The 48,249-nt window shown below is 38.0% G+C and carries 59 protein-coding genes and 3 tRNA genes; 17 read left to right on the forward strand and 45 right to left on the reverse strand.

What is annotated here, in order from left to right; genetic code table 11:
* From PCI70_RS10475 to PCI70_RS10485, 3 genes are all read left to right on the forward strand, one after another.
* On the forward strand, nt 1-1,363 hold a 1,363-nt coding region (locus tag PCI70_RS10475; protein ID WP_269915284.1), incomplete at its 5' end, for a recombinase RecT.
* A 50-nt stretch (nt 1,364-1,413) separates the two neighbouring features.
* Nucleotides 1,414-1,668, forward strand: coding sequence for a hypothetical protein (locus PCI70_RS10480; RefSeq protein WP_269915285.1), 255 nt, complete (start codon nt 1,414-1,416; stop codon nt 1,666-1,668).
* The gene (locus PCI70_RS10485) at nt 1,665-1,946 is read left to right on the forward strand and encodes a pyocin activator PrtN family protein (protein ID WP_269915286.1); all 282 of its coding nucleotides are present in this window, start codon (nt 1,665-1,667) and stop codon (nt 1,944-1,946) included. Before PCI70_RS10480 ends, PCI70_RS10485 begins: the two co-directional genes overlap by 4 nt.
* Nucleotides 1,947-2,533: 587 nt before the next feature.
* Here the strand turns inward: PCI70_RS10485 and PCI70_RS10490 are convergent.
* The 3 genes from PCI70_RS10490 to PCI70_RS10500 are packed head-to-tail and all read right to left on the reverse strand — an operon-like array spanning nt 2,534 to nt 4,263.
* The gene (locus tag PCI70_RS10490; RefSeq protein ID WP_269915287.1) at nt 2,534-3,403 is read right to left on the reverse strand and encodes a DMT family transporter; all 870 of its coding nucleotides are present in this window, start codon (nt 3,401-3,403) and stop codon (nt 2,534-2,536) included.
* Nucleotide 3,404: 1 nt separating this feature from the next.
* Nucleotides 3,405-3,971, reverse strand: coding sequence for a TetR/AcrR family transcriptional regulator (locus PCI70_RS10495; protein ID WP_269915288.1), 567 nt, complete (start codon nt 3,969-3,971; stop codon nt 3,405-3,407).
* Between the two features lie 22 nt (nt 3,972-3,993).
* Nucleotides 3,994-4,263 carry a hypothetical protein gene (locus PCI70_RS10500; RefSeq protein ID WP_269915289.1) on the reverse strand — a complete coding sequence of 90 codons (270 nt, stop codon included), beginning with the start codon at nt 4,261-4,263 and terminating at the stop codon, nt 3,994-3,996.
* 395 nt (nt 4,264-4,658) lie between these two features.
* Here PCI70_RS10500 and PCI70_RS10505 point away from each other — a divergent pair, with 395 nt between their 5' ends.
* From PCI70_RS10505 to PCI70_RS10515, 3 genes are all read left to right on the forward strand, one after another.
* Nucleotides 4,659-4,796: a hypothetical protein gene (locus tag PCI70_RS10505; protein WP_269915290.1), complete on the forward strand. Its 138-nt coding sequence runs from the start codon at nt 4,659-4,661 to the stop codon at nt 4,794-4,796.
* A 110-nt stretch (nt 4,797-4,906) separates the two neighbouring features.
* Nucleotides 4,907-5,257, forward strand: coding sequence for a LysR substrate-binding domain-containing protein (locus PCI70_RS10510; protein ID WP_269915341.1), 351 nt, complete (start codon nt 4,907-4,909; stop codon nt 5,255-5,257).
* Nucleotides 5,250-5,828, forward strand: a complete 579-nt coding sequence (locus PCI70_RS10515; protein WP_269915291.1) for a uracil-DNA glycosylase family protein — start codon at nt 5,250-5,252, stop codon at nt 5,826-5,828. The genes PCI70_RS10510 and PCI70_RS10515 overlap by 8 nt, the downstream gene beginning before the upstream one ends.
* Before the next feature lie 20 nt (nt 5,829-5,848).
* Here the strand turns inward: PCI70_RS10515 and tmk are convergent, their stop codons facing one another.
* Genes tmk through pabC form a run of 3 tightly spaced genes read right to left on the reverse strand, consistent with a single transcriptional unit; the run spans nt 5,849 to nt 8,275 of the window.
* Nucleotides 5,849-6,442, reverse strand: coding sequence for a dTMP kinase (tmk, locus tag PCI70_RS10520; protein ID WP_269915292.1), 594 nt, complete (start codon nt 6,440-6,442; stop codon nt 5,849-5,851).
* Nucleotides 6,443-7,459 carry an endolytic transglycosylase MltG gene (gene mltG / locus PCI70_RS10525; protein ID WP_269915293.1) on the reverse strand — a complete coding sequence of 339 codons (1,017 nt, stop codon included), beginning with the start codon at nt 7,457-7,459 and terminating at the stop codon, nt 6,443-6,445. It lies immediately after the preceding gene.
* 3 nt (nt 7,460-7,462) lie between these two features.
* Nucleotides 7,463-8,275 (reverse strand): aminodeoxychorismate lyase, encoded by an 813-nt coding sequence (gene pabC / locus PCI70_RS10530; RefSeq protein ID WP_269915294.1) that lies wholly within the window; start codon nt 8,273-8,275, stop codon nt 7,463-7,465.
* Between the two features lie 95 nt (nt 8,276-8,370).
* On the opposite strand from pabC, the gene PCI70_RS10535 reads away from it, so the two are divergent.
* From PCI70_RS10535 to PCI70_RS10550, 4 genes are all read left to right on the forward strand, one after another.
* Nucleotides 8,371-8,991: an RBBP9/YdeN family alpha/beta hydrolase gene (locus PCI70_RS10535; protein ID WP_269915295.1), complete on the forward strand. Its 621-nt coding sequence runs from the start codon at nt 8,371-8,373 to the stop codon at nt 8,989-8,991.
* 81 nt (nt 8,992-9,072) lie between these two features.
* The gene (locus PCI70_RS10540) at nt 9,073-9,996 is read left to right on the forward strand and encodes a CysB family HTH-type transcriptional regulator (RefSeq protein ID WP_269915296.1); all 924 of its coding nucleotides are present in this window, start codon (nt 9,073-9,075) and stop codon (nt 9,994-9,996) included.
* Between the two features lie 41 nt (nt 9,997-10,037).
* Complete coding sequence (gloB, locus tag PCI70_RS10545) at nt 10,038-10,769, forward strand: hydroxyacylglutathione hydrolase (RefSeq protein WP_269915297.1); 732 nt, start codon at nt 10,038-10,040, stop codon at nt 10,767-10,769.
* A 213-nt stretch (nt 10,770-10,982) separates the two neighbouring features.
* Nucleotides 10,983-11,186: a hypothetical protein gene (locus PCI70_RS10550; protein ID WP_269915298.1), complete on the forward strand. Its 204-nt coding sequence runs from the start codon at nt 10,983-10,985 to the stop codon at nt 11,184-11,186.
* 28 nt (nt 11,187-11,214) lie between these two features.
* Here the strand turns inward: PCI70_RS10550 and PCI70_RS10555 are convergent, their stop codons facing one another.
* The 6 genes from PCI70_RS10555 to PCI70_RS10580 all read right to left on the reverse strand — a co-directional run bounded on the left by PCI70_RS10555 (nt 11,215) and on the right by PCI70_RS10580 (nt 14,704).
* Complete coding sequence (locus PCI70_RS10555; RefSeq protein WP_269915299.1) at nt 11,215-12,096, reverse strand: ParB/Srx family N-terminal domain-containing protein; 882 nt, start codon at nt 12,094-12,096, stop codon at nt 11,215-11,217.
* Between the two features lie 89 nt (nt 12,097-12,185).
* Nucleotides 12,186-12,270, reverse strand: a tRNA-Leu gene (locus PCI70_RS10560).
* A 5-nt stretch (nt 12,271-12,275) separates the two neighbouring features.
* Nucleotides 12,276-12,349: transfer RNA gene (locus PCI70_RS10565), tRNA-Trp, on the reverse strand.
* Between the two features lie 20 nt (nt 12,350-12,369).
* Nucleotides 12,370-12,454 (reverse strand) — tRNA-Leu (locus PCI70_RS10570).
* Nucleotides 12,455-12,561: 107 nt separating this feature from the next.
* Nucleotides 12,562-13,272, reverse strand: coding sequence for a protein kinase domain-containing protein (locus tag PCI70_RS10575; protein ID WP_269915300.1), 711 nt, complete (start codon nt 13,270-13,272; stop codon nt 12,562-12,564).
* Complete coding sequence (locus PCI70_RS10580) at nt 13,265-14,704, reverse strand: patatin-like phospholipase family protein (protein WP_269915301.1); 1,440 nt, start codon at nt 14,702-14,704, stop codon at nt 13,265-13,267. The genes PCI70_RS10575 and PCI70_RS10580 overlap by 8 nt, the downstream gene beginning before the upstream one ends.
* A gap of 59 nt (nt 14,705-14,763) precedes the next feature.
* Between PCI70_RS10580 and PCI70_RS10585 the strand changes: the two genes are divergently transcribed.
* Entirely contained in the window at nt 14,764-15,633 is an 870-nt protein-coding gene (locus PCI70_RS10585; RefSeq protein WP_269915302.1) for an ATP-binding protein, read from the forward strand.
* 1 nt (nt 15,634) lies between these two features.
* Here PCI70_RS10585 and PCI70_RS10590 read toward each other — a convergent pair whose 3' ends face one another.
* Nucleotides 15,635-15,937, reverse strand: a complete 303-nt coding sequence (locus PCI70_RS10590) for a hypothetical protein (protein ID WP_269915303.1) — start codon at nt 15,935-15,937, stop codon at nt 15,635-15,637.
* 327 nt (nt 15,938-16,264) lie between these two features.
* On the opposite strand from PCI70_RS10590, the gene PCI70_RS10595 reads away from it, so the two are divergent.
* Nucleotides 16,265-17,530: a tyrosine-type recombinase/integrase gene (locus PCI70_RS10595; protein WP_269915304.1), complete on the forward strand. Its 1,266-nt coding sequence runs from the start codon at nt 16,265-16,267 to the stop codon at nt 17,528-17,530.
* A gap of 21 nt (nt 17,531-17,551) precedes the next feature.
* Nucleotides 17,552-18,469: a hypothetical protein gene (locus PCI70_RS10600; protein ID WP_269915305.1), complete on the forward strand. Its 918-nt coding sequence runs from the start codon at nt 17,552-17,554 to the stop codon at nt 18,467-18,469.
* On the opposite strand, the gene PCI70_RS10605 is transcribed toward PCI70_RS10600, so the two are convergent.
* From PCI70_RS10605 to PCI70_RS10755, 32 genes are all read right to left on the reverse strand, one after another.
* Nucleotides 18,466-18,912, reverse strand: coding sequence for a hypothetical protein (locus PCI70_RS10605; RefSeq protein WP_269915306.1), 447 nt, complete (start codon nt 18,910-18,912; stop codon nt 18,466-18,468). The two genes, PCI70_RS10600 and PCI70_RS10605, sit on opposite strands and share 4 nt — an antisense overlap.
* A complete protein-coding gene (locus PCI70_RS10610; RefSeq protein WP_269915307.1) occupies nt 18,909-19,427 on the reverse strand; it encodes a glycoside hydrolase family protein in 519 nt (172 codons plus the stop codon). Before PCI70_RS10610 ends, PCI70_RS10605 begins: the two co-directional genes overlap by 4 nt.
* A gap of 1 nt (nt 19,428) precedes the next feature.
* Entirely contained in the window at nt 19,429-19,665 is a 237-nt protein-coding gene (locus tag PCI70_RS10615) for a holin (RefSeq protein ID WP_269915308.1), read from the reverse strand.
* A 77-nt stretch (nt 19,666-19,742) separates the two neighbouring features.
* A complete protein-coding gene (locus PCI70_RS10620) occupies nt 19,743-22,220 on the reverse strand; it encodes a NosD domain-containing protein (protein ID WP_269915309.1) in 2,478 nt (825 codons plus the stop codon).
* An 8-nt stretch (nt 22,221-22,228) separates the two neighbouring features.
* Nucleotides 22,229-23,875, reverse strand: coding sequence for a phage terminase large subunit (gene terL, locus PCI70_RS10625; protein ID WP_269915310.1), 1,647 nt, complete (start codon nt 23,873-23,875; stop codon nt 22,229-22,231).
* 3 nt (nt 23,876-23,878) lie between these two features.
* Nucleotides 23,879-24,217, reverse strand: a complete 339-nt coding sequence (locus PCI70_RS10630) for a hypothetical protein (protein WP_269915311.1) — start codon at nt 24,215-24,217, stop codon at nt 23,879-23,881.
* A 59-nt stretch (nt 24,218-24,276) separates the two neighbouring features.
* Entirely contained in the window at nt 24,277-24,579 is a 303-nt protein-coding gene (locus tag PCI70_RS10635; RefSeq protein ID WP_269915312.1) for a hypothetical protein, read from the reverse strand.
* A gap of 7 nt (nt 24,580-24,586) precedes the next feature.
* Nucleotides 24,587-27,112: a hypothetical protein gene (locus PCI70_RS10640; RefSeq protein WP_269915313.1), complete on the reverse strand. Its 2,526-nt coding sequence runs from the start codon at nt 27,110-27,112 to the stop codon at nt 24,587-24,589.
* Nucleotides 27,113-27,114: 2 nt separating this feature from the next.
* Nucleotides 27,115-29,955: a lytic transglycosylase domain-containing protein gene (locus PCI70_RS10645; protein ID WP_269915314.1), complete on the reverse strand. Its 2,841-nt coding sequence runs from the start codon at nt 29,953-29,955 to the stop codon at nt 27,115-27,117.
* Between the two features lies 1 nt (nt 29,956).
* Complete coding sequence (locus PCI70_RS10650) at nt 29,957-31,996, reverse strand: methyl-coenzyme M reductase (RefSeq protein ID WP_269915315.1); 2,040 nt, start codon at nt 31,994-31,996, stop codon at nt 29,957-29,959.
* Nucleotides 31,996-32,412: a hypothetical protein gene (locus PCI70_RS10655; protein ID WP_269915316.1), complete on the reverse strand. Its 417-nt coding sequence runs from the start codon at nt 32,410-32,412 to the stop codon at nt 31,996-31,998. The genes PCI70_RS10650 and PCI70_RS10655 overlap by 1 nt, the downstream gene beginning before the upstream one ends.
* Nucleotides 32,409-32,912: a hypothetical protein gene (locus PCI70_RS10660; protein ID WP_269915317.1), complete on the reverse strand. Its 504-nt coding sequence runs from the start codon at nt 32,910-32,912 to the stop codon at nt 32,409-32,411. Before PCI70_RS10660 ends, PCI70_RS10655 begins: the two co-directional genes overlap by 4 nt.
* Complete coding sequence (locus tag PCI70_RS10665) at nt 32,909-33,364, reverse strand: GNAT family N-acetyltransferase (RefSeq protein ID WP_269915318.1); 456 nt, start codon at nt 33,362-33,364, stop codon at nt 32,909-32,911. Before PCI70_RS10665 ends, PCI70_RS10660 begins: the two co-directional genes overlap by 4 nt.
* Nucleotides 33,364-35,439 (reverse strand): carbohydrate-binding protein, encoded by a 2,076-nt coding sequence (locus PCI70_RS10670; RefSeq protein ID WP_269915319.1) that lies wholly within the window; start codon nt 35,437-35,439, stop codon nt 33,364-33,366. Before PCI70_RS10670 ends, PCI70_RS10665 begins: the two co-directional genes overlap by 1 nt.
* Complete coding sequence (locus tag PCI70_RS10675; RefSeq protein WP_269915320.1) at nt 35,439-36,002, reverse strand: hypothetical protein; 564 nt, start codon at nt 36,000-36,002, stop codon at nt 35,439-35,441. The genes PCI70_RS10670 and PCI70_RS10675 overlap by 1 nt, the downstream gene beginning before the upstream one ends.
* A 73-nt stretch (nt 36,003-36,075) precedes the next feature.
* Nucleotides 36,076-36,477, reverse strand: a complete 402-nt coding sequence (locus PCI70_RS10680; protein ID WP_269915321.1) for a hypothetical protein — start codon at nt 36,475-36,477, stop codon at nt 36,076-36,078.
* A gap of 11 nt (nt 36,478-36,488) precedes the next feature.
* Nucleotides 36,489-36,674, reverse strand: a complete 186-nt coding sequence (locus tag PCI70_RS10685) for a hypothetical protein (RefSeq protein ID WP_269915322.1) — start codon at nt 36,672-36,674, stop codon at nt 36,489-36,491.
* A 3-nt stretch (nt 36,675-36,677) separates the two neighbouring features.
* On the reverse strand, nt 36,678-36,851 hold the full coding sequence (locus tag PCI70_RS12195) for an ogr/Delta-like zinc finger family protein (RefSeq protein WP_442865210.1): 174 nt from the start codon (nt 36,849-36,851) through the stop codon (nt 36,678-36,680).
* A 46-nt stretch (nt 36,852-36,897) separates the two neighbouring features.
* Nucleotides 36,898-37,803 carry a phage capsid protein gene (locus PCI70_RS10690; protein WP_269915323.1) on the reverse strand — a complete coding sequence of 302 codons (906 nt, stop codon included), beginning with the start codon at nt 37,801-37,803 and terminating at the stop codon, nt 36,898-36,900.
* A gap of 5 nt (nt 37,804-37,808) precedes the next feature.
* On the reverse strand, nt 37,809-38,474 hold the full coding sequence (locus tag PCI70_RS10695) for a hypothetical protein (RefSeq protein WP_269915324.1): 666 nt from the start codon (nt 38,472-38,474) through the stop codon (nt 37,809-37,811).
* Nucleotides 38,467-38,865, reverse strand: a complete 399-nt coding sequence (locus tag PCI70_RS10700; RefSeq protein WP_269915325.1) for a Bbp19 family protein — start codon at nt 38,863-38,865, stop codon at nt 38,467-38,469. The genes PCI70_RS10695 and PCI70_RS10700 overlap by 8 nt, the downstream gene beginning before the upstream one ends.
* Nucleotides 38,862-40,526 (reverse strand): portal protein, encoded by a 1,665-nt coding sequence (locus PCI70_RS10705; RefSeq protein ID WP_269915326.1) that lies wholly within the window; start codon nt 40,524-40,526, stop codon nt 38,862-38,864. Before PCI70_RS10705 ends, PCI70_RS10700 begins: the two co-directional genes overlap by 4 nt.
* Nucleotide 40,527: 1 nt before the next feature.
* Nucleotides 40,528-40,707 carry a hypothetical protein gene (locus tag PCI70_RS10710; RefSeq protein WP_269915327.1) on the reverse strand — a complete coding sequence of 60 codons (180 nt, stop codon included), beginning with the start codon at nt 40,705-40,707 and terminating at the stop codon, nt 40,528-40,530.
* Between the two features lie 11 nt (nt 40,708-40,718).
* Nucleotides 40,719-40,991 (reverse strand): hypothetical protein, encoded by a 273-nt coding sequence (locus PCI70_RS10715; RefSeq protein ID WP_269915328.1) that lies wholly within the window; start codon nt 40,989-40,991, stop codon nt 40,719-40,721.
* 63 nt (nt 40,992-41,054) lie between these two features.
* Nucleotides 41,055-42,251: a hypothetical protein gene (locus PCI70_RS10720; protein WP_269915329.1), complete on the reverse strand. Its 1,197-nt coding sequence runs from the start codon at nt 42,249-42,251 to the stop codon at nt 41,055-41,057.
* 43 nt (nt 42,252-42,294) lie between these two features.
* Nucleotides 42,295-42,663, reverse strand: a complete 369-nt coding sequence (locus PCI70_RS10725) for a hypothetical protein (RefSeq protein ID WP_269915330.1) — start codon at nt 42,661-42,663, stop codon at nt 42,295-42,297.
* Nucleotides 42,664-42,675: 12 nt separating this feature from the next.
* Nucleotides 42,676-43,095 carry a hypothetical protein gene (locus PCI70_RS10730; RefSeq protein ID WP_269915331.1) on the reverse strand — a complete coding sequence of 140 codons (420 nt, stop codon included), beginning with the start codon at nt 43,093-43,095 and terminating at the stop codon, nt 42,676-42,678.
* Nucleotides 43,092-43,328 carry a hypothetical protein gene (locus PCI70_RS10735; protein WP_269915332.1) on the reverse strand — a complete coding sequence of 79 codons (237 nt, stop codon included), beginning with the start codon at nt 43,326-43,328 and terminating at the stop codon, nt 43,092-43,094. Before PCI70_RS10735 ends, PCI70_RS10730 begins: the two co-directional genes overlap by 4 nt.
* A gap of 222 nt (nt 43,329-43,550) precedes the next feature.
* Entirely contained in the window at nt 43,551-44,294 is a 744-nt protein-coding gene (locus tag PCI70_RS10740; RefSeq protein WP_269915333.1) for an ATP-binding protein, read from the reverse strand.
* Nucleotides 44,291-45,289, reverse strand: coding sequence for a hypothetical protein (locus tag PCI70_RS10745; protein WP_269915334.1), 999 nt, complete (start codon nt 45,287-45,289; stop codon nt 44,291-44,293). The genes PCI70_RS10740 and PCI70_RS10745 overlap by 4 nt, the downstream gene beginning before the upstream one ends.
* A 58-nt stretch (nt 45,290-45,347) precedes the next feature.
* Nucleotides 45,348-45,641: a hypothetical protein gene (locus PCI70_RS10750; RefSeq protein ID WP_269915335.1), complete on the reverse strand. Its 294-nt coding sequence runs from the start codon at nt 45,639-45,641 to the stop codon at nt 45,348-45,350.
* Between the two features lie 13 nt (nt 45,642-45,654).
* Nucleotides 45,655-45,873, reverse strand: coding sequence for a YdaS family helix-turn-helix protein (locus tag PCI70_RS10755; RefSeq protein ID WP_269915336.1), 219 nt, complete (start codon nt 45,871-45,873; stop codon nt 45,655-45,657).
* A 130-nt stretch (nt 45,874-46,003) separates the two neighbouring features.
* On the opposite strand from PCI70_RS10755, the gene PCI70_RS10760 reads away from it, so the two are divergent.
* From PCI70_RS10760 to PCI70_RS10775, 4 genes are all read left to right on the forward strand, one after another.
* Nucleotides 46,004-46,705: a LexA family transcriptional regulator gene (locus tag PCI70_RS10760; protein ID WP_269915337.1), complete on the forward strand. Its 702-nt coding sequence runs from the start codon at nt 46,004-46,006 to the stop codon at nt 46,703-46,705.
* Between the two features lie 54 nt (nt 46,706-46,759).
* A complete protein-coding gene (locus PCI70_RS10765; protein WP_269915338.1) occupies nt 46,760-47,314 on the forward strand; it encodes a hypothetical protein in 555 nt (184 codons plus the stop codon).
* Nucleotides 47,315-47,523: 209 nt separating this feature from the next.
* Complete coding sequence (locus PCI70_RS10770; protein WP_269915339.1) at nt 47,524-47,727, forward strand: hypothetical protein; 204 nt, start codon at nt 47,524-47,526, stop codon at nt 47,725-47,727.
* Nucleotide 47,728: 1 nt separating this feature from the next.
* Nucleotides 47,729-48,249, forward strand: a 521-nt coding sequence (locus PCI70_RS10775; protein ID WP_269915340.1) for a PD-(D/E)XK nuclease family protein, incomplete at its 3' end; no start/stop codon positions are given.

Genomic DNA, 48,249 nt, shown 5'->3' on the forward strand with positions numbered 1-48,249 from the left:
TATTGCCACTATGCTTGCATCATCAACGATGGTGCCTGAACAGTACCGTAAAGTAATTGACGTTAAAGTGGGTAAAGACAGCTACGGCAATGCTATCTACGAACCAAGAGATAATCCAAACGGCGTAGCGAACAGCATTGTGGCAGTGAACATGGCCAATCGTTTAGGTGCAGATCCACTCATGATTATGCAGAACCTTTACATCATTGATGGTCGCCCATCATGGTCATCACAATTTGTTATTGCTTCAATTAACTCATCAGGCAAATACTCATCTTTACGCTTTGATGTTGAAGATCGTGGTGAAGTTGAGCTGACCTATGTAAGACGTGTATGGGAATATAATCAAGGTGCAAACAAGAAACTACCTAAAGATATTCAAGAGACCGTTAAAGTACGTGACCTTGTGTGTAAAGCATGGGCTATCGAAAAAGAAACAGGCGAACGCCTAGAATCTGCTGAAATCAGCATGAGAATGGCTGTTGCTGAAGGATGGTATCAAAAGAACGGTTCTAAATGGCAAACCATGCCTGAACAAATGTTGCGTTATCGTGCGGCGGCATTCTTTGGACGTATCTATGCACCTGAACTATTGATGGGCATCAAAACACAAGAAGAAGAACTAGATAACCTGGTTGATGTAACTCCTGAACCTGCAGAAGAAACACCTGCAGTTAATTCATCTGATTTAAGAAAATCAGTGACCAAAGACCCTGAGCCACAACCTGCAGAAGAAATTAAAGCTGAACAAGTTGAACCAAAGGTGGAAACTACACCTGCAGAACCTACTCCAGTAGCTCAAGAAGCCAAAGCACCTACTCCTATCGTTGACTCAACAAAGGTTCGTACGAAGTACATAAAAGAGATCAATGCCTTAAAGTCAGTAGACGGCGTTCAAAAGAAGTTAGCTCAAGCTATTGCAGATGACGGTTTAAGTACGACCCACAAGCAATATTTAGAAGCACATGCTAAACAACGTATTGAGCAAATTAACCAACCTGACGCAACCAAAAGTGAGCTTGCACGTAACGAACATATACAATTCATCCAAGGTATTAAAAGCCTAGAAGAACTTAAAAAAGCAGGTGCAGTCATTGCTAAAGATAAACCAAATATGACGCGAGATGACCAAAACGCTGTTGCAACTGAATATGCACAACAGTATGAGCGACTTTCTCAAGGTGAAATTTTAGATGACCTAGATGATGATGCGGTGATTAAAAAGATTGTTACGGCGATAGAACACGCTAAAAACATAGACGATCTGAACGCAATTATGGCTGAACCATATACCAAAGATTTTAGCGGTATTCCTGAAATTGATCAGGCTTATGAAAACCGATTGATTGAACTTGGCGAATAAACCCATAGGGCCACTTCGGTGGCCACTATTAAGAATTAGAGTAAATTTAAATGACTAAAGTCGTTAAACCTAAAAACCTAGATGCCTTTCGCTTATGGCTCACAAAACTCTGCTACGAAGTTAAAGACCTAGACGGTGGATTCGTAGCAAGAGCACAAAGCAAAGAAGCACGGCGTACTTATAAAAAGTCTCAACACTATATTCGTGTTGGTAAAGACCTATCGGGCAACCAAGCAGCTAAAGATCTCGGTCGTGAATTTGAAGAACATTTGATTGGCTCTGATTATTTGGAAGTTAAACTATGACAATCACTAAAAAACAAGATCCAGTTGATATTGGCTTTATGTTAATGATGAAATATAGAAGCCCTATTATTCAGCTTTCTGATATATTGAAAGACTATATGCCTCATCTTACACTTACTCAGGCAAATAAACGTGCAAGTCAATGTAAGTTGCCGTTCCCTGCATTTAAAACTGATGGTGCAAAATCACCCTATTTTGTGCATTTAACAGATTTAGAAGCATGGTTGAATAGAGTATCTAAAGAATCGAAAAATGATTGGGCACAAATGCACAACTGAATTTATAAACTAATTTTCAAGGAGTGGTTGCACTGTATTTGCACCATGCACCACTCAAAAATATATAAGTTATTGTTTTATTAGTATAAAAATTAAAAATCTTTCCCACCTGCCATCGGTGCGACCCAAAGTTTCTTATCTATTGATTTATCGAATAATTCTGTAATGACTTTATTCACGCATCTATACTCTAAAAATTTAACATTATTATATAAGATTTATTTTAATGGCATAGATTTGTATTTACGCTTATCTGAAAATTGAAATACTAATCTTTTTACAAAATTGATCTTTTATTATAATTTGTTCAAGCAATAAAAAATTTGGGAGTAGTCTAATTTTGATATGCTGTGGATAATAAAGGAATTTTTCTTTTAGTAACCCTAAAAAACCAAATTGTATCTAGGGGTTTTTTACATAAATATACTTTCTTTGCATGATGATAAATATCAATTTGAAAAAGTTGAGATAGATTTTGTAATACTACCTCAACTTTTTTTCTAAAAATACAAGACTATAATTAAACTGCGAAGTAAATTGTCTTTCGTAATCACCAGTCTTTTTTAGACAGTATAGTCAATTAATTACTATATTTTAGGTCGATAAGACACGATAAAAATACTCACTATGATTAAAATCATACCAATAACTCCCACAAAAGAAAGTATTTCTTTGACAATCAACATTGCAAGTAACGCTGCAATTAAAGGCTCACTGAGTGTAATTGTTAGAGCTGTACTTGCTGTCACTTTTTTTAAACCATAACCAAATAATACATATCCTAAAAACATAGGAAAAATAGTCATATATGTAATAACTAAAGTATGTGTTGTATTTTCAAACAAATTTTGCCCTGTAAATGCTAGTGTTGGAAGTAAAATAATCCCCCCTATACCAAATATGGCACCCATAGTGGCTTTTGAACTTATCCCACTATGCATAACCCTTCTTGCCAACCAAGAATAAAGTGCATAACTTATACCTGCCAAAATACCTAAGCCAATACCTAAATTTTTATGATTACCTAAAGGATGTGATCCCTCTCCCATCGAAAGTAACACCACACCTAATATTCCAAGTCCAACACTTAAAAACCACGTTAGCGTAAGTTTTTTTGCATCAAAAAAACGTTCTAATAAAGCACTAAACAGTGGCGCACTTCCAATTGAAATAACTGTTCCAATGGTAATACCTGCATAATGCATAGAAGCGTAAAAAGCCAAAGGATAAACAGCAACAGCAAGCCCACCTAGGATAATTAACTTAAAAGATTGAGTTAAACAAAATATTTCTCGTTTAAGCGATTTTATTGCAAAAAGTGCTTGTAATATGCCACCGCCACCCATAGCAGCAGCACCTATTGCAAAAGGACTTAATTGTGGGGCAAACGAAGCAACAACACCCGTTGTTCCCCATAAAAAAGAAGTAAAAAGAATTGCCCAAAAACCTAAATTCATCTCAACATACCTGTTTTAATAAAGTATGTGCAATTGCTTTGGCTTGAATAATTTTTTGACTTGTTCCTTCTAACCCTGCACGCGCAATTGACCCTTCTAATAAAAAAGAAATTTGAAGGGCAAGATTGGGAACTTGTGTTTGATCTTGCACACAATCCTTTAAGTGTTTACTTAGAATTTGTTCCACCTCATCCTTATGTAACTTAACTGCATCTCGTTCAGGTGTATTGGCTGCAAACTCTGCTGCTGCATTTAACAAACCACACCCCCTAAAACCATTTTCATACGCAAATTCTGCATGATCACAATATGAATCAAATACAGCCAAAATCCTTTCTATAGCTGTGTTTGCTTGTTGCTCACGCACTGCATATAAGCCTAACCATTCTTGATGTCGAGCTTGAATATAAGCTGCCACAATTTCTGCTTTATTAGAAAAATTATTATATAACGACATTTTTGCGACATCTGCATGTGCAGTAATAGCATTAATACCTGTTTGTGCAATCCCTTGGTTATAAAACAAAGTAGATGCAGAAGTTAATATTTTATCTTTTGCTGTTTTCATATTTTTAACTATATAGACCGATCTACCTAGTATAAACAATAAAAAGACTAAACAACAAGACAGACATTGCAACGATCACTAAAATTGAAGGTACAAAAAAGGTAAGTAAAATGCCTCCAAGTGCTGTACCTACTGCACCACCTAAATAATTGATAGATGAATTTAATGCAACTGCGGCAGTGGTATCAATGTTTTCTAAAGCTAAAATCTTATATTGCTGAGGCACAATACTTGCCCAGCCTGCAAAACCCCACAACAAACAACCAAGGGGTGGAAAAATAAATAAAAACATTAACCCCAACAACAAAGTACATAACAATATTTTTAAAAAAGCTTGTGGTATTAATAAATGATCAAGCAATCAACCTACACTAAACGCCCCAAATAAACCACCTATGCCCCAACACCACATGCTCAATACAAGATGTTGAAGTATTAATATTCCTAAAAAACTGTATAGATCCAAAGAAGCAAAAGCAGTTAAAAATGAAATAAATAAGATTTTTTGAAGAGGTCGAAAAGTTAAGTTTTTTAATTTATTTTTTATAGAGATATAGGATGGCGAAATAAAAAAATTCTTTAAAACACCAGTAGCACTTATACTTGTGCATATCAAAATAAAGTAAAAAGGGACGTGCCACCCCCCACTTCTGTACCAATAATAAACTAATAGGTACACCAAATGCTGTGCTTACACTTAACCCACCTAACATTAAAGCAAGTACACGCCCTTTAGAACATTCATCAAATAATAGCTTACCTGCATTTACACATAATAGAGAAAAAATTCCCACACCTATCCCTGCTAAACACTATGCAACATAGAACAAAGTTAAATGATGAATTGAAATTTTAAGAAGATTTCCAACAAAAAATAAACCTAGTCCAAATTTAATTTTAGTAAACAAACTTGCAAATATGGGCGCACTTAGTGCATAGCTTTCTGTAAAAATGGAACACCTGAGCACCCAAATGATCTCTTATCGCATCGCTGTATTGGGCGCAAGTTTCCGAGTGGTCAATATTTCTTATGGGAATTTATGTCAACACAACCGCAGTTTTGTTTAACATTTACAGATAATGCATTGATTGCAGATGCAGTAAAACATGATTTAGGTATAGGCTATATATTTGAATATTTTAACGCAGGTTTAGTACCACTATTACCAAAGTGGACACAAAGCTCTGAATTTTGTTATTTATATTGGTCTAAACATACAACTATGCGATCTGTTGTTAGACACTTTATCAATTTTATTCAAGAATGGAATTTAAATAATGATTGAAACACACCCACTACAACCATATTTACCTAAAAATGCGAAGTTATTGATGTTGGGTAGTTTTCCACCACCACAAAACAAATGGAAGATGGATTTTTATTATCCGAATTATCAAAATGATATGTGGCGTATTATGGGGCTTATCTTTTTTAAAGATAAAAATTACTTTTTAGATTTAGCCAATAAAAGCTTTGATTTGCCACGCATACAAGCCTTCTTAAACGATAAAGGTATTGCAATCTTTGATACAGCCTATCAAGTAAAACGCTTGCAAAACAATGCGGCAGATAAATTTTTAGAAGTCGTCACACCTAGCGATATCCCAAAAATATTACAACAACTCCCTAATTGCCAATATATGATGACCACAGGTGATAAAGCCACCGATACCCTGCTTACACACTTTACAACAGATACGAGTAAACCTAAAATTGGTTGCCCAAGTACAGGTTTAATACTTAACCGAACCATTCAACTTTATCGTATGCCTTCAAGCTCTCGTGCTTATCCTCTTGCTTTAGAGAAAAAAGCACAAAGCTACGAGGAATTATTTAAACAGATTAGTTTTATTTAGCTTATTCGCTAAAAAAGATGCTAAAAATAAGCCAAGCAGTCTTTAAATACAGCCTCTGCACTTTGCGTAGCATCTAAACGTTTAATACGCTCAGGAGATTGTGCATGTAAAAAAGCATAGCCTTGTCTGACTTTAGTAAAAAACTCAAGTTTTTCTTGTTCAAAACGGTCTAACTCACCACGAGCAGTTGCACGTGCCATGCCAAGTTCTATAGGTGCATCTAGCCAAAAGGTCAAATTAGGCATTTGCTCAACAAAAGTTTGGTTAAGTAATTCGAGTTTTTGTTGGCTCAAACCACGCCCTTTCACTTGGTAAGCAAAACTTGCATCTGTAAAACGATCACTCAGTACCACTTTACCTGCACGTAAAGCAGGTAATACCACATGTTGCAAATGCTGACTGCGAGCCGCATAAATGAGTAAAAGTTCTGTATCGGCACACATAGTTTCATCGCTTACAGAAAGCAATAAACCACGAATTTTTTCTGCCAATAGTGTCCCACCAGGTTCACGCGTCAGTACGACCTCTTTATTTTGAGCCACAAAATAGTCGTGTACACGTTGAATTAATGTACTTTTGCCAACACCTTCTGTGCCTTCAAAACTAATAAACATCTATTGTCCCGCTTTTTTAGATCTTAATACTGTTAAATATTGCTGTACGGCTTGATTATGTTGTTCAAGCGTTTCACTAAATGTATGTCCGCCGTTGCCTGTGGCAACAAAATAAACACTTTTTGATTGGTCAGGATGCATTGCTGCTTCTATTGCTTTTTTACTTGGCAGTGCAATCGGCGTAGGTGGTAAGCCTGCCATGGTATAGGTATTGTACGGCGTTGCGGTACGTAAATCTTGCTTAGTAATACTACCTTTATAAGCATCGCCCATGCCATAAATGACGGTTGGATCTGTTTGTAAACGCATTCCTTGTTGCAAACGGCGGATGAACACCCCTGCAATTTGGTTCATCTCTTTATCAATGCTCGTTTCTTTTTCAATAATAGACGCCATAATTAACGCTTCATACTGATTTTTATACGGCAAATTAGGCGCACGTTTTTGCCATGCTTGTTGCAAAAGTTCAATCTGACGGCGGTATAAATCAGTTAGAATTTTTTGATCGGTTTCGCCTTTATTATAAAAATAAGTATTGGGTGCAAGTAACCCTTCTAAGTTTTTGTGTTCAATGCCCAATTTTTGCATCATTTGTTCTTGTGGCAAATTCACAATGGTTTGCTTTACATATGGATCATTTTTTAAACGCTGCAATAATTGTTTTGATGTCGTACCATCAATAATCATCACTGTATTCATTTGTGCATTGTCCGCATTAGACATCATGTCTAATACTTGACGCACCGTCGTACCACGCTTAATTTCATAAACGCCTGCTTTTAGCGTATCGTGAATCATGAACTTACGATATGCCTTTAATACCACAGGTAAAGTAAATTTATGTTCTGCACTCATACGATCAATTAAAGCAGTGTACGTATCGCCTTGATTGATAGAGATCAATTGTTTTTCGCTTTGCATAGGATAGCTTTTGCCTAAACTTGAAGCATAAACGGCATATAGTGCTCCACATAGCACCACAAGAATACTAAGAAAAATACGAGATTTAGCTGACATAAGTTACAGAGGGCAATCCAAAGTTAAAGCGTTAAATAACTGCTGTGTTATATCACAATTTAACAGCAAATGATCTATTTGTGACACCGCTTGTACAGGATATAATGCATTACAAAAAAATGCCGCTTCTGCTTGCTGTAAATCTACATAGGTTAGGTCTTTTTCTATACACTCAAGCCCTAAATTTTCCATGCGTGTCATAATTTCTTTACGCATTACGCCATGCACACCACTTTGGTTTAAACTAGGTGTATACCATTGTTGGTTTATATAAATAAAACAATTACTGCTCACACCTTCTACCAATACATTAGCCACATTAAACACAAATGCTTCTGTATAATTTTTTTGTTGTGCTTCTTGTTTAAGAATTACTTGTTCTAAGCGATTTAAAGATTTAATCCCCACTAAATGTGGCATTGTTAAACCAATTTTTTGTTCTAGAACCCCCGACTTAATTTGCGTATAAGCACATGGTTGTTGAGTTATGGGATAAAGAAAAAAATAAATATCGGCAGGTGTATGAGCAAAACCATATCCTCTTTGCCCAACGCCACGACTAATTAAAATTTTAAATGTACCGTTATCTTCATTACTATATTTTTGCCAAAACTGTTGTACTTGTGCAATTAATTGAAAGTCGATATCTAAAAAAAGTTGCTGTGCTGCATATTTTAAACGAGCCATATGATGATGCCAAAGTTGAAGCGTACCTTGTCTAACCGCAATCGTGGTAAAACAACCATCTCCATACTGAAAAGCGCGATCTACAAGTGCCACTTGTTCAACAATTTCACCGTTTTTAAAACATAACATCTGCTTTGCACCTTTTTTGATAAACAATTCATTTTTTATTATTTTTTATGGATTAAAACTTTTCGTAGTATAAAATAAAACGAGGGAGCATTCACATGAAGAAACAACTACATACGCTTATTGTTCCGGGTGTGGGTGGCAGTGATGATCAACATTGGCAATCTAAACTAGAACAAAAGCTACAAAACGTGACCCGTGTTCAGCAAAATTGGAACGCCCCAATTTTAGAACAGTGGATTAAAAATTGGATAACCACAGTCGAAAAAATTAAATCACCTATTCAAGTTGTTGCCCATAGTTTTGGTTGTTTAACTACTTTGGCAGCGCTTGCCAAGTTTCCTCATTTACAAACAAAAATTAAAAAACTTATTTTAGTTGCTCCTGCAAACCCAACACGTTTTTCAAAACTTGGATTTTCACATGGGCAACACGACAACTACTCACATTATTTTAAACAATTAAAAGTGAACGTACCCAGCGTTTTAATTGCAAGTGAAAATGATCCTTGGCTTTCTTTGCAAAATGCACGAATGTACGCACAATATTGGCAGATACCCATGCACAATTTAGGGCGTGTTGGACACATTAATGTTGCCTCAGGTTTTGGACATTTTCCACAGCTAAATCAATTTTTACTTAAAAATTCAGCAATCAGAAAAGTACAAACACCTCTCTATGTTCATAAAACAGCTAATTTTTTGGCATCTCGTGCGTAAATACCACTAGACCATCACATCATTACTTTCTAAGATGATACTGCATGTCAGTATCATCATTTTATTATTTGGGTTTGTTACATGAATTTTCAGCAACTTCGCATTATTCGCGAAACGGTGAGACAAAACTTTAATTTAACCGAGGCATCTGCGGCGTTATATACGTCACAATCGGGCGTAAGTAAGCATATTAAAGACTTAGAAGATGAACTAGGTGTGCAACTGTTTGTACGCAAAGGCAAACGCCTACTCGGCTTAACCGAACCAGGACAAGCCCTACTCAATATTGTAGAACGTATGCTGATTGATGCCGACAACATCAAACGCCTCGCTGACGATTTTAACCAAAAAGATGAAGGCACGCTGACAATTGCCACAACACATACGCAAGCACGCTATGTATTGCCTCCCATCGTAAATTTATTTAAAAAAGAATTTCCAAAAGTTCATTTGATTTTACAGCAAGGCAGTCCATTAGAAATTGCCGAAATGCTACTGACAGGTAAAGCAGACATTGGGATTGCCACCGAATCATTAACCACTGAAGAAAACCTGATTAGCGTGCCGTACTATACATGGCACCATAGCATTATTACCCCACCTAACCATCCGCTTACACAGCAAAAAGATATACAACTGACCGATTTAGCCAAATATCCTCTAATTACATACCATGGTGGGTTTACAGGACGTTCTAAAATTGACCAAGCCTTTACAGATGCCAAAATTGATGCTGATATTGTAATGTCTGCACTTGATGCTGATGTGATTAAAACATATGTTGAGTTAGGCATGGGCGTGGGAATTGTGCACGATGTAGCGTACGACCAAGAACGTGACTATCGTTTAGAACAAATCGAAACTGAATTGTTTGGGACAAACACCACTTGGATTGCTGTACGTAAAAGCCACTTATTACGTGGATATGGTTATGAATTTATTTCTTTGTGCTCACCCGATGCAGACACTCAAGCCCTTAAAAAAGCCGCCTATCCAGAAGACTAAACAATATGGGTGCACAAGCACCCTTTTTTATGAGTATATTTATGCCATTTAAAATTCATGTGATCGATGTTCAAAATACTTTAAAAAACTATATTTGGCTGATTGAAGATACCTCAACCAAAGAAGTTGTGATTATTGATCCAACCGAAAGTCAAATTGTAGAAGACTACTGTTTAAAATGGTATTTAAAACCCAAGCAAATTTGGCTAACGCATTGGCATAAAGACCATGTTGGTGGTGTGCCACAATTACTTCAAAAGTATAACCTTGACATATATGCACCTTATTCAAAAGCACATCCTTTACCTTTTGAATGCACCTATATATATGATGGCAATACGATTAAGTTTAATCAGCTTGATGTGGCAGTGTTACATACCCCAGGGCATACTTTAGAACATATTATTTACTCTATTGTATCCCTAAAAAGTCTTTTTGTAGGAGATGTTTTATTTGCTATGGGATGCGGACGTGTTTTTGAAGGTACTTATCAACAAATGTATGAATCACTACAACGTATTAAACAATTTGATGATGAAACAAAAATTTACTGTACACATGAATACACTTTTTCCAATGCTAAATTTGCACTACATGTAGACCCTGATAATTTTTTATTACAAGAACGTGCAGATCATGTAGAGCACTTAGACCTTTTACAACACAATACACTACCTACAACATTAAAATTAGAGAAACAAACTAATCCCTTTTTAATGGCAAAAGATGTTGCGACATTTAAAAAGCTAAGATTATTGAAAGACAATTTTTGACATATTTTTTTACATTATACTGTTGTACCTATTTTGCAACAGTATAACATCACAAACTCTTGATTATTATCAATATTGCAACTCCTATACTTTATTCAAGTACAACGAATTACTTAAATAATGCAAATAATTTCATTTTATTCACACAGTTACACTTTAAAAATTTCAGCATTATCCCTATAACTAATAACATAACGCTTGAGGAGATTTGCCATGAAAAAAGTGGTAAAAGCAAAAAATTTAATTGCATTTCGTATTTGGTTAGAAAAATTAGGCTACTCGGTAAAAACACTTACAGATAACCGAGGTTTTACATTTAGCTTTAAAAAAGAATATGGATTGGTAACGTGCGATTTAGCAGGAAATAATTTAGCGATGCAATTAGGCGAAGAATTTGAAGATCACCTAAAAGCATAACTCTATTCAAACTGCACAAGTGTGCAGTTTATTCAAATGCTTGATACAACTTACTATTTGGTTGTAATAAGCTGTTGTATTTTTCTTGATTGAATTTTTGGAAAATACCAAAGTCTTTAACGGTATAAACTTTCCCGTCAATTTTAGCAACGACATCACTTGGATTAGCACTTACCATTGCTTGCCCTACTTTTTGTACTGCTTGAGCATAGTCTTGTGCATTGGTTAAATTAAGTTGATTCAGTGGTACTTGTTTACGTATCCAATCTGCCATAAAAAATTCATAAAATGGCGGTGCAATTTCGGGTTTATCAAATGCAATATTTCGTAAGAAAAACATCAACGAACGGTATTCGTCATTTTTTAGTTGCTGACTGCTAAAGTTCTGTGGCAATTGGTCAAATTTAATAGATTTATCGTCATCTTTTAACCAAGTCAAACGCTTTTTCTGCATTTCTTTAGAAAATTGACGCATGGTTTTTACATAACTCATATCAGGCGTGACTACCATAAATACAGGTACATCCTGCCCCACAACCTGCGCAATCTCAGATACAAAATGGTGCCCATCTGTTAAATAGTATTGACCATTGGGTGCCTGTACGACTGTTTTCATTGCATCAATATGTGTTGCAACTTTAGCTTCACACTCAAAAGAATTGATATCTTTTAAATTAGAAGTTTCTGAATACGTTTTCAATTTTCCTGCGCCAATATTTTCGCAGTAGTTATCAAAAATCTTTTTGGTATCTTGCTTATAACCGTGAATTTTATAAGCAATCTGACGGTAGCCAACACGTGGCTGTGTAGGATGTAATGCAGACACATCAAGTTTAACAATGTTGACAGGTGCTGTTTCGGCAATACAAACACTAGAAAATAATGCAATAGCTAAAGCATAAAGCTTCATACAATTTTTCCTACTCGGAAATGTAAAAATGCGCATTATAAATCATATAGATACAAAAAAACCAAGACGATGTCTTGGTTTTTTAAATATGGTGGGGATGAAGAGACTCGAACTCTTACACCTTGCGGCGCCAGAACCTAAATCTGGTGCGTCTACCAATTTCGCCACATCCCCAAATATGGCAGAGGATAAAGGATTCGAACCTTTACGAACGGTTTTGGAGACCGTCATGCTACCATTACACCAATCCTCTAGTATCAAAGTAAACTTTGATGGTGGGGGCGAAGAGACTCGAACTCTTACACCTTGCGGCGCTGGAACCTAAATCCAGTGCGTCTACCAATTCCGCCACGCCCCCGATGGATGTGTATATTATAGAGATCGCTTTTGTATGGCAACCCCTATTTAATAAAAAATTTCTTGTATGAACAAATAATATTCAAAACAATGTGTTATGTTTATTTTTTAGCTTTCTAAGCATTCAATTACGGCTTGAATATCTTTAAAACGGTTTTGTTTTTGTTTTTTTAGTAGCCCTGTAAGTACTTTATTGAACTGCTTTGGTATTTGAAGGGACGTTTGGCAATGTAAAACTGCCCAATCGTGGTAGGTTTGTGCCTTTAAACGTGTTTGTGTGATGTGCTCATATAAAATAATACCGAGCGCATATAAGTCAGTTTGTATACTTTTAGGTTCACCATGAAATAATTCGGGTGCCATATAACGTGGTGTTGCATGTAGTTGTGATTGAACACTATCAGTATGACAAGTATGTTCAAAATCTATCAAACGCACCGTATTTTGATAACGCACAAAATGTTGAGGTTTTAAATCACCATGGATCCAACTTGTTTGATGCAACTGATCTAATACATATAACAGTTCTTTAAGCAAATACGGCGTTAAAGGTTGATTAAATATGGGTTTTGCTTGTGGTAACACCAAGCCATGTTCATTTAAATTTATATATTGGGCAGGCAATAAAAAGGAAGCACCATCAAATTGTTGATAAATATTTTTTTCATTTTGCCAACCTTGTTCAAATACTGTATGTATTGGTTGCTGACACTTCAAATAAAATACATTCTGATGCTGTATTATTTTATATAAATAGCGTCCATACACTTGACGTGCATTTATTAGCTCAAGCTTATAAGGCAAATTTAAATTAAACATCTGATATAAGACGCTGTAATAAGTTTCCTACTTTAGCGTGAGATTTGATCATTGCCATGCGTGCCCAAGTTGCTCTCTCACCTTCTTTTTGCAGTTTCTTAAATAAATTAGGCTCAGGATTTTTTAAAAGGTAACTGTAGTGGCGCAAGCTATATTTACCAATAATATTAATATCACCATAATACTGCTGATTCATAATCCCATAACCATGATCAAGTAAGCGACGTACAGGTGGTAATAAATCCATACGTTCTCGCGTAAAATCCATCACCCCTTTGGCAAGTATTTTACTTTGACGACGTGCAATTCTTTCAGGCCAACTTAATAAATCATGTCTAAAGCGATCTTCATCCTCTTGCATAAAAGGTACTACATGCGGATTTGCCTGACTTGCAATGGTATAATTTATATTGTAAAGCCGTACCATTTTTTCTTGCGGTAAATCACTGCGCATACTGCCATCGACCCAACGCGTATTTGCCATAAATGGAATATGTGTACCATCTTGTTGTTTTGCGATAAGTTCTACCGCAGGAAATAACATCGGTACAGCACAAGATGCCAAAACAGCACTCCACACCAATACATGAGGTGCAGTATAACGATTTAAAATTTTAGGAAGCTGTGTTGCATTATAAGGCGCAACTGCAATATTTAGTTCTAATTTTGAGATTTGATAAGCTTCCTCAAACGTTAAATGCCCTAAATTCTTAATTAAAAAACTCTTTAGTGCATCAATATCTGTAAAACCATCAAAACCCTCTTTAATCATGCTTTTAAGAGATTTGAACTGAAAAACATCACGTAACAATGTATCCTGATTGAGTAAATTTTCTATTGATTGGACATCTTTTGTTGCTATCAAAGAAGCCATCACCGCACCTGCACTGGCTCCAGATAAAACACGCGGTAATAATTGTTGTTCTAACAAGGCTTTGCATACACCGCTATGAAACAAACCAAGCGTCGCTCCACCAGAAAACATAAGTGCAGGTTGTCCGTATGTTTTATAGCATCGCTCAAAAAATTCCGTCTTCTGCATGAGTGTTAAATCTTCACACTTTTTGAGATAAATTAAACTTTCACATATCTCGTCAAGATAACGCTCAACTAAATTTTTGGTGCTCGTTTGGGCTACTGTAAATAAAAGAGGATGGTTAATATATCCAATATCATGTGACATGCCCTCTTGTAAAATAAATAAAAGATCTTGAGTCTTTGCTTGATGCCGATATTTTTTTAAACGCTTTAAACGGTAATCGATTAATTGGTAATCAAAATATGGGGAATTGTCTTCATATCTCCATGCAATTATTTCATCTGTGTCGTCTAGTAAATTTGCTATACGGTGCCACTGATCATAGGTTTGCGCTGTTGCTAATTGCTTGGTAAGTTGTTTGAGATGTATATTTTTTCTAAATTTTTCTAACATCTCATTTCTCCAACACTAATTTTTTGTATAGTAACAAGCATAAAACAAGGAACGAACTCATGGCAACAATAGAAATTTCTCAAGACTTAGCAGAACACTTGACTACGGTATTAAAACAACTACAGCAAACACTTCCTGATTTACCCCCTACTCTCAATTTTGATGCACCTGCTTTTAGATGGAAAAATGGGCATCTGCATCCTATTTTAGCACCTAAAGCATTTTATCTTGATCAGCTCAAAGGAATTGATACGCAGAAAAAGAAAATTATCCAAAATACTCAGCAGTTTTTAAAAGGCTATCCTGCAAATGATGTACTTTTAACAGGTGCACGTGGCACAGGAAAATCATCAATTGTACGTGCGCTTTTAACAGAATATCAAAATGAAGGCTTACGCCTCATTGAAATTGAACGTGATGATTTAGCTGATTTACCCAAAATTAAAACAATCATTAAAGATCGTACAGAAAAATTTATTATTTATTGTGATGACTTAGCATTTAATGCCGAAGATGAAAATTATAGAAGTTTAAAAAGTGTATTAGATGGTTCGTTAGAATCAGGCCACCAAAATTTCTTAATTTATGCAACCAGTAACCGTCGTCATTTATTGCCTGAATTTATGCATGAAAATACACCCATCAAACAAATTGACGTACCACAATATAAAGAATTACACCCCCAAGAAGCCATAGAGGAAAAAATATCATTATCCGATCGTTTTGGTTTATGGTTATCTTTTTATCCAATGGATCAACAGCTCTACTTAACCGTAGTACAGCAATATATAGAACATGCAAATTTGATTTTTTCTGAAGAAGCACGCGCCGAAGCATTGAGATGGTGTCAACTTCGTGGTCAGCGTTCGGGGCGTGCAGCGTACCAATTTTCTAAACATTGGATTGGTACACAAAAACTCTTAGGCTAATTTATTGTGCACAAGTAGTTTGATATTTTTGCGAAAAGTCCGTAATTGTTTGGGCTTTTTGCTGTGGATCTTGAAGCATTGGTGTTTGAAATGCATCGTCTAATAATTTAACAAAGATTTTTTGCTGTTGTATATTTATAATTTTGGTTGTTTCCATTTTCAACTGATCGTATGCAGCGCCCTCTTGTCTAAGTTTCATAATACCCTGTGCAGCATTGGTTAAATGTTGGCAATCCGTTGCTGTCATTTGCGCGTGGGTAGATAAGGCTAAAGTACTTAGTACAAAAGTAGCAAATGCTTTCATAATTTTCTCCTACAATAAACTTTGGCACCGTAACATTTAAACCTTAATTATTTTTTTAAAATTTGTATTGTTTTATTAAATTTTAGGCAATAAAAAACCCTATAAAAATTTATAGGGTTAAATATATGGTGGGCCCACCGTGACTCGAACACGGGACCAACGGATTATGAGTCCCGATCTTGGCGTGTTGATAAGTATTTATCAGTGTTGATCTATTTTAATAAAAAACAGTTAAATCATCAACTTATAAGTTTTAGTATTTATGAGTGTTGACGAACATTGATTTAATTTGCTTACATACTGCTTACATGGGATTTATGTAAGCAAATGAAGTTAAAATTTACTGTAAATAAAGTTAATAAACTAGAACCACCTACTGAAAATAAAAACCAAATTTTCTATTGGGACCTAGATACGCCCGGTCTTTCTGTACGTGTCACACAAAATTCTAATAGAGCATATATCTATCAAGGACGTGTATGCGAAAAAAGTATACGTATAACCATTGGTAATGTAAATACATGGGAATTAGACCAAGCACGTAAAGAAGCAAGGCGACTACAACAGCTTTGTGACCAAGGTATTGATCCTCGCAGACATAAGGCAGAAGAAGCTCAGAAGAATGAAGATTATGCCGATAGCAAACAAAAGGCTTTAATTACCTTTGGCCAAGTGTTTAATGAATATGTAGAGGAAAATAAAAATGGTTGGAGTGAGCGACATTTAGAGGACCATATTACTTTATCTCAAAGAGGTGGTGAAGCACATCGCCGTGGTCATGGTATTACCAAACCCGGTGTACTCGCCTCTTTACTTGATACACCATTAGTTGATTTAAATGCTGAGTCACTTATAAAGTGGCAAGCTACTGAATCAATAGATCGCCCCGGTAGAGCTGCTCTTGCCTTTCGTATTGCTCGTGCTTGTATAAATTGGTGTGCAGAACATGAAGTGTATTCAACACTTATCAATAAAGATGTACATGCTTCAAAGCGAGTAAGAAAATCAGTTCCAATTTTAAAACCTAGAAAACAAGCCTTACAGAAGAATCAACTAAAAGATTGGTTTTTAGTTGTTGGTGAAACACAAAACATCATGCACCGTGTTTTTTTACAAGTAACCATTTTGACTGGACCACGATCTGAGTCGTTACGCTCATTAAAGAAGTCACAGTTAGACTTTAAATGGAAAACTATCAGTATTTGGGACAAGGTAGAACAAGACTACCGTCTTATTCCTATGACTAAGTATGTAGAAAACCTGTTTAAGTCTTTACCTCAAAACTCTGACTCAGAATATATTTTTTGGTCAGATCGCTCTAGGTCTGGCCATATTGAAGATATTAGAAAAAATTACTATGACCTATTAGAAGAAAAAGGTTTACCAAGACTTACTATTCACGATCTAAGACGTTCTTTTAGTAACTTGACCGAATGGTTAGAAATTCCAACAGGAGTTGTTGCTCAAATTATGGGACACAAACCTAGTGCTACGGCTGAACGTCATTACAAAGACCGTCCAGTTGACCTTCTACGCTTACACCATCAAAAAATTGAAGATTGGATTTTGCAAGAAGCAAATATTAAGTTTTAAATAAAAGGATTTACAAGAAAAATGAAGTTTAGTGTTGAATTAAATTGGGCTTTTTTTATATCAATTTTTACAATTTTTTTATACTGGTGTGGATACTGCTACCTATCAGGCATGATGGAGTATTATCACCATCAAATAGATGCTTTTGATATTCCTACACCTATTGTATTGATGTATGGAGTTTTGAATGGTACTAAATACTATTTAAACTTTCTTAGTATTATATGTCTTTTTGTTTTTTTTAAAGAATTCTCATTGAATCAATGGATTCGTGGATCTTGTAAAATATTAGGTTGGTTATTTAACACTATTTTCATAATCTTTTATGTGATGTATACATTGATTTTAAAATTCCTTAACCTTAATTTTATTAAACTTATTTTTGAGAAGATAAGACCAATTAATGTTTATCTAAATTTTCTATATATTTATTTTTGTAATACAAAACCTATAATAAGTAGCATAAATACCTTAAGTAGTTTTGCTAGTTTCAATGAAACCTTAAAAATAAAAACTGTAATTTTTTTAGAAAAAATAAATTTAACAACAGAAAAAATACAAGAATTGAGACCTTTAGATGGAACAGAAAAATCATTTGACGCATCTTTTATACTTCACGCTCTATCGTGGATAGGGTTACTATGTATGCTTCTTTTTTTATTTAATATAGCTGGTAATCTTAATAGTGAGGGTAAAGCATACTCTGGCACTAGATTTGAAAATAGTGTAAAAAATTTCTCTAGAGATAAGAAAGATTTGAATGTTTCAAATCTGGTATATGATAGAGCCGAAATAAATGGTCAAAATAATATAGATTTCTTTTTTACTGATATCTGCTTTAAAAACTTCTGTTTACTTGTAGATCAGAATAGAAATGCTCAAATATACGAAACCAAGAACTTTAAAGTTCTTAATAGTGTAGATACTCCACCTAATTAGGGCTTTCTCCCCGCATCAGCTCGGTATTCATCAGCAACTTTTGCCATGTTTCGATATTCTGTGATGCAATTTGAGAGTACGTTGCTTTGGACTCTTGAGTATTCTTCGACTGCTTCTCGTCTTGCGGTTTTAACACGGCTATTTGCTTGGGTAAGTTGCTTTGACAAGCTGTTAGCCCGAGTGTGAGCCAAATCAGCATCGCGCGAGATTTGTTTGAGTTTAGCATTGTAGGCTTGCTCCGCTTGAATGAGTTGTTGTTGTGCTGCGACTTGGGCTTTAAGTTGGATCTCGTTTTGTTCTTTGACATAAAGCGTATGCTGTTGCTTCAGGTTATCAATAGTGTGAGTTTTATTGGTGACTAAGGTAATCATGCCCATCAGCACAAACACCAATACCCCAATAATCCCTTCACGCCAAAATTTAAGTAATAGTGCTAAGCTCATTGGTTCTCTCCGATACATTTCTTATAGCGTTCTAATTGACGCGTATACACGCCATAGCAGTTGTTTGAGCGAACCTTACAGTCACGCTTTGCTACATAGCGGTATTGCAGTAATGAGCGACAAGCCTGTGTATATTGCCTTTGCAGTAGGTTGGTACGCATAGAGGACTTGTTAAATGCACCAATGCCGTATTGGTAGACAAAGTCGAGATACACGTCATATTCAGTTTGTGACAATGCAACTTTTGGAATTGAGTTTTTAAGCTGACGTTCTGTTTTACTCACATGCTGACGTAAGTAATGATCTGCGGTGGCTCGGGTAATGGGTCGATCATGAAGTGTGACTGATACCCCATTAGGGTAAACCGTAGTTCCGTGGCCAATCGTAGGCACATCGCCTTTGGTTGGGACAACAGGTTTTGAGGTAAAGCCCTCTTTTTCTTTCACTAGACCAAAAAATCCTAATGATGCAGCAAGAATACCTACCGCTATTTTTTGCTTATTATGACTAGACATATTATTCCCCACGAATTTTTCTTAATGTTTCTTGGTGCTCAACTTCATCACGCTTATCTTTTTTACGAGCAAAATAGTAGTTCATAGCGAAACCACCAATCGCTACAAAAATACTGATCCAAAATGCCCAATCTACTGTTCCAAAATATGCTTGCAATGCACTTACCCCACTCCCTGCATACGCTACCGCTTTTGTTGCAACAACTGCCGAAGCGGTGCTGTCTAGTTGTTCTTGCACATTGTTCCCCTAATTTTTGGTAATAAAAAACCCTGAGTTAATTAAAACTCAGGGTTTGCTAGTTTTTGATGTGTGTTTTAAGTAGCTATCCAACCTGTATTACCACTTCCTTTCTTGATATACATAGTTGCTGTTGGATAATCATAGTAACGACTTCCATACGGAGCTTTAATGATTCCCTCAGGATTTCCTAAATTTCCCGATTCATCAATGTAGCCACCTGTTGTTAGACTCTGTGATGGCATGCCATTTACAGTACCAAACCCAATACTCCCTTTGATTATTGCATTTGTTGCCCCAGAACCTGCTTCTACAACCTTACTTGCTTTGTTGCTGTTTCCTGTGGCACGAACAGTATTATTGATTGCAACTGTATCAGGAGTAGTAAAATAAACAAGATTACGAGTGTTGTTTGCACTAATACCTATCGCACTACCAACATTATCAGTTATTGTGTGTTTAGAACTTGCCAATACTGAGATACCGTCATTTTGAATATTCAATAATACGTTATTTTCAATAAACTGCTCACGACTATAATCTTTGCCGTTAAAGTCACTATTGTAAGTTTCACGAGTACGAATACCTACAATTGCAGTATCCACAGTGTTTCCAATAATGTCCGTGCAATTTGAATATTGGGTTTCAATACCAATGCCATAATTGGTAATAGTGTTGTTGATAATTTTTGCCTTTGTACTCCATAACATAAGAATACCAAAAGAACCTACTGCGGTGGATTTCATGGTATTGCCCTCAATGATGTAGCTATCACGATAAGCAACTGTGCCTGCATTTGTGTAAGCAGCATCACCGCAATAAATACCATAACCACAATCTACGATATTATTGTTTACAATTTTCACATTATAGCCAACTTGCGATGTATTACTCTGCACACCATTTTGGTCTTTAGACGCATCTGATTGCATACCTGACGCAAAATCCATGATTGCATATTTACAACCATCAAAGGTGTTACCACTTACAATACTATCGCTATGCTTGAATAGACCTACGCCACGATAATTACAACCAATAAACGTATTGTCTTTGATATAGATACGCTTATGATATACATTGTGTGTGCCATTATGATTGCCTACACCTGAATCAAAAGCATAAGCATCTGCGCTGTTAGGGTCAGCTTTAAAAGTATTTCCAACAACCCAAATATCCTCGCAACCCAATGTACCACCTGAATAGCGACCCTCTGCAATCTGAATTGCTTCCTTGTTATTAGCTGATATATTTGACTTTTGACAATAAAATTGATTGTTATTAATACGGACATCTTTACTAGAGTTTAAGTCAATCGCATGCCCTCCACGACCAACAATCATAGTTGCATCTTCAATCGTAAAGTTAAGTACTGCTTGCAAACCAAAACAAGAGTTTACTCCTGCAACTTGTGGGTTGGTGTCAATAATACCGCCAAACCATTTAAAATTCTGACCACCGTATCCATAACCTGTGTAGCTACCATTCACTAAATCCATCTTACAGCGAATCATAGTAGAACCACTAAGGCGGATAAAGTGGGCATTGGGTGAGCAAACTACTAAAATGTTACCATCGTCAGGAAGTTGAACACCACCCACCATTCCATACTTACCACTAGGGAAATACACAGCACCACCGCCAATGCTATTGATATATGAGAACATTGTATTTAAGGCAGACTTGTTATCAGTAGTACCATCAGGGATTACACCAAAATCTAAAGGATTAATCCAATTATCATAAGATGCCTCCGAAAACTGTCTAACCCAGCGTCCACCACCGACATTACTTGCAACAATAGTAAAACCATTTTCAGGGGTTATACTATTTGCTTCATATTTAAATAAGCCACGATTTTCTTGTGCTGTTACAAAACAGGTGCGATCTTGAGCTACTGCAATATCTTTTAATGCTGTTAGATCATAACAAGATGTAACTGTTAGCTTATTTTCTTCACGCTGTGTTTTTCCTGTCCAAGCTAAAATTAAGCTATCTGTTAAGCCTGTTAAATCAACACCGTTTGTTATATTTTTTAAAATTTGATCCACATACCAAATTGTAAATTCTTTTGCATTTTGTAGTGTAAGTCCATCACCTCTAATCCGCTCTTTGATTTCGTTAGTCAGGTTTCTTGCAACATTATCAATATTTAATTGAAGTACATTATCTGCTGCAATTCTTTGGGCTGTCTCTTTTAATAGTTTTGCTAGAAGCCATGTATCACGAAATTTAAGCTCTTGTAGCTTTCGCCAAATATCATCGAAATCACGGTTTACAGGAGTCGGTCGGAATGAATTATCATTGGTTTTGTAATTACGTGTACGCTCTAGAGGCGTATTACGTTCAATACTTATTATGCTATTTACGATGGGTGCTACTAAAAAAACAATATTACTATCTACATCAAGCGACCAAGCCCCAACACTAGGATCTATATCATTTACCTTTACAATTAAATGGTTTTGGCTCACACATTCAAAAGTAAGAGGAAACTTGGTTGTTGTTCCATCGGCAGTATATTCAATATAGGGTGTTTGTTCGGGAACTGGCATAACTAACCTCAATCATCAAAATCAACTGTGGCCTCGTAAACGCCACTATTCTCACGCCAAGTTTGATGTGTTCCATACTCCACTGTATTGTGTGTTTTCCCTATGCGAATTGGCTCGTCACTTACCGCACCTGCTAGTGCATCAATATAATCATCGTCTTGATCTGTAACTGCAGCATTGAACATTCGCATTTGTTTTGCTTCTACTGAGTCATCTCCGTTTTCATCTTCTAGTACAGAAATATGCGCCCATAACACACCACTATTTAACGGCCCTTCTAACGCCCCTAAAATACGTTTATTCTTTTGGCCAGTGCTGTGTACTTCTGTTACACCACAACGTAGCTTACGGACTTTTAAACAGTTTTTTAGTACAGTAGGAAAAAATCCACCTATACCATTCGTCTCAACTGTCACTCTGGTTAGTTTGTATTTTTCGATTAAGTCGCAAAGTTGCCATACTTGGCCACCATTAATTTTGCCTTTGTCATCATGTTCACTAATTGCACCTTTTAAGGCTTTAGACCGATGCCAATACTGAACTCCCAATTCATCCTGTAGTATTAAGGCAACCGCAGAAATATCAGATTTTGTTTTACCGCTAGATGGGTCGACACGACATGATGCAGATACTATACGGCGATCACCAAGCATCATAATCATGTGTTTATTGGCAGTTTTAATAATTGGCTCACAATCGTAAGCAATCAACTTATCAGGATCTAAACGTACCTCACCAATTGGTTTAGCATGTAACTGATACTGTGAATCCCATTCATTGAGCGTACGGCACTCTTTACGGCGTTCTTGCATAACTGCAGGTGTAAACCGCTTTGGCCACAATGCTTCACCGTACACATCAACTAAGCCATGTTCTTCTACAAAGATAATCTTGTAAGCATTGCCCTGTTTAACGTACTTATAATCTTCGTCAGGCTTTAAATACTTGGCATGAACACCAATACCACTAAAGACATTGATAGGCTCAAAATTAACGATAGCTTCACTACATTTCTCAAAACGTGCCTCGTTCTGAAACATTTTGAGAATAAGTGTTTTAGCCCCTAGCTTTTGGACTTGGGTATATAAAGAATCATGTGTATGTGGTGTACCAACATAAAGCTTTTGGCCACCCGGTATTAAAATATGGGTTTGTTCAGATAAGCGATAACGCAGTTTTTCACGTGCTTCAGGCGTACCAATATTGCTTGGCATTTCCACGTCATCGTTTTGGATCTCATTTGCACGCGACCCCGTGACGTTAGACAAAACCCCACGTGCATGTATAGAGCCATGACGTACGTCCGTAGAACCTGCGACCCACCATTTTTGAAGCTCACCACGAACCTTTTTAAAATTGAACATCACGCATAACGGATGACGCTCCAAAACCTGCTCTGTACCACGGCTGACCTTTGCCGCATCGGTATCCGTTGCCCCTTGGTGCAATAACAAGTGTTCAGGATTGCAATATAACCGCCATGCATTATAAATATCTAAGAACGTAGATTTACCATGACCACGGGGCATCATCAGCAAACCCAATGGTCCATAGTTCTCTAAAAACTCACATACCCATAAATGAAAGTCGGGTACCTCCCACCCAAGGTACTCTGCATACACCATAAAAAAGACAACAAACTTAACCTTTGGCATGGCTTAACTCGGACGTTGCTTGCGTGCTTCTAACTTTTTCGATACCTGTTCAAGTAAAGCAGTCGCTTGTTGTTCAGGCGTTACTTTACGATTATCAGTGTTCCCTGTAGTTTGTTCGTCATCAAGTAATATCCGCTTTAATTTTTCTGCAACGGTCAGAGCTTCTTTTGCACCTTTGTAAAGCCAGACCTTATTGCCACGCCCCTCTTTATCAAATATATTTTGGCCATATGCTTCGGTAACTAAATCCACTGCATCGGTTGATGACATTTCAAAACATAGCTCTAATTTCTCTTTTGTTTCGGGCTTTAGTTTCCCGGTCTTTTCTTTTTTCTCGCTCATAAAAAACCCTCACATTTTTTTAATTATGCGAGGGTTGGTATAGTGATTTGTTGTGTAAGTTAGCTATAACATTTAAGGGCTGTTCCCTCTATTACAACATGACCAAAAGCTTTGTTATTGCGTTGAGTAATGACTGCTGAATCAGCCCCATATTTATCGTAGGCAAGCTTTTTAAATTCACTTATTGCCTTCTCATTAAAATTAATTGCCTGAGTATCAACATTGATAGGCCCTAGTTTTTTACAACCATTTATCAATGTGCTATCACTAGATATTAATTGAACTTGGTTCTGTTGATTACTGACTGTTGCACATGAGATCAAGCTGATAGTGCAAAGTGCTATCCATAAAAATTTATACATATTCTTCCTACTGAATCACTTCACTAAAATTAGGTGCATCCACATCAAAATCATCACCCCACCAACGTGTACGGTGTTGCTGACGCTGTGCCTTTCTTAATACTTTTTCGCGGTATCCTGGTGCAATCATATCTTGAAAGTTGTCAAACAATAAACGGTTAGTGGCAAGCTTGGTATACCAAAGGTTCTGAGCAGGGATCTTACTTTTGATTGCCTTAAATGCTTCATTCGCTGCATTAGTATCCTTACCGTCATACCATTGGTTTGCATTGCCTACCGTCACACCCAAAGCAGTTTTAATATCTGAACCTAATGGGCCAACAAGAAAATCAGATACGCCTCGCCCTGTTGGATCCACACCTGCAGAAATAATATCACCCAAAACAGGTAAACCACCGCCTGCTACTACCGACTTGCCCAAGAATGCCAATGCAATATTTGGATCGCTACCATCCCACATAGGTTGAGGGTTATTGCCATTTGCCAACTCTTTAAGTTGGACAACAAGACCACCCAATACAGTCATCGTTGCCGCTAAAGATGCAGCATATATAACCTTGCCTTGTAGAGTAGGTTGAGCCATTGCACGTGAACCGTGCTTCATTAAGAATGCAGCCGAGAATGTTTTAAACTGCAACATACTTTTAATGATCTCACCCATACCACTACCTTTTTGTTGCCCGGCAGACATTAATGTGCGTTCACGTAAACCACCCTCAATAACTGCCATACCTTGTTCATCTAATAGATGGGTTTGAAACTGTGTGGCAACTTGTTCACGTACCTGACGTGGATTTTCAAAGTGCTTTAATGCCTCATCAGGAATTTCATAGATTGACTGAGCTGACATAAGCTTGTGACCTTTTGAATCAAGTACTGGTTCAGCCAAGCGCATCACTTGCCATGCACGTTCATCTAGTCCTGTATTTTTTAACAACTCTCGGTCATTGGCATCTAGATCATTCCAATCTTTTGTACGTGTTAAACGTCCGTACTTTTCCATTAATAATTTAGAAAACCCAATTTTTGAAGCTGCAGTTAATGCATTCAGACCTGATACACGCATCACTTGGTTAGCAATACCACTTGATACACGTGCAAATTTTTCAGCCTTACCATGTGTTGATGTCAAACCATCATCTGCCCAACGTGCAATAGACCCCAACATTTCTTCTGTCGCTAAACCTAAGCTATGTGCTTGCTCACGATCTGCTTTATTTTTTGGATTTAATTCATGTAGTAACTCACCAAATACTTTTGTATATGCCAAGCCATGTACGGATGCTGTTTTTTTAATGGTTGCCTGATCTGCAACTGATGAAATTGTTGTACCACCTAGCATCGATGCAACATTAAGTGAGCGATAACCAATCCCTAAATTGGCTAAAACCTCGCTTTGTGGGGTATTACCGCCTGTAAATTCGTTAAACATGGTTTCAGCACGTTTGCGTTTTTTCTGTGTTTGGTCGTGCTCGAGGTCACGATCAAAAGATTTTCGTTCTGCTGCATCCATCAAAATACGCATGGCATTTTTTGGGTTGCTCCCTAAGTTTTCGACCATGGCAATATCTTTAGATAAGCCACTAATATGTGCCTCAACCAAATCAACAAACGGCGTACCCCCAAACTCATGTTGATAATCCAACCATGCATCTGCATCTTTAAAATGAAGTACACGACTATCGGAATGTTTATTGGTTACTTTTGAAGTACCACCACCTGCACGCTGTCGCCCTATCTCAATCTTATTTGCCCCATCAGACACAAGCGTATCAAACGCATTATCTAGCAGTTCTTTTATTTCATCGTTGTTATAAAGCTGACCATCTTCTTTAACGTACTTATCTCGGTTAATGAGGTCTGTGGCTTTGGCCACCCATGCTTCCTTGCCTGCTTTAGCAATTTTTTCTAGGCTATGCGTTTGTGGTAAACCCCAATCATCTAGCTTACCAATGTCACCCCCTGCACGGTTAAATCGCTCACGCATATCATCAAAGACTTTACCCATCTTATTGCTGATTTGTTTTGCAACCGTATTACCTGTGTCTTGGTTAAAGCGTTCACGAATAATATCTTCAACAAGCTTTTGATCTGTAAATACACCCATTGCACCTTTAATGTTGGTATAGAGATCTACCAACTGACCTTTATAAATTGAAGCTAATGCACGTGCCTGACTATCTAAAGATTGAATACCTGACATATCGCCGTGTGGTGCAACCATACGATCTACAACATCCATCGGTGCTAATCGCTCATGATCTAATAAAGCAATGTTTTGATTTTGTTTTAAGGCATCTTGAGCAAATATCTGACGTTTACGTTTCATGTCCGATTTAATATCAATCGCAACTTGCTCACCTGCCGCCGCAATACGTTCCGATTGGCTCATGTTTCGCCACTTATCAATATCTTGCTTTGCTAAGCTTTTCATGGCATCACGAACACGCTGTTCAATTTTTTGAGCTTCTTGCTGATTAAGTTTTGCTTTACCTAGTGCCTTTGCTACGGCTTCTTTACATTGTTGTTTCATCACTATTCACCAAATTGTAAGGCACAACTTAACGCTGTTTGTGTTGCCAAAATATCTTCGTCTGCTTGCTTTGTTTCTGCTTCTAATTCATCAAGCCGTTCACGTAATGTCATGGTAATTTCTTCAATCTGACCATCTGGACGTTCACGACTTACCGAGATCAATTGGTCAGGCTGTTGCGTGATGATGTTAAGTGCAGATTGCTGTTCAGGAGTTTCACCAAACAACGAGCCTTGCCGTGGATCTCCCATTGCTTCAACTTCATCTAGTTTGTTTTGGATATTTTCGGTAATGGCTTTTGCACTACGATTATTTTCTGCAAATACATTTAAATAATCTCTCGCACCTGTACTTAATCCATCATCTACCAACTGACCTTGGTTTAAATAATCTCGGACATTTGAACCACTTGATTTAATATCACTTAATTTTTGTGCCGCTTGTGCCAAATCTTGGGCAATCGTGTTGGAGTGACGACCCCCTTGTTTTACTAAATCGCCAAGCTGTGCAATTTGTGGGGCAACACGCAACAATGAATTGAGTACAGTTTTACTATCATCGTCTAAATGCTCAGATAAACGTGCAACTAGATTAGGATCATTATAAGCTTTATGTACTAAAGCAGATTCAATACGGCGTTTACCATCTTGGCTTAAACGTCCATCACCTGTCATCAAGCTACCTTGCTCAGATTTAGGCAAAGCAGATAAAAACTGACGCACATAGTCCATTGAACCATCTAGGTTAATATGACCATCTTGATTCAGCTTTAATAAGCTTGCGTCAGGCAATCGGTCTGCATCGGTTGATGCTCGTTCTGTACTACTAAAATGCGCTACGTCCGATTCATTAGCCAAACGTGCAAACTGAACGCGGTCAGTATCTGTTAAACGTCTACGAACTAATACAGGGTTATCAATTCCTGATATATCTAAACCACGTTGCGTTGCATAATCTTCTACATAGCTACGGTACGCATCAGCTTTACCATCTTCATAAGCACGACCTATGGCAAGGGTACGCCCATTACCACTTTCCACGGCGTTATCATGACCAATAATCGGTGCACCATCTGATATTTTAGGACTCTCAGCCAATAATTCAGGTTTTAAATCATTGGCCATATCTTCAATTTGTTGTTTTGATGCTGTACGTGTACGGTCACGTGGTTGTAACTCGGCAGGATATGCAGGGTTAGTATTTAAATTACGATCATTAGAAGTAATAAGATCATCTAAATTATGCACTTCATAGCTAAAATCGTAGGCAGATCCATCTAATGCATTTACACGGCTAATACCATTACCGCCGTACCGACTGCTCACATTATTCCATTTACCTTGCCACTTCTGTAAAGCCTGCCCAACGGTTAAACCTTTCATTGCATTATTATTTACAATGTCATTTGCGTTCTTAGCATCATATTGACGCACCACGTCAATGAGTGGTCGTGATTGATCTGCTTTTAAAACTTTGACTGCACCCGATGGCCCAAGTAAATGACCTAAATAAAACTCCGAACCACTTGGATCTCGCCCCAATCCTTTACGCATTACCTTGTTGGATTCTTCAATATGCTTTAAGCCAATACGGATTTGCTCATTTACATCTGCACGGTTCTGACCACCCAAACGTTTCCACGATGAATCTAGAACTTGAAACAAACCATTTGCTGATGATGTCGGGTTTTGTGCACGGCTTTGGAATGTACCACCTGTCTCGATGTGGCTAATTGTCAAGGCAATACTTGGATCTATCCCTGCTTGTTGTGCTTTATTTGCAATCAGCTTGGCATTATCAGATAGGTTGTAAGCATTGTAATTAATCGGTTGTGTGGCTTTTTGCTCTTGTTTTATTTCATGTGGCACATTTACAGGTTGCGCCGTGTTCATCTGCTCACGTGCAACATCGAGGTTTTGATAATGCTTTTCTTGAGTGGGCTTATCTGCAGTGTTTAAAGCACTGTTATCTACCTCAGTTTCATTATTGTGTAAGACTTGTTGGGTTGCATCTTGTCTAGCATCGTACTGAGTATCTGTTAAATCTTGGCTTTTACGCCCCATATAACGAGCGCCACCAAATAATAAACCACCTAGTATTAAGTCTGTGGCTAAACCCTCACCTGTAAACTCATATTGTTTGGATTCCTTGTCATAGCCATTATTGCTCAGTACCGCATGGCTAATAGCCTGACCACCTTGTGACAAACCTGCCGCACCACCTACCGATACGGCAGCATCTTTTAACAAACCGCCTGTACCCTTAAAGCCATAAGATGCAGGTAAAAAAGTACCTACACCATCGACCACGGCGTTGGTTGTGGCCACTTGTAAAGCAGTTTGCTTATCAACTCCTTTATGTACTAAATCATGGTAAACATAATCACCTGTTGAGCCTGCAGTTAAAGATGCTGCACCTAATGCTCCACCTGTAGCCGCACCCAAACCACCACGTAAAGTATAATCACCAAGCGATAAAGCAATATTGCCCAACGTACCTGTATTTTCTTTGTCCTCCAACATATCAATACCTGCATACGTCAGATCATCACGTTTTTTTTGTCGCTTAGCTTGAAACTCATCAAAACTTTCTTTAGGTAACCCTTCATCTTGTGAGTCTTGATAACTATAAGCTAATCGGTCGCCAACAGCCTCAAGTGGACGCATCACTGCATTACCCACTTTAATTACCCCAACTGCACCACCACGCAAAAATGCAGATCCTGCACCATCAAAAAACCCAGCTTCTTTTTTTGGTGCTACCGCATTGCCTAGATCTGTTTGGAGTGTTGCTTGTTGTTCGTCTTGTTCTTGCGTATTTGCATCATTTAGCCACGTTGCCATATTACAATCCTATTTGATATGCGACTTGATCACGTGAATTAAGCAGCTCATACAAACGTGCACCTGTTTGATCTTTACGATCTGTCATACGCAAACGGTAGTTGTTTCTAAAGTAGCTTGTAGGTTGTTTAAATTTATCTGCCAAACGCTCATAACCTTGCTCAATACGGTTTTCAAAAATCTGATCTTCCATGCCATAAGGTTTAGCAACCTTCCAATCGCTCGACTTACCACCTAAAGCGCGTGTAAAAGATCCGTTTTGTGTATAAATTCCACCTGTAGACAAGGCCAAAGCTGAATTTAAAACTTGTTTATCAGGGGTGTCATCTTTGACGTGTACCGTACCTGTTTGATTTGCCACATCAGCGTAAAGGCTCTTAAATACGGCGTACTGTTGATCCGAAGCTGTACCTTGTACTGTTTGCCCTACATAAGTATTAAATGCTGAACGTAAATCATCCTCTTTGGGCAGATAAAAGTTTTTACTTTGCTGTAAAGCATGGCCACGAATAATTGAAGTGGCTACGTCTATACCATCTGTAGAGTGCAAGTTATTCATTTTGGCCACACCTGCAGATACATAAATATTATCTTTATTACCAAGCTGACCTAGTACCGCACCCCATACCTTATTACCACCTGTTACACCCTTAGTTTGATTGATCAACTGACCAATAAAATCTAATTTTTGTACGGGTGTTTTGGCTTCCCATTCTTGTTTAGCATTCGGTAAATCTGCAGGGCCAATGGGTAGCATTTTAATTGTGCCATCTGTTTTTTGCATCGAAACTAAATTAATGCCGTTATGAACCACGTTACCAATAAAGTTACTTGGGTTCATGCGTAGATCTATCGCCGTAGTCGGCTTAACCTCTAAACCTTTGCTTTGAGCAGATTGGTTAGGATCGGTTTCATTTTGTTTTTTCTTTTGATCGTAAATGCCTTGGTAGACACTTAATAACTTTTTAATATCGGCAGGATTTGAAGTTTTGGTACTTTGTACTTGTTGCTCAAACTCATTAATCTTTTTAAGTTGATCTGGTGCACTTAAATGAGCAAACTGCTGAATCTTGTCATAGTGGGCATTGTATAAACCAAACTCACCCTCGTTAGGTGTGCCTGCAACTGCCGTTTTAACATTGGCAATATAGGTATCATCAATTGGTAGGCCTGACATTACTTGGGTTTTAAAATCGTTGAGTACCTTGCCTGACTCAGACACACGGCGATTCTCCTGTGCATCTAATTTATTTTGAATAGATGTTTTTACAGATAGGATCTGTTTACGAATACCTTGTGTTTGTTCTTCTGTTAAATATGTTTTTTCGCCCAGTGTGCTTTCAATCATTGTGAGTGCATTAGGATCTTGCAAGGTAGTGGCATCTGTAATGGAACGCTGTACGCCATTATATTCTTGTGTTGCACGAAACTTGGTTTTAGCCTCAGCTTTTTGCGATTCACCAATGGTTAGACCATCCACATATTTATCAAATTTTTGGCGACCTTGTTCTTGGTCTTGATCACGTCCATAGATCTGTGAAGCATCACTTAGATTAGTGAGTTGTATTTGCTCATCTGCTTTGATCTGCAAGGGTGCAAAACTAGAACGGCTTTTATTAACACTTGAATTCCATGAATCACGCATACTTTGCTTAAATGCATCAGGAATATTAGGTTCTAGTGTTTTAAATATCTCGTCAGACTTCTGTGTAAGCTCTGCATTGGCGTCTTGTGCTGATATTGCCCCATTACCTACTCTATTTTTTATATCGGCGTAGGCATCACTAAACTGCGTAGAATAAGCATCATCAACGTGTAGCTGTGCTTTTTGCTCTGCGATCTTATTATTATTTAGTTCAGCAACCTTATTGGCCGCTTCGTTTTGTCGCTGTTCTTGGTCTTGCTGTTGGGCTTTTTGTGCAATAACACGACTTGCATTACCAACCGCTTGCCCTAAATCAGATAGGTTATTTTGTGGTAAATGCGTTTGCTGAACTTCGGGCAATGCATTACCAAAGTTTCCTATTGGAATTTTAGCCATTATTTCCACCCACTTGCAGCTGCAGAAGTTGCATTTAAAGTACCTGCTGCTAAAGCTGTATTAGCATTAGATTGATACTGCTTAGCTTGTGCTTGTAATCGCTGTGATGAGTTATAGCCCGTTTGTTCTGCAATCTTTGCATCATATTGACCGCCGTATTCAATCTCATCGTTAATTTTAATGGCGGTACCTTCGTTAATATCCAAGCCATTCTCTGCTGCAGCGGCACGTGCTTGAGATTGCTGTTTCTCTTTTTGTTTTAAAATACGATCTGCTTCTAAACGCCCACGTGCAGATGTTGCATCTGCATCCGCTTGTGCCTGTTCTTTGGCTGTTTTATTGGACTCATATGCTGAATAACCCGTAATAGCCGCACTTGCTACAGCGGCGGCAGCTGCAACTGCAACCCAACTCATGCTAAAAACTCCTTATGGTTGTAATTAATTGCTTTAAGAAAAGTCTCTATTTGGTCATCAGGCACAATCACCTGTGCTTCTATTTTTTCTAGATCTGTTTCTTGGGTAGGATGAATTGTTAGCCATGACGCATCTGTATGAAAATAACCAATACGCTTCGTACCGGGCATTGATTTAATTACTTGCGGTGCTGTTACTGTTTTAATGCCATGCTCTGTGGCAAGCGTTACAGTACCTTTAAGTAAAATATTTAAGTGTTCTGTACGGTGCATCTTACTTACCACCAACGCACCTGCAGGTGCATCCATTTGGCGCATGTAAACATCAGGGGCAAAATAGTGATGGATGGGCATATCCAATGCTTCAATATCACCTTGCTCTATTTGCTCGGTCATTTGAGTCTGTACGCCACGCACCACATCAATGTAGGTTTTTTGGAAAACATCACCTAAAACACGCTTTAACAGTTCTGTATTATCAGGGGCAATAACTTCACTCATGCTTCTAATACTCCATCTAATACAACGCCGTACTCTGTTAAACCAAAGTGCTGATACAAACGTGTGCAAGCGCGAGATTTAACACCTGTAGTTGTACCTGCCTGTACCCGATCTGCCCCGACAATCTTCGCCCAAGACATAAACGCATCCACCAATAAATACGCTGCACGTGTATTTCGATAATCAGGCTTTACATACATCACGTAATCAAAGGCAATTTTTTCATTATTAAACCAATCTTTGCCTACACCTCCTGCAAAGCCACCAACCACATCACCTGTTGCTGTTTCTACAACAAATAAAGCCCCTGTTTTTAGTAACTCTTTATAGTGTTGTTCTGCTTTGCTTGCATCATATTCACGGCGTTGGTAATGGGGTGACTCTTGCATAAAGTCACGCCCAAATAAGACAAGGATTGGAATATCTGACAATGTTGCTACACGTACTTTCATTAGCGATCATTCACACTTATTTCGATAGCTATAGCTTGCAAGTGAAACGGTAGCGATTGGTCAAGTGTTATCACAAGGTCTAGCTCGTATAACTCCCCAAAATCCCCACCTTCGTATAAGTGTCGACCTGTAAATAAGGGTTGAGTATCAAGTGGATTATCATTGAATGTATTGATCTCTAGCTCATTACCATTGAATTTAACGCCCCTCGTTTCATGTAGAAAAAAAGCTATTCTTGATACCTTGGCTTTAGAATTGAGTGAGGTTGCAGGGGCTTGTGATATTTCAGGTGGGAATAGCTTTACAGTGGTAATAAAGGGTTGCCCTAACTCTAAATTCCCCGACTCCTCATTATCAGGAATCACTAAAGTATTATTATTTTGATTGGCTGAAACGGTGTAATAACCATGCTCTTTAATGGCCAAAAGCTGATACTGGTTTAAGTACGTTGCCCCCTCAACACTCACCGCATCATTAGAAATAGCGACTGTACGTTGTGAGTCTAAGTTTGCATTAAAACTGATTTCTTCTAGGCAAATAACGCCGTTACGATTCACTAATATAAATGCTTGATCACTACCAAGCTGTGTTGGTACTGAACATAACGAAATTGCTGTACCGCCAAAATCATGTCTTGCCCATGCAATGACTTCTTGATCACGATTAAACGTTACAGATGCTACGGTACCATCACCTAACTTACACCACACCAAGGACTCAGGTTCTTGCATGTAAACAATTTCATCTATACCGCCATGATCTACACCGATGTGGCTAGACATAACCGATATTTCAGGCGATACCAAACCATCAACTTCATAACGATACGATAGTGCTCGGACGCGCTGACCGCCACGTTGAATAAAAATGAGTTCATTACCCACACGGCAAGGGCGTGTTACTGGATATGCTCCATACGCCGTATGCTCCTTAATTTCAACTGTAGTGGGGGTTAGTGTCCCATCACTACTAATCATGTATTCACCGCCCGATGTGAGACATACAACCCCTCTTGTGGCTTCTAAGAATAAAATAGAGTTTGCAAGTCCTGACGAGCTCACCACACTAAATGCGTCCGCATCTTCTGTAGTTTCTAAAAAATTAGCATTTCCCCCGGTAGCACTGAACCACACCTTGTTTGGTGCGGCTGAAATATTAGCAAGCACAAGACGTTGTTTGAAGAAAGTGCAACAACGTGGGTAGCCATTGGTGCTACCAAAGGCAGGCGGCGTAATACTCCATGAACGCTCAATTGCAGGGTTTACTGAGTCAAAACCTTTAACAATTTCACCACCAATCTGACTCTCACTAATAAACTTAGTGATTTTGACAATACCACTGTTAATACCCATGTATTGACCAACATCGGTAGGTTTAAATGTATCTGCCTCAGCTTCGCTTACATTCGCCCAATACTCCGGATAATTAGAGGGTTTTTGTCCTAAACTATCCTGTATCGCTTGGTAATATTTTTCATCGGATGCAACAAAATCACCTGCCAAATATGATGTGGTCTCAACCCATTTGGCAATATTATTTAAACTTACAGTAATGTACGAACCTATCGTTTTATCTGACGGCGTTGCTTTACGAAATGGATAGCGTGCATTGTCATCATCAAGCGGTGGGTGTGAGAATGAAAATTCTGCCATCTCCCAATTGGTAAAATCTTTAGAGCAACGTAAGCGATATACAGGTACTTCGCTGTGAGTGATAAACGTGTCATAGCGATATTGTACGTATTGAATATCTTTAACCTGTTGTGCGGTATATGGTGAGTTTAGTGTGGCAACAACCGCATACGTGCGTGGGTTATAAATCAATAGTTGCTTGGCTTTAAACACAACCACGAAAGGATTTTTAGACTCAATCACAAACGGTACTAAGCGCACTGCATCATTTATCTGCGTTCTGAAATAAGTACCCGGTCTTTTACGCACACCACCTTCAACAAGTGGAATGGCATTAAATAACTGCTTTGCACCATTGGCATATTGCTGTACGTCTGTACGAGTTGACAATAACGGCGATAGCTCACCTGAACTAAAGTTATTTTTTAAGATGGTGGCTTTCATTAGTAGCGCACCCCAATCAGACTTGCTTCATCATCGCCGTAGAATGTTTGGCTTGGTCGTTCCTGACCATTAATGGCACGCGCTTGTTTGAGTAGCATTTGTAATTTTTGCCATGCGCTGTCTGCCTCTGCTTGACTACCTGTAATCGGTTTAGCAATCTTTGAGCATAAATACAGTGCCATTGCTTCAGATAGCAATGAATCCCACGTCTGCTCATTATCATTATCAGATACATAAACAAGCTGAATAGATGCACTATTCGCCAAGATATGACGATTTTCTATATCAAAGTTTTTGGTCCCTGCACTGACCAAACGCACAAAGTCTTTAGGCAAAGGAAACGCATTGGCATAACCAAACGATGGATGTACGTTTGAGGGTGATAAGGTGATGCGTTTAACACAGCATGACCATGGATGCATGCGAATTAGTGATAAACGTGTTTGATCGTAAATAGAAGCACAACGGCGTGCATTAGAAGTATTGTCATCTAAGCTGATGATAGATCCTGCACCACATAGATTTAATGCTTCATTGCAGATGCTTACTTGGGTAGTTGTCATAGTAAAAAACCTCAGTCATTTTGGGTATGGTGACTGAGGTTTAGCTATGGTTTGGTGTGTGATTTGGGGCGTATTAAAACTCTACAAACCCAGAGCCTTTAATAACTTCTTGATAACCTATTCCACCCCCACGTAAATCATCCTCATGTAATTCTGTTACTGCTAGAGTATCTGCATTAAGTGGATGCACAAACTTCAAACCGTGCTTATATGAAACCTCTGTCATTTCAGTTAGGAATGCTTGAAGCTTTTCTTCACAGATACTTTGATCTGTGTAACACGGCGTACATGGTCGCTCAGCAGAGCAATTACCTTTAAAAGATGAGTGTTTTAAAAATTCATCAATCTTATTAACTAGAAGCTGTGTATCGCTAATCCAAGTTTCTTTACCACCTGTATCACTTACAGTTAAATTATGAAGTGTTGTTAATTCATGTGCAGCTTCTTGAAGCAGTTCTTTTGCTACTTTTTCCATTTTTAACTACCTTATAGTTCCAATGCTAGTTGGTCGATTTTTTGCAATATTTCTTCTGATTGAGTGGTGTTATATGCTGAAATCAAACACGCAATACGCTTAATCAAAAGCTCGGTTTCTTTTTTTGCATTTTCTGCTTTGTGCTCTAAAAGCTGAATATCAACACCAATGCATTTAGACTGATTGCACTCTGACATGACTTACCCCTTAATTATTTCTGGTCTAGAAAGCACTTTGGCAATACTTTCTAATGTTTTGAATGTGCTTGAACACTTGATGTTTTGGCACTGGTAGTACGCTTCTTTTGTATTGGACGTAAGGTAGCGACTTGTTCTTGTGTGTGATGACTTTCTACAAATTGGACAACGCATCATAGGCAGATACCTAAAAGCCACACGGCGGTGCGTATGGCTTTTCTAGTTAGATCGTAAAGTCGATAGCTACAACTTTATTTTCATTTGAACGACCTGCCGCCATAGACTGCACACCGCCCATTTGCATAATGTTGTTTTTGTCTGCACGTTCATTGATTTTGAACTGTGAAATTTCAGCATCACCATAATGCACAGATGTTTTGGTATACATCACAGTACGGCGTTCTTTATCGCCACCTGCACCATTGTCTAATTTGTTGTACGGCACCCAGTTAATGCCAAGCCATTTTTTGCTTAACGTACCTTCTTGCAACATTTTCACAGACATAAAATCTGCACTAGTCAAAGTCGTATCAAGCAAGATCTGTGAAAGCATTGCTGAGTTATAAAGGATCGTAATTTCTTCGCCGTTTTCTTCATCACATTCGTTGTCACGGAAGAAAGATTTAGCCAATACTAATTTTTCTTTAGTAAAGCCTGCACTACTAGACAAGATGATCTGCTTAGTTGGTAAAGCAACTGTGCTAAGTTCTTCATCACCACTATCGTTTACGGTACGGCGAGAAATAGAACCCAGTAATGCTTTATAAATAATTTTATCAACTTCACGCTCACGTGCAGAAAGCCAAATCTTTGCATATTTATCTTGTGGGTTTGCACGTAACTTCGGTATATCTGAATGTTCGATAGGAATAAATAACTTCTTATCGCTCATAATCGCCGTACGCACACCTGCTTCGGGGATCTGCCAAGACGTATCAGAAAAACGTGCATAGTCTTCCATTTCAACAGATCCAAGATCATTGATCGTAAAAGATGCACCATTAATACGACCACGATTTGTTACTGTTTTTAAAAGACGTGACTCATTTTGTTGTGTTGCAACTTCAAACGTGTCATGGAACTGCTGAATAAACGCAGATGTAATTTGATTTTGATTAGCAATAGGCATGCTCATTAACCTCTATAGTTTTTTTCATAAGAGCGTTGTACCTGCTCATACACACGCTTGTGGTCTGGATGGTTCGGGTTCATATACGCTTCACTTGCCATCAATTGTGAAACATCTTCACTAGTGGTAGGTTGTGTGTTTTGAGGGGGTACGTCCTCTTGCATTTGCTTACCAAAATGGGTGAGCAATTTAATTACGGCAGGGTTATTACCAATGGCAGGATCTGCATTAATCTGATCAATCGTAAGCCCTGCTGATTGTGCTGCTTTAAGTGCAAGCCCTAGATTGGCTTTGGTGTCATCACCCCATTCTTTTTGTAGAGTCGCCGTGCAATCTTCGGTTTTAAACTGTTGCATGCCCTCGGCAACTTTAGGAATGATGTCGTTGTATTCACCAAGCACAAACTTCAATTGGTCGTTAGTGATCCCTGCTTCATGTGCACGGTCTAAAAAGGCTTTATTTTCTTCAATGCCCTTAAAGTCATCAAAGTTAAAACCCTCAATATCCACGCTGTAATCATCAGCAGATGCTAAGGCTTGAGATTGCTCACCTTGTGGATTACCCTCGCCACCTTGCTCTTGTCCTTGCTCACCATCACCTAACGCCGTGCTAAGTTGTTCTTGTCCTTGCTCTGCACCCGGTACTGCTTCTTGTTGTGCTTGCTCAGTCATCTATCTGTACCTCTGAATCATTTAAATTTTGTTGGTTTGCTTTACTAATCTGAATAAGAATGTGGTCTACAACGTGCTTACGCCCTGCTCTAAAGCATGTTTCACGGTCTGCATCTTGACCGCCACGTACATAGCTTGAGCCACCAAATACACTCACCAAGTCATCTAAAATGTCTTGACCAATGGGGTGACATTCAAACAACGTGTAATAGTCCTGTGGCGTTGGTTTACGTGGGTATCTGTGGCGGATAGCTTTTGTAGGCTTGTCCGTATCATCTGCTTGTGGCACTTGAATTGTTGGCTTAGATTGTCTTGCCTTAAACCACAACCAAGTCATCACACCTAACAGCAATAAAAGAATAAGAATGACGGCGATCAATACATAAATCATTGCATTATTCCCCCCATGTCCATGCCCTGCATTGCACTTGGGTCTTGTGCCATGTTCTTCTCTACACCTTTTGCCATAGCACCGCCCATCTGCTGTGCCATTTGTGCTTTCATAGCTTGTTCTTGTTGCTCTTGCTGTGCCTTTTGACGTGCCTGACGCAGATCATTAATCTCGTCTTCAGTGCGTAAGATAGATTGTGGTACGCCACGACCTTTACCCATTACATTCGCTGCCGCATCAAAATCCACGACATCAAGCACCGTCTTATCAATGTTGGCCATATTTGCAACCGATGCTAAGAATTGCTCTGTTGCCACCACTTCATCTAAACGCTGTGCACGTGCTAACGGCGAAATAAACTTAAAGGATAGGTTTGCACCCCATAACTCTTGTGGGGCATCACCAAGCACACCTGAACGCAAGGCAAGACCAAAACAACGATCTAACAACACCTGCAGGTATTCAGTTTGCAAACGTCCGTACAATGGGCCAAGTTGCTGACGAATAATCTCTACACGTGTATTAATCTCAGTCGCCGTCATCTGCTGTGCACCAATAGGCGGTAGCTGATCTGCCATGAGCTTTTTACGAATACCGCCCTGTAGGTTTTCAAGTAGGTAGTCTGCGATCTGAAAGTTCACACCATCATCAAGACGTTTCATTGAATCAATGCTGTTGGCCACAATAACTTTGCGTGGCCCTACTTTGACTGTATGCGGATTAAGTACGCCGTCATCTTCTGCAATCCACATACCGCAAATCTGCATGTCTGCTGCACGTAGTGTCTGCTTCATTAACTCATTACAGGTTTTAGCATCAGGCAATGCCACAGACATTTGACCATTGCCATACACAGAGTTAGGCAGACGGCGCAAACGTGGGATTGAGCATGGGAACTCTTGGTACCCTGACTCTTTAAGCACTGTTTTATTGCTAATATCAACGTGATATGAGGCATAAGGCATATCAGTATTAAGCTGACCTGCACCCTTAGTCTTGCGTGGTTGAATGACGTGTAATAACTTAAAACACTTGTCAGGCTCATTAGCCACGGCGTTTTTAACGTCCGTACTGCATTTATCTTCACCATAGGCATTAACCATGGCTTGAGCCGTCATTTCATGTTCACGGTAAACAATATCAACCCGACCATTGGGTAAGCTTGAGGAGATCCAACATGAGCCTATTGGCCACGACTCAAACACATAGCCACCACCTTCCTTATGGTCGATGTCAATATAAAGAACGCCCCACCCAGCAACGACAACGTCTGTGATTGTTTCAAACGACTCACTATCAAAATTAGCCGCATGAATATTACGCCACATAAACTGACATACTTGCTCAAGCCAACGCTCACCATCTGTTAGCTTGCTGACATCATCTACGCCGTCAGGCGTTGCTTGAAACCAAATAGAGTTAGCCGGGGTAACGCCCGACATAATCATGGATACAAGCAACTGTATAGATTCTGCCGCTGTTGAGTCATATAGCTCTGCACGTTCTTTCTCACGTTGCGATTTAGAATCAACCGAAGCAAAGCCTTGTTGACGTTCAGGTGCACCAAATTTGTAGCAATCAGACCAATGTGCTTCATGGATTGAGCGTGCAAGTTTCAGTTGACCAAAGCGAGAACAGAGTTGCTGAGCAGTAGCGTCCATATTAGCCACCACCTAGCGTTGTTTTTGCTTTATTGGTTGAATCATTTGCACTAGCAAGCACACTGTCTGTATTTGCGCCGTTGCGTAATGCTTTTTTCTTGTTGGTCTCAGTTACTGCTTTATCTGCAGCTGCTTGAGCATCCGCTTCGGGATCTGTCTTTGCAACTTTACCACCACACATAAGCTACCCCCTTACTCAAACACATGGCCACGTTTAGGATCATGTCGCCAACGCTTTGTTTCTTTCACGGCGACACCACCTTGCTCAAGCAGTGCATCAAGCTTAGATTCGATGCGATCTAGCTGTTCTTGGTAGTCAGGAATAACTAAAGGATCAACCGACTGACCCTCACACCCTTCTACTGACGGTATTGGATCTGTTTGATCTTCACCTACGGTTTGTTCTGTTTTTTCTTTTTCGGGTACCGCTTTTGGTTTGCCCGGTGTTTGTGTTGTTCGTGCCATAAAAAAAGCCCCTACATTGTGTAAGGGCAATTTAGAATGAGATAGGATTAGATTGGTTGGGTATTATTTACCTTCACTACTAGGCTTCTCGGTGACACTCTTAAAGTCTTTCATTACTTCTGTCATTTGCTTAGCAAGATCAACACTCAACTTAGCCTGATCTTGAACTATCTCGGCAATTTTGTCATTTTGTGTCTGATCCAATTCTTTACCAAAATACTTTTCAGCTAATTTTGCATAGATCTCTTTTTGCTGATCACTTTCTTTAACATTTAACATGAAAAAGGGCAAAGCTTCTAACTCTAAAGATGTTTGTTTAGCTTGAAAAGCTAAGCGATAATACTGAGTAGAACGTCTCAAAAAAAAAGTTATTAATATAATAAAAATTGAAGCAACAATAATTTTTTGTATAAGTGGATTAATAATATGTTCTGAATCTATTGGATACAAAATCGTTAACACAATACTTACTACCAATCCTAAGAATATCATCGCGTAAAATGCCTTTGTCATATTTTTCGCTTGCTTCAAATAGAAATCTGCTGCTTCTTTATACGATTTTTCAGTATACTCACTACTTTTTCTGTTATTTAATTCTCTAGCACTTTTAGCTGACTTTTGAGCTTCCTCAAAAAAGTCTTTAGCTCTAATAAGGCTTGATATAGCTTCATTTTCTTTTTGTTCGCTTAACTTATTTTTTTCTCTTAATACATTTTCCTTATTAGCGATAGCTGTTAGCTTGATCTGTAATTCTTCTGAACTAGTACCTTTTTCTATAGCTATAGAATGATTAATTAATGAATCTAAAAAATCCCTTTGTAATACTTCACTATAAATGTCTAGGAAATTATTAAAATAGAAACTTATGATAATCTCCTCATCAAAATAACGAGAACTATCCTCCATTTTAAGAACATAATATAGATCAAGTTCCGTTAATGATCTATATTGATTTTTGGAACTCAACTCAGCTGTTTCTAATATGTTTTGCATTTTTTTTAATAAATCAAGGATATCGAATTTGTTTACCTTGTGATTTATCCAATCTTGATGCGTATAATATGTTTTTAACTGACTAACATAGAATCTCAATTCCAATAAAGACCTATGATTTTTATTTTTTTCTCCCATTTGTATTTTCGAAAATTGTTTCTTAGGAACAATATTTATGAAATTAATGGCATTATCTAAATATCCAAGAATTTTTCCCTCGCAATCTTCTAATATCGCCCTTCCATGTTCAAAACTTCTTTCTTCCACACCACACCCCCAATTTTTTGCTAATCATACTTCCTACAAAAAACTAAAGTAAGTCTAATTGCCCAATATCGTATCTATAATCCCACTCTCCCTCCCTTGGGTAGCGTTCTAAGTGTGTTTGGTCTTTCCATAGCTCAATAAACATATCGCCGTGTTCGTAAAAAGGACGTGTGCCTGTTGCCCACGAACTCACCGTAGAAGATCCACTTACATCAAGTACCACCGCAATCTTTTCGTGCGACCAACCTAAGTTTCGTAGATCCAAAATCATGCGTGCAAAGTCAGGTTTTTTATAGCGTCTACGGATTTTTAGAAACCGTTTTCCCTTCTCTTTTGCTACAATAAAACGCGCGCGTGCGCGAGGGTCGTCCTCTAAAGCTAGAAAATCGACCCCTAAGTCTAATCCGTCCATTCACTCTCCTAATTAAAAATACTCAAAATCCCAACAATCGTTGTTCTTATTCCACATCACGGCGATAAATTGCAGTGGGTGCATTTGTGCCGCCACTTTAATTTTTACACGAGCATCATCTTCCCAATATCCCTTAACTTCATGTGCCTCCAACTCTCCAGTGCTTTTCATCACAATAAAATCGGGTGAATAAAACGTCTTATTGGCTAAACGAAACTTCCAAGCCTCAAACGAATACCAAGAAATCTCGCCTAGCACCTTCAACTGCTCTAAATGTGTGGCGTATTTCGCTTCTGTTTGGTTCATAACGCCTTGTTTAAGCCGTCCTAGTGCTCTGTTACCCTTTTGGGTTTTCTTTGGCTCTACGGCGTTATTTCGCTTGCTATTGTGCTTAGCAAGATGAGCATTAAGCTCATCTTCTGTCATTCTCATATCTGCTTCACACCCATTAATTCTTTTGCATACGATGTTGCCCGATACTTGGCATAATCAATTCTTTCTAACAGGCCTGCATCTTGCAGACTGCGTAAATACATCGACATACGGTTTTTATCGCAATCAACCACAAAATTTCTTAGATCCACACCTGTAACAGGTTCTGTGGCATACACGGCGTAAATTAAAATATCGAGTTGTTGCTGAAATGTGATGTGGGGTGCGCTCATTCCCCACCCCCCCTAAAACTGCTGTGCTTTCGCTAAAACGCAAACTGCTTAATTGTCGTTTGCACCACCGTTCTCTAAAGGCTTGTTCTTTTTCGCTAATAGGTTTGGGAACATCGTAAATTTTGCATTGATGGCCAATAAATTGAGAATGGTTATAAACCACCATTTCACCTGTTAGGACGGCATTGCTTACTTGAGACAATTCAATCAAACGCTGATTATTCACACCACCACCCCACTACGCATATCTTCCCAATCGCACTCAATCATCGTGAGTTTGTCCTGTTGGAAGCGAGACCACAGACGATCCCCTAAATTTTCTTTAAGCTGATCTTTAGTAAAATTAGAAATCAGCATGGTTGGCTTACAAGCGTCATAACGTGCATATAAAACCTTGTGCACCAATTGCAAACGTGTTTCGTGTTGATCATGCAAACCGTATTCATCCAAGATCAGCAAATCACATGCAACGAACTGAGCAATCAACGTGGACTCATTCATGCTCTTGTCCGTCCATGCTTTCGCAATTTCGTTACTCATATCCTCGGATGTGATATAGCGAATATTTTGTTTTTTGCTAAGAAGATTACGAGCCAACGCACAAGCTAGATGGGTTTTGCCTGTACCAGTACGCCCTACAATTACGCCGTTACGTTTTAGATCCTTGAGGTAGTCCTGGTAAAAACTCACAAACTGCTGTTTAGCGTACTTTTGCCCTGAATGTTGAGTCATATAATTTTCAAACGTACAGTGCGTATGACGCTTTGGAAGCATGGCGTTATCAAAACGTTTCTGATCTCGCATATGTTCAAAGTCTGCCGTACTAAATTTTGAGTTTTGCAATGCTTCGTTTGAGCAAGATTTACAAAATGGACGACCAAACATCATGAGCATTGGCTCGTTATGTTTTGAGCAAACTTGGTTGGTTGGCTCAAGTTCTATTTTAAATTTTGGCATAGCACTCATGCGTCATCCTCCATCACTGGAGCGTATTTTTTAGGTTCTCCCCATGCATCGTTCACATTGCGAGGGTTATGTTTTGTTGGGGCTTGTGGTTGTTCAGCAACACGGCGTTGGTTTAAATCGTGTTTGTTACGATTAACCCATGTCAGCCACTTGGTCATCCAAAGGCTTGGGGTGTTTTTGTTTTGTGGTTTACCTGAAAAATAATCACCAAAGCCTTGCATCAAGTTTTCAAAATCAGATTCTGATAAATCTTGAAATCGGTCTTTAGCAACTTGGATAAAATCTAGTGAGCAGTTTGGGTATTCAGAAACGAGTTCAAGCAAGTTGTAATTTTTTTGGTTCTCAACATGGTAAGTCACAAACTGAATTGGTTTTTGACCCTGTGTATTTTCTAATACCGTATTACTACTATTATTATTTTCTTTTATATTTTCTTTTAATATTTCTTTATCAGAGGTACATCTCATGCTACTAGTCGAAGTACATGAAATGTCACTAGTGGTAGTACATGAAATGCTACTAGTATCATGTGATGTAGCTACATCGTATGTTATTGGACTAGTATCATCTTGTGTTAGTGGTCTAGTATCATCTGATGTACCTACATTTGGTGTACTAGGTGCATTTGGTGTACGTGGTTTTTTGGTTCTTTCTACTTCAACTACCACCTTACGATTGTTAAAAGTAAGGGTGTAAATTCGGCTTTTACCTAGCTCTTTTTGACTAGTAATAAGCTGGTAATCAACCAATTCATTAATCGCTTTACGGATGGTTCGTACATCCTGAACACCCGTTAAATCTTTAAAAAAACCTGCACCCAATGCACGTTCTTCAAAATGATGCCCTGCAATATGACGATTTAACACAATAAGGCATTTCACAGCTTCACCGCTTAGAACTGTTAAATAACGCTCATCCACAATAAAGTTTGGTAATGGTGTAAAGCCTTGTGTCATCGGTTGCACCTCTGTTCCAATATTAACGATTGCATTCATATCTGCACCGCCGTGTTTTTTGGGTTTGTTTGTGCTAAAATCATTTTACGTTCTCATTTCATTGCTGATGGAATGGCAAGCTAAGCTCAACAGGTCGCAACTGTTGGGCTTTTTTTGTGCTTGCCGTTTTTAAAATTTGAACTGGTTGTTCAAGTTGAAAAGTATCTGTGGTAAGACCAAACTCTTTGCTGAGAGAATTTAATAACTCCTCAACAACGTGAATTTCCTTTATGCAACACTCACGAATAAAAGCCGATGTACTCACTCTGCGAGAGCGTGCAATCGCTTCAAACTTATTTTTTTCTTCGTATGTGCATTTGAAGGTAATGCTTGTCGTTAAACTTTCAGACATTAAAACTAGCCCTTTATGCAAAGATGTCAGGACGAAGTTCTTTTTTTGAAACAACGTGATTAGTTGCTTCACAAATTTTTATTGCTAAACGTGCTGATACAGAACCACCATAACCAATCTGCAATAAATTCTTTTGTGTTGTCCCAATACGTTGAGCCAAACTTTCAACATCTTGTGATTGCTTTAAATAAGCTAAAAGTGACTTAACATGTTTCTTTTCATGTTTTGCCATACAAAACCTCAAAATTAGTAAAAGCATTAATACTTACGCATAATTTAGTATTTTACTAATTATTTTGCAACAAAAGTATTTAGTTTTTTCGATATTTATTTTTTAGTATTTTACTAATAGACTTCAAATTATGGATATTTCAGAAATTAGACGAGCCAATCTGATTGCGCTCATGACACAGTCAGGTATGAAACAAAATGTATTTTCCGAAAAGGTAGGTACAGCACCGGCTTATATCTCACAAATTATTAACTGCAAAGTCGGTAGAAATGGTAAGCCCGCAGCGGTGGGGGCTTCTCTTGCTCGTAAAATTGAAAAATCTTTATTATTACCTCATGGCTATATGGATAGTTCACATGAAATAAAAAATACAGAAAACAAGAAAGCGAGTAATACAGATGGTGATCTTTCTACTCCCTCTCTTGGATTCAAGAACTTAACAGAGGGGTTTGTGCCTGTTTTGAAATGGAATGAAACAATATCTTTTTCTTCTATTCATCAGTATTTAAAAGATACAACTGTAGATGAATGGTTGCCACCAAATAAAGATATTGGGGAAAATGGATATGGTTTAATCGTTACTGGATATTCAATGTCACCTAAATTTGAACCAAACGATCGTATCTATATTGAACCCGACTTTGACAATAATGCTTTAAAGACTGGTGACTTAGTCATTGTTCAAGATCAAGAGAACCAAGAGGTAGAGTTTAAAGAGTTAGTAATTGAAAATAGTAAAAATTATTTTCAATCTATAAATCAAAAATTTAGCTCACAAATAATAAATGGGAAAATATTAGGTAAAGTTGTTGGGCTTTATCGAAAAATCTAAGACACATTAAGAGCCTCTACCAATAGAGGCTCTTTTAATAAAAGGATTAAAAAAATGTGGTTTCTACTTATCGTTCTTGGCATTGGATTAATCATTTATTTTTTAAATAAAAATAAGACCGAAAAAAGAGATATTACAACCATTACACATAAAAGAACCATTCAAACTGAAGACGGCGAAGTTTCTATAGAACGCCGACAAACTTTTGACACAACCCAAACATCATATAAACCAGATCAAAGTATTGATCAAAAATTAGAAAACTTAAAAACTATTTCAGTTGAAAAGCAAGATAAAGAATTTGCTTTGGATCAACAGCCACAACAAGAAGAACTTGTATTTACACCCTCTCAAACAACTTCAAAAGAATGCCCAAAATGTAATAAGCAGCTTACTTTCAGCTTATTTGGTAAATCACCTAAAAATTCTGATGGTTTAACAAAATGGTGTTTGGATTGTCTTAATAATGCAAATAAGAAACCACAACCAAAATCCAATCAGAAATATTGCCCTCACTGTAAAAGAAATCGCATGAAAACAAGTTTTGGTAAAAACAGTAAGCAAGAAGATGGTCTTACTAAATGGTGTAGAGACTGTATGAAATTATAGTCGAATGCTGTCTAAACGACCCACCTTTATGGTGGGTTTTTTATTATTAATAGAAAAATAATAATTTATACTAAATAAAAAGTTAGTTTTATACTTAATTTTATGTTGCACTAAATTTAGTATTTTGCTAAATTAATTTCATCGAAACAAAAAAAGCCCACGCAACCGGTTCAAAGTTTACGTGGGCTTTTCAAAACAACGAGGCAATTATGCAACAAATTAAACGCAAAACACAACAGGCAAGTTTTTATAACGCTCACCCCCCTGCTACCTCGGAATTACGCATTACATTCAAAGACATTCTTATCGCCAACCTCATCGACCTGTTCAAAGGTGTTGTGGTTATCGTAATCATGTTTGTTCTGTACGTTGTAATTTCCTATGCACTTTCTAGCTTGATTTGGGGTATCTAATATGTCTCGAATTTTCTCTATTAGAGCAAGTTCTCTAGGAGATCTATTTGATTGCCCTGCACGTTGGGAAGCAAAAAATCTTCTAAAGAAAAAAATGCCATCATCTTCACGTTCACAAATTGGTCAGGCTGTACACGAAAGCATTGGTCGTTGGGATTACCTCAACATGCTAGGTGAACAACCACACATTGAAGAATGTAAAGAAGTGATCTTCCAACAGATTTGGAAAGAACAAAATACAGAAATTGATTGGTCTGAGGTCGATCAAAATACATCAGAAAACATTGCAACCTCACTTATGGAAAAGTACATCCAACACATTGCACCAAGCCAAAAATTTATTGGTGTTGAGGTGCTGTGCGAATCTATGGTGATTTCTGATTTAAACATTGAATTAACAGGCACGATTGACCGCGTTTACGAAAATGAAATGGGTGAACTTGGTATTGGTGACATCAAAACAGGAAAAACCTCTGTATCTGCCAACGGCGTAGTACGCACAGAAAACCATGCCGTACAGAT

The sequence above is a fragment of the Acinetobacter sp. HY1485 genome (assembly GCF_027568475.1).
Taxonomy (GTDB): Bacteria; Pseudomonadota; Gammaproteobacteria; order Pseudomonadales; family Moraxellaceae; genus Acinetobacter.

What these genes read in the sequence shown, in the direction of transcription:
- PCI70_RS10480 (WP_269915285.1), top strand. Translation starts at nt 1,414, where the DNA reads ATGACTAAAGTCGTTAAACCTAAAAACCTAGATGCCTTTCGCTTATGG.
- PCI70_RS10485 (WP_269915286.1), top strand. Translation starts at nt 1,665, where the DNA reads ATGACAATCACTAAAAAACAAGATCCAGTTGATATTGGCTTTATGTTA.
- PCI70_RS10490 (WP_269915287.1), bottom strand. Translation starts at nt 3,403, where the DNA reads ATGAATTTAGGTTTTTGGGCAATTCTTTTTACTTCTTTTTTATGGGGA.
- PCI70_RS10495 (WP_269915288.1), bottom strand. Translation starts at nt 3,971, where the DNA reads ATGAAAACAGCAAAAGATAAAATATTAACTTCTGCATCTACTTTGTTT.
- PCI70_RS10500 (WP_269915289.1), bottom strand. Translation starts at nt 4,263, where the DNA reads ATGTTTTTATTTATTTTTCCACCCCTTGGTTGTTTGTTGTGGGGTTTT.
- PCI70_RS10515 (WP_269915291.1), top strand. Translation starts at nt 5,250, where the DNA reads ATGATTGAAACACACCCACTACAACCATATTTACCTAAAAATGCGAAG.
- tmk (WP_269915292.1), bottom strand. Translation starts at nt 6,442, where the DNA reads ATGTTTATTAGTTTTGAAGGCACAGAAGGTGTTGGCAAAAGTACATTA.
- mltG (WP_269915293.1), bottom strand. Translation starts at nt 7,459, where the DNA reads ATGTCAGCTAAATCTCGTATTTTTCTTAGTATTCTTGTGGTGCTATGT.
- pabC (WP_269915294.1), bottom strand. Translation starts at nt 8,275, where the DNA reads ATGTTATGTTTTAAAAACGGTGAAATTGTTGAACAAGTGGCACTTGTA.
- PCI70_RS10535 (WP_269915295.1), top strand. Translation starts at nt 8,371, where the DNA reads ATGAAGAAACAACTACATACGCTTATTGTTCCGGGTGTGGGTGGCAGT.
- PCI70_RS10540 (WP_269915296.1), top strand. Translation starts at nt 9,073, where the DNA reads ATGAATTTTCAGCAACTTCGCATTATTCGCGAAACGGTGAGACAAAAC.
- gloB (WP_269915297.1), top strand. Translation starts at nt 10,038, where the DNA reads ATGCCATTTAAAATTCATGTGATCGATGTTCAAAATACTTTAAAAAAC.
- PCI70_RS10550 (WP_269915298.1), top strand. Translation starts at nt 10,983, where the DNA reads ATGAAAAAAGTGGTAAAAGCAAAAAATTTAATTGCATTTCGTATTTGG.
- PCI70_RS10555 (WP_269915299.1), bottom strand. Translation starts at nt 12,096, where the DNA reads ATGAAGCTTTATGCTTTAGCTATTGCATTATTTTCTAGTGTTTGTATT.
- PCI70_RS10575 (WP_269915300.1), bottom strand. Translation starts at nt 13,272, where the DNA reads ATGTTTAATTTAAATTTGCCTTATAAGCTTGAGCTAATAAATGCACGT.
- PCI70_RS10580 (WP_269915301.1), bottom strand. Translation starts at nt 14,704, where the DNA reads ATGTTAGAAAAATTTAGAAAAAATATACATCTCAAACAACTTACCAAG.
- PCI70_RS10585 (WP_269915302.1), top strand. Translation starts at nt 14,764, where the DNA reads ATGGCAACAATAGAAATTTCTCAAGACTTAGCAGAACACTTGACTACG.
- PCI70_RS10590 (WP_269915303.1), bottom strand. Translation starts at nt 15,937, where the DNA reads ATGAAAGCATTTGCTACTTTTGTACTAAGTACTTTAGCCTTATCTACC.
- PCI70_RS10595 (WP_269915304.1), top strand. Translation starts at nt 16,265, where the DNA reads ATGAAGTTAAAATTTACTGTAAATAAAGTTAATAAACTAGAACCACCT.
- PCI70_RS10600 (WP_269915305.1), top strand. Translation starts at nt 17,552, where the DNA reads ATGAAGTTTAGTGTTGAATTAAATTGGGCTTTTTTTATATCAATTTTT.
- PCI70_RS10605 (WP_269915306.1), bottom strand. Translation starts at nt 18,912, where the DNA reads ATGAGCTTAGCACTATTACTTAAATTTTGGCGTGAAGGGATTATTGGG.
- PCI70_RS10610 (WP_269915307.1), bottom strand. Translation starts at nt 19,427, where the DNA reads ATGTCTAGTCATAATAAGCAAAAAATAGCGGTAGGTATTCTTGCTGCA.
- PCI70_RS10620 (WP_269915309.1), bottom strand. Translation starts at nt 22,220, where the DNA reads ATGCCAGTTCCCGAACAAACACCCTATATTGAATATACTGCCGATGGA.
- terL (WP_269915310.1), bottom strand. Translation starts at nt 23,875, where the DNA reads ATGCCAAAGGTTAAGTTTGTTGTCTTTTTTATGGTGTATGCAGAGTAC.
- PCI70_RS10630 (WP_269915311.1), bottom strand. Translation starts at nt 24,217, where the DNA reads ATGAGCGAGAAAAAAGAAAAGACCGGGAAACTAAAGCCCGAAACAAAA.
- PCI70_RS10635 (WP_269915312.1), bottom strand. Translation starts at nt 24,579, where the DNA reads ATGTATAAATTTTTATGGATAGCACTTTGCACTATCAGCTTGATCTCA.
- PCI70_RS10640 (WP_269915313.1), bottom strand. Translation starts at nt 27,112, where the DNA reads ATGAAACAACAATGTAAAGAAGCCGTAGCAAAGGCACTAGGTAAAGCA.
- PCI70_RS10645 (WP_269915314.1), bottom strand. Translation starts at nt 29,955, where the DNA reads ATGGCAACGTGGCTAAATGATGCAAATACGCAAGAACAAGACGAACAA.
- PCI70_RS10650 (WP_269915315.1), bottom strand. Translation starts at nt 31,996, where the DNA reads ATGGCTAAAATTCCAATAGGAAACTTTGGTAATGCATTGCCCGAAGTT.
- PCI70_RS10655 (WP_269915316.1), bottom strand. Translation starts at nt 32,412, where the DNA reads ATGAGTTGGGTTGCAGTTGCAGCTGCCGCCGCTGTAGCAAGTGCGGCT.
- PCI70_RS10660 (WP_269915317.1), bottom strand. Translation starts at nt 32,912, where the DNA reads ATGAGTGAAGTTATTGCCCCTGATAATACAGAACTGTTAAAGCGTGTT.
- PCI70_RS10665 (WP_269915318.1), bottom strand. Translation starts at nt 33,364, where the DNA reads ATGAAAGTACGTGTAGCAACATTGTCAGATATTCCAATCCTTGTCTTA.
- PCI70_RS10670 (WP_269915319.1), bottom strand. Translation starts at nt 35,439, where the DNA reads ATGAAAGCCACCATCTTAAAAAATAACTTTAGTTCAGGTGAGCTATCG.
- PCI70_RS10675 (WP_269915320.1), bottom strand. Translation starts at nt 36,002, where the DNA reads ATGACAACTACCCAAGTAAGCATCTGCAATGAAGCATTAAATCTATGT.
- PCI70_RS10680 (WP_269915321.1), bottom strand. Translation starts at nt 36,477, where the DNA reads ATGGAAAAAGTAGCAAAAGAACTGCTTCAAGAAGCTGCACATGAATTA.
- PCI70_RS10685 (WP_269915322.1), bottom strand. Translation starts at nt 36,674, where the DNA reads ATGTCAGAGTGCAATCAGTCTAAATGCATTGGTGTTGATATTCAGCTT.
- PCI70_RS12195 (WP_442865210.1), bottom strand. Translation starts at nt 36,851, where the DNA reads ATGATGCGTTGTCCAATTTGTAGAAAGTCATCACACACAAGAACAAGT.
- PCI70_RS10690 (WP_269915323.1), bottom strand. Translation starts at nt 37,803, where the DNA reads ATGCCTATTGCTAATCAAAATCAAATTACATCTGCGTTTATTCAGCAG.
- PCI70_RS10695 (WP_269915324.1), bottom strand. Translation starts at nt 38,474, where the DNA reads ATGACTGAGCAAGCACAACAAGAAGCAGTACCGGGTGCAGAGCAAGGA.
- PCI70_RS10700 (WP_269915325.1), bottom strand. Translation starts at nt 38,865, where the DNA reads ATGATTTATGTATTGATCGCCGTCATTCTTATTCTTTTATTGCTGTTA.
- PCI70_RS10705 (WP_269915326.1), bottom strand. Translation starts at nt 40,526, where the DNA reads ATGGACGCTACTGCTCAGCAACTCTGTTCTCGCTTTGGTCAACTGAAA.
- PCI70_RS10710 (WP_269915327.1), bottom strand. Translation starts at nt 40,707, where the DNA reads ATGTGTGGTGGTAAAGTTGCAAAGACAGATCCCGAAGCGGATGCTCAA.
- PCI70_RS10715 (WP_269915328.1), bottom strand. Translation starts at nt 40,991, where the DNA reads ATGGCACGAACAACACAAACACCGGGCAAACCAAAAGCGGTACCCGAA.
- PCI70_RS10725 (WP_269915330.1), bottom strand. Translation starts at nt 42,663, where the DNA reads ATGGACGGATTAGACTTAGGGGTCGATTTTCTAGCTTTAGAGGACGAC.
- PCI70_RS10730 (WP_269915331.1), bottom strand. Translation starts at nt 43,095, where the DNA reads ATGAGAATGACAGAAGATGAGCTTAATGCTCATCTTGCTAAGCACAAT.
- PCI70_RS10735 (WP_269915332.1), bottom strand. Translation starts at nt 43,328, where the DNA reads ATGAGCGCACCCCACATCACATTTCAGCAACAACTCGATATTTTAATT.
- PCI70_RS10740 (WP_269915333.1), bottom strand. Translation starts at nt 44,294, where the DNA reads ATGAGTGCTATGCCAAAATTTAAAATAGAACTTGAGCCAACCAACCAA.
- PCI70_RS10745 (WP_269915334.1), bottom strand. Translation starts at nt 45,289, where the DNA reads ATGAATGCAATCGTTAATATTGGAACAGAGGTGCAACCGATGACACAA.
- PCI70_RS10750 (WP_269915335.1), bottom strand. Translation starts at nt 45,641, where the DNA reads ATGTCTGAAAGTTTAACGACAAGCATTACCTTCAAATGCACATACGAA.
- PCI70_RS10755 (WP_269915336.1), bottom strand. Translation starts at nt 45,873, where the DNA reads ATGGCAAAACATGAAAAGAAACATGTTAAGTCACTTTTAGCTTATTTA.
- PCI70_RS10760 (WP_269915337.1), top strand. Translation starts at nt 46,004, where the DNA reads ATGGATATTTCAGAAATTAGACGAGCCAATCTGATTGCGCTCATGACA.
- PCI70_RS10765 (WP_269915338.1), top strand. Translation starts at nt 46,760, where the DNA reads ATGTGGTTTCTACTTATCGTTCTTGGCATTGGATTAATCATTTATTTT.
- PCI70_RS10770 (WP_269915339.1), top strand. Translation starts at nt 47,524, where the DNA reads ATGCAACAAATTAAACGCAAAACACAACAGGCAAGTTTTTATAACGCT.